The 56103-nt window shown below is 59.8% G+C and carries 56 protein-coding genes, 2 tRNA genes and 1 pseudogene (1 of these 59 only partly in view); 27 read left to right on the top strand and 32 right to left on the bottom strand.

Translation table 11 applies throughout. The features are described from left to right. The coding region annotated (locus tag B2P82_RS16505) for a carboxyl transferase domain-containing protein (protein WP_290498128.1) crosses the window boundary (this coding region is incomplete at its 3' end): on the bottom strand, window positions 1-494 show 494 of its 1262 nt. The annotated region extends 768 nt beyond the left edge of the window. A gap of 117 nt (window positions 495-611) precedes the next feature. Between B2P82_RS16505 and B2P82_RS16500 the strand changes: the two genes are divergently transcribed. Continuing rightward, a complete protein-coding gene (locus tag B2P82_RS16500; protein ID WP_290498127.1) occupies window positions 612-2408 on the top strand; it encodes a patatin-like phospholipase family protein in 1797 nt (598 codons plus the stop codon). An 8-nt stretch (window positions 2409-2416) separates the two neighbouring features. Here B2P82_RS16500 and B2P82_RS16495 read toward each other — a convergent pair whose 3' ends face one another. The 5 genes from B2P82_RS16495 to B2P82_RS16475 all read right to left on the bottom strand — a co-directional run bounded on the left by B2P82_RS16495 (window position 2417) and on the right by B2P82_RS16475 (window position 8017). Beyond that, window positions 2417-3460, bottom strand: coding sequence for a tetratricopeptide repeat protein (locus tag B2P82_RS16495; RefSeq protein WP_290498125.1), 1044 nt, complete (start codon window positions 3458-3460; stop codon window positions 2417-2419). 141 nt (window positions 3461-3601) lie between these two features. Next, window positions 3602-4747 carry an isovaleryl-CoA dehydrogenase gene (locus tag B2P82_RS16490; protein WP_290498123.1) on the bottom strand — a complete coding sequence of 382 codons (1146 nt, stop codon included), beginning with the start codon at window positions 4745-4747 and terminating at the stop codon, window positions 3602-3604. 36 nt (window positions 4748-4783) lie between these two features. Next, a complete protein-coding gene (locus B2P82_RS16485; RefSeq protein WP_290498121.1) occupies window positions 4784-5983 on the bottom strand; it encodes a lysozyme in 1200 nt (399 codons plus the stop codon). A 101-nt stretch (window positions 5984-6084) separates the two neighbouring features. Further along, entirely contained in the window at window positions 6085-7467 is a 1383-nt protein-coding gene (gene mgtE, locus B2P82_RS16480; RefSeq protein ID WP_290498119.1) for a magnesium transporter, read from the bottom strand. A gap of 121 nt (window positions 7468-7588) precedes the next feature. Then, window positions 7589-8017 (bottom strand): MarR family winged helix-turn-helix transcriptional regulator, encoded by a 429-nt coding sequence (locus tag B2P82_RS16475; RefSeq protein WP_290498117.1) that lies wholly within the window; start codon window positions 8015-8017, stop codon window positions 7589-7591. 242 nt (window positions 8018-8259) lie between these two features. Between B2P82_RS16475 and B2P82_RS16470 the strand changes: the two genes are divergently transcribed. Beyond that, complete coding sequence (locus B2P82_RS16470; RefSeq protein ID WP_290498115.1) at window positions 8260-8871, top strand: tetratricopeptide repeat protein; 612 nt, start codon at window positions 8260-8262, stop codon at window positions 8869-8871. Between the two features lie 80 nt (window positions 8872-8951). On the opposite strand, the gene B2P82_RS16465 is transcribed toward B2P82_RS16470, so the two are convergent. Then, window positions 8952-9036: transfer RNA gene (locus B2P82_RS16465), tRNA-Leu, on the bottom strand. Window positions 9037-9121: 85 nt separating this feature from the next. Here B2P82_RS16465 and lipB point away from each other — a divergent pair. Beyond that, on the top strand, window positions 9122-9820 hold the full coding sequence (gene lipB, locus B2P82_RS16460; RefSeq protein WP_349679761.1) for a lipoyl(octanoyl) transferase LipB: 699 nt from the start codon (window positions 9122-9124) through the stop codon (window positions 9818-9820). Here the strand turns inward: lipB and B2P82_RS16455 are convergent. From B2P82_RS16455 to B2P82_RS16440, 4 genes are all read right to left on the bottom strand, one after another. Beyond that, window positions 9817-10587 carry a hypothetical protein gene (locus B2P82_RS16455; protein ID WP_290498112.1) on the bottom strand — a complete coding sequence of 257 codons (771 nt, stop codon included), beginning with the start codon at window positions 10585-10587 and terminating at the stop codon, window positions 9817-9819. The two genes, lipB and B2P82_RS16455, sit on opposite strands and share 4 nt — an antisense overlap. A 23-nt stretch (window positions 10588-10610) precedes the next feature. Then, window positions 10611-11132, bottom strand: coding sequence for a DUF805 domain-containing protein (locus tag B2P82_RS16450; RefSeq protein ID WP_051607987.1), 522 nt, complete (start codon window positions 11130-11132; stop codon window positions 10611-10613). A 147-nt stretch (window positions 11133-11279) separates the two neighbouring features. Then, entirely contained in the window at window positions 11280-11726 is a 447-nt protein-coding gene (locus B2P82_RS16445) for a DUF805 domain-containing protein (RefSeq protein ID WP_034816639.1), read from the bottom strand. Window positions 11727-11888: 162 nt separating this feature from the next. Next, window positions 11889-13892, bottom strand: coding sequence for an acetyl-CoA carboxylase biotin carboxylase subunit (locus B2P82_RS16440; protein WP_290498110.1), 2004 nt, complete (start codon window positions 13890-13892; stop codon window positions 11889-11891). A 143-nt stretch (window positions 13893-14035) separates the two neighbouring features. Here B2P82_RS16440 and B2P82_RS16435 point away from each other — a divergent pair, with 143 nt between their 5' ends. Beyond that, window positions 14036-15013 (top strand): hypothetical protein, encoded by a 978-nt coding sequence (locus B2P82_RS16435; RefSeq protein ID WP_206992263.1) that lies wholly within the window; start codon window positions 14036-14038, stop codon window positions 15011-15013. Here the strand turns inward: B2P82_RS16435 and B2P82_RS16430 are convergent. Both B2P82_RS16430 and B2P82_RS16425 read right to left on the bottom strand, forming a co-directional pair. Beyond that, window positions 15010-15462 carry an ion channel gene (locus tag B2P82_RS16430; protein WP_290498108.1) on the bottom strand — a complete coding sequence of 151 codons (453 nt, stop codon included), beginning with the start codon at window positions 15460-15462 and terminating at the stop codon, window positions 15010-15012. The two genes, B2P82_RS16435 and B2P82_RS16430, sit on opposite strands and share 4 nt — an antisense overlap. Window positions 15463-15478: 16 nt before the next feature. Further along, window positions 15479-16420: a hypothetical protein gene (locus B2P82_RS16425; protein WP_290498106.1), complete on the bottom strand. Its 942-nt coding sequence runs from the start codon at window positions 16418-16420 to the stop codon at window positions 15479-15481. A gap of 147 nt (window positions 16421-16567) precedes the next feature. Here B2P82_RS16425 and B2P82_RS16420 point away from each other — a divergent pair, with 147 nt between their 5' ends. The 3 genes from B2P82_RS16420 to B2P82_RS16410 all read left to right on the top strand — a co-directional run bounded on the left by B2P82_RS16420 (window position 16568) and on the right by B2P82_RS16410 (window position 20197). Beyond that, window positions 16568-17383, top strand: coding sequence for an SDR family NAD(P)-dependent oxidoreductase (locus B2P82_RS16420; protein WP_290498105.1), 816 nt, complete (start codon window positions 16568-16570; stop codon window positions 17381-17383). Window positions 17384-17555: 172 nt separating this feature from the next. Then, the gene (locus B2P82_RS16415) at window positions 17556-18230 is read left to right on the top strand and encodes a TorF family putative porin (RefSeq protein ID WP_034816626.1); all 675 of its coding nucleotides are present in this window, start codon (window positions 17556-17558) and stop codon (window positions 18228-18230) included. 158 nt (window positions 18231-18388) lie between these two features. Next, window positions 18389-20197 carry a cation:proton antiporter domain-containing protein gene (locus B2P82_RS16410; protein WP_206992259.1) on the top strand — a complete coding sequence of 603 codons (1809 nt, stop codon included), beginning with the start codon at window positions 18389-18391 and terminating at the stop codon, window positions 20195-20197. Between the two features lie 12 nt (window positions 20198-20209). Here the strand turns inward: B2P82_RS16410 and B2P82_RS16405 are convergent, their stop codons facing one another. From B2P82_RS16405 to B2P82_RS16375, 7 genes are all read right to left on the bottom strand, one after another. Further along, window positions 20210-20746, bottom strand: a complete 537-nt coding sequence (locus tag B2P82_RS16405) for an MlaC/ttg2D family ABC transporter substrate-binding protein (RefSeq protein WP_206992258.1) — start codon at window positions 20744-20746, stop codon at window positions 20210-20212. Window positions 20747-21041: 295 nt separating this feature from the next. Further along, a tRNA-Leu gene (locus tag B2P82_RS16400) sits at window positions 21042-21128 on the bottom strand. A gap of 73 nt (window positions 21129-21201) precedes the next feature. Further along, window positions 21202-22413, bottom strand: coding sequence for an acetyl-CoA C-acetyltransferase (locus B2P82_RS16395; protein ID WP_290498103.1), 1212 nt, complete (start codon window positions 22411-22413; stop codon window positions 21202-21204). Between the two features lie 6 nt (window positions 22414-22419). Next, entirely contained in the window at window positions 22420-23202 is a 783-nt protein-coding gene (locus B2P82_RS16390; RefSeq protein WP_290498102.1) for an enoyl-CoA hydratase, read from the bottom strand. Window positions 23203-23288: 86 nt separating this feature from the next. Further along, window positions 23289-23774: a hypothetical protein gene (locus B2P82_RS16385; protein WP_290498101.1), complete on the bottom strand. Its 486-nt coding sequence runs from the start codon at window positions 23772-23774 to the stop codon at window positions 23289-23291. Then, complete coding sequence (locus B2P82_RS16380) at window positions 23771-24544, bottom strand: competence/damage-inducible protein A (protein WP_290498100.1); 774 nt, start codon at window positions 24542-24544, stop codon at window positions 23771-23773. The genes B2P82_RS16385 and B2P82_RS16380 overlap by 4 nt, the downstream gene beginning before the upstream one ends. A gap of 23 nt (window positions 24545-24567) precedes the next feature. Further along, complete coding sequence (locus tag B2P82_RS16375) at window positions 24568-25908, bottom strand: serine hydrolase domain-containing protein (RefSeq protein WP_290498099.1); 1341 nt, start codon at window positions 25906-25908, stop codon at window positions 24568-24570. A 126-nt stretch (window positions 25909-26034) separates the two neighbouring features. On the opposite strand from B2P82_RS16375, the gene B2P82_RS16370 reads away from it, so the two are divergent. The 3 genes from B2P82_RS16370 (at window position 26035) to map (ending at window position 27653) form a co-directional block, all read left to right on the top strand. Continuing rightward, on the top strand, window positions 26035-26472 hold the full coding sequence (locus B2P82_RS16370) for an OsmC family protein (RefSeq protein WP_290498098.1): 438 nt from the start codon (window positions 26035-26037) through the stop codon (window positions 26470-26472). A 22-nt stretch (window positions 26473-26494) separates the two neighbouring features. Beyond that, window positions 26495-26731, top strand: a complete 237-nt coding sequence (locus B2P82_RS16365) for a hypothetical protein (protein ID WP_290481682.1) — start codon at window positions 26495-26497, stop codon at window positions 26729-26731. Between the two features lie 100 nt (window positions 26732-26831). Continuing rightward, window positions 26832-27653, top strand: a complete 822-nt coding sequence (map, locus tag B2P82_RS16360) for a type I methionyl aminopeptidase (RefSeq protein ID WP_034816611.1) — start codon at window positions 26832-26834, stop codon at window positions 27651-27653. A gap of 6 nt (window positions 27654-27659) precedes the next feature. Here the strand turns inward: map and B2P82_RS16355 are convergent, their stop codons facing one another. Continuing rightward, entirely contained in the window at window positions 27660-28283 is a 624-nt protein-coding gene (locus tag B2P82_RS16355; protein ID WP_290498096.1) for a cupin domain-containing protein, read from the bottom strand. A gap of 127 nt (window positions 28284-28410) precedes the next feature. On the opposite strand from B2P82_RS16355, the gene radC reads away from it, so the two are divergent. Beyond that, entirely contained in the window at window positions 28411-29100 is a 690-nt protein-coding gene (gene radC / locus B2P82_RS16350) for a RadC family protein (RefSeq protein WP_290478613.1), read from the top strand. Here the strand turns inward: radC and B2P82_RS16345 are convergent, their stop codons facing one another. Further along, window positions 29101-29682: a TetR/AcrR family transcriptional regulator gene (locus B2P82_RS16345; protein WP_290498094.1), complete on the bottom strand. Its 582-nt coding sequence runs from the start codon at window positions 29680-29682 to the stop codon at window positions 29101-29103. A gap of 66 nt (window positions 29683-29748) precedes the next feature. Here B2P82_RS16345 and B2P82_RS16340 point away from each other — a divergent pair, with 66 nt between their 5' ends. Together B2P82_RS16340 and B2P82_RS16335 are read left to right on the top strand one after the other, a co-directional pair. Then, entirely contained in the window at window positions 29749-30606 is an 858-nt protein-coding gene (locus tag B2P82_RS16340) for an NAD(P)H-binding protein (RefSeq protein WP_290498093.1), read from the top strand. 87 nt (window positions 30607-30693) lie between these two features. Further along, window positions 30694-31203 carry an anthrone oxygenase family protein gene (locus B2P82_RS16335; protein ID WP_051607982.1) on the top strand — a complete coding sequence of 170 codons (510 nt, stop codon included), beginning with the start codon at window positions 30694-30696 and terminating at the stop codon, window positions 31201-31203. Here the strand turns inward: B2P82_RS16335 and B2P82_RS16330 are convergent. Continuing rightward, entirely contained in the window at window positions 31200-31877 is a 678-nt protein-coding gene (locus B2P82_RS16330; protein WP_206992243.1) for a Fe2+-dependent dioxygenase, read from the bottom strand. The genes B2P82_RS16335 and B2P82_RS16330 overlap by 4 nt on opposite strands. Before the next feature lie 76 nt (window positions 31878-31953). Between B2P82_RS16330 and B2P82_RS16325 the strand changes: the two genes are divergently transcribed. From B2P82_RS16325 to rnhA, 6 genes are all read left to right on the top strand, one after another. Continuing rightward, window positions 31954-32805 (top strand): hypothetical protein, encoded by an 852-nt coding sequence (locus tag B2P82_RS16325; protein ID WP_290498091.1) that lies wholly within the window; start codon window positions 31954-31956, stop codon window positions 32803-32805. A 144-nt stretch (window positions 32806-32949) separates the two neighbouring features. Beyond that, window positions 32950-34467: a spinster family MFS transporter gene (locus B2P82_RS16320; RefSeq protein WP_290498090.1), complete on the top strand. Its 1518-nt coding sequence runs from the start codon at window positions 32950-32952 to the stop codon at window positions 34465-34467. 28 nt (window positions 34468-34495) lie between these two features. Then, window positions 34496-35980, top strand: a complete 1485-nt coding sequence (locus B2P82_RS16315) for a spinster family MFS transporter (RefSeq protein WP_290478608.1) — start codon at window positions 34496-34498, stop codon at window positions 35978-35980. A gap of 9 nt (window positions 35981-35989) precedes the next feature. Beyond that, the gene (locus B2P82_RS16310) at window positions 35990-36970 is read left to right on the top strand and encodes a homoserine kinase (RefSeq protein WP_290498089.1); all 981 of its coding nucleotides are present in this window, start codon (window positions 35990-35992) and stop codon (window positions 36968-36970) included. Next, entirely contained in the window at window positions 36967-37554 is a 588-nt protein-coding gene (locus B2P82_RS16305; protein ID WP_290498087.1) for a hypothetical protein, read from the top strand. Before B2P82_RS16310 ends, B2P82_RS16305 begins: the two co-directional genes overlap by 4 nt. A gap of 38 nt (window positions 37555-37592) precedes the next feature. Then, a complete protein-coding gene (rnhA, locus tag B2P82_RS16300; RefSeq protein ID WP_290478605.1) occupies window positions 37593-38036 on the top strand; it encodes a ribonuclease HI in 444 nt (147 codons plus the stop codon). Here the strand turns inward: rnhA and mnmH are convergent. Beyond that, window positions 38033-39085 (bottom strand): tRNA 2-selenouridine(34) synthase MnmH, encoded by a 1053-nt coding sequence (mnmH, locus tag B2P82_RS16295; protein WP_290498086.1) that lies wholly within the window; start codon window positions 39083-39085, stop codon window positions 38033-38035. The two genes, rnhA and mnmH, sit on opposite strands and share 4 nt — an antisense overlap. Window positions 39086-39161: 76 nt before the next feature. Here mnmH and selD point away from each other — a divergent pair, with 76 nt between their 5' ends. Continuing rightward, on the top strand, window positions 39162-40208 hold the full coding sequence (gene selD / locus B2P82_RS16290) for a selenide, water dikinase SelD (RefSeq protein WP_290498085.1): 1047 nt from the start codon (window positions 39162-39164) through the stop codon (window positions 40206-40208). A 67-nt stretch (window positions 40209-40275) separates the two neighbouring features. Next, the gene (locus B2P82_RS16285) at window positions 40276-40716 is read left to right on the top strand and encodes a thioredoxin domain-containing protein (RefSeq protein WP_290498083.1); all 441 of its coding nucleotides are present in this window, start codon (window positions 40276-40278) and stop codon (window positions 40714-40716) included. 3 nt (window positions 40717-40719) lie between these two features. Here the strand turns inward: B2P82_RS16285 and B2P82_RS16280 are convergent, their stop codons facing one another. From B2P82_RS16280 to B2P82_RS16260, 5 genes are all read right to left on the bottom strand, one after another. Continuing rightward, a complete protein-coding gene (locus tag B2P82_RS16280; RefSeq protein WP_290498082.1) occupies window positions 40720-41151 on the bottom strand; it encodes a hypothetical protein in 432 nt (143 codons plus the stop codon). A 22-nt stretch (window positions 41152-41173) separates the two neighbouring features. Then, entirely contained in the window at window positions 41174-42163 is a 990-nt protein-coding gene (locus B2P82_RS16275) for an NAD(P)H-dependent flavin oxidoreductase (protein ID WP_290498081.1), read from the bottom strand. An 87-nt stretch (window positions 42164-42250) separates the two neighbouring features. Continuing rightward, window positions 42251-43675, bottom strand: a complete 1425-nt coding sequence (locus B2P82_RS16270; protein ID WP_290498080.1) for a DEAD/DEAH box helicase — start codon at window positions 43673-43675, stop codon at window positions 42251-42253. A gap of 219 nt (window positions 43676-43894) precedes the next feature. After that, window positions 43895-44617, bottom strand: a complete 723-nt coding sequence (gene pdeM, locus B2P82_RS16265) for a ligase-associated DNA damage response endonuclease PdeM (protein WP_290498079.1) — start codon at window positions 44615-44617, stop codon at window positions 43895-43897. 57 nt (window positions 44618-44674) lie between these two features. Then, window positions 44675-47173 carry a ligase-associated DNA damage response DEXH box helicase gene (locus tag B2P82_RS16260; RefSeq protein ID WP_290498078.1) on the bottom strand — a complete coding sequence of 833 codons (2499 nt, stop codon included), beginning with the start codon at window positions 47171-47173 and terminating at the stop codon, window positions 44675-44677. A gap of 109 nt (window positions 47174-47282) precedes the next feature. On the opposite strand from B2P82_RS16260, the gene B2P82_RS16255 reads away from it, so the two are divergent. Further along, a complete protein-coding gene (locus B2P82_RS16255; protein WP_290498076.1) occupies window positions 47283-47969 on the top strand; it encodes a hypothetical protein in 687 nt (228 codons plus the stop codon). A gap of 3 nt (window positions 47970-47972) precedes the next feature. On the opposite strand, the gene B2P82_RS16250 is transcribed toward B2P82_RS16255, so the two are convergent. Continuing rightward, window positions 47973-49526 carry a serine hydrolase domain-containing protein gene (locus B2P82_RS16250; protein WP_290498075.1) on the bottom strand — a complete coding sequence of 518 codons (1554 nt, stop codon included), beginning with the start codon at window positions 49524-49526 and terminating at the stop codon, window positions 47973-47975. Between the two features lie 168 nt (window positions 49527-49694). Here B2P82_RS16250 and B2P82_RS16245 point away from each other — a divergent pair, with 168 nt between their 5' ends. Continuing rightward, window positions 49695-49958: a hypothetical protein gene (locus B2P82_RS16245; RefSeq protein WP_290498072.1), complete on the top strand. Its 264-nt coding sequence runs from the start codon at window positions 49695-49697 to the stop codon at window positions 49956-49958. On the opposite strand, the gene B2P82_RS16240 is transcribed toward B2P82_RS16245, so the two are convergent. Further along, on the bottom strand, window positions 49953-51182 hold the full coding sequence (locus B2P82_RS16240) for an Hsp70 family protein (RefSeq protein WP_290498071.1): 1230 nt from the start codon (window positions 51180-51182) through the stop codon (window positions 49953-49955). The genes B2P82_RS16245 and B2P82_RS16240 overlap by 6 nt on opposite strands. A gap of 115 nt (window positions 51183-51297) precedes the next feature. Between B2P82_RS16240 and B2P82_RS16235 the strand changes: the two genes are divergently transcribed. From B2P82_RS16235 to B2P82_RS16225, 3 genes are all read left to right on the top strand, one after another. Beyond that, the gene (locus B2P82_RS16235) at window positions 51298-52326 is read left to right on the top strand and encodes a ligase-associated DNA damage response exonuclease (protein ID WP_290498067.1); all 1029 of its coding nucleotides are present in this window, start codon (window positions 51298-51300) and stop codon (window positions 52324-52326) included. 238 nt (window positions 52327-52564) lie between these two features. Further along, window positions 52565-53743 (top strand): DUF262 domain-containing protein, encoded by a 1179-nt coding sequence (locus B2P82_RS16230; RefSeq protein WP_290498066.1) that lies wholly within the window; start codon window positions 52565-52567, stop codon window positions 53741-53743. After that, complete coding sequence (locus B2P82_RS16225) at window positions 53740-54528, top strand: MAE_28990/MAE_18760 family HEPN-like nuclease (protein ID WP_290498064.1); 789 nt, start codon at window positions 53740-53742, stop codon at window positions 54526-54528. Before B2P82_RS16230 ends, B2P82_RS16225 begins: the two co-directional genes overlap by 4 nt. 689 nt (window positions 54529-55217) lie before the next feature. Here the strand turns inward: B2P82_RS16225 and B2P82_RS16220 are convergent. Continuing rightward, window positions 55218-55832 carry a glutathione S-transferase family protein gene (locus B2P82_RS16220; protein WP_290498062.1) on the bottom strand — a complete coding sequence of 205 codons (615 nt, stop codon included), beginning with the start codon at window positions 55830-55832 and terminating at the stop codon, window positions 55218-55220. A 50-nt stretch (window positions 55833-55882) separates the two neighbouring features. On the opposite strand from B2P82_RS16220, the pseudogene B2P82_RS16215 reads away from it, so the two are divergent. Next, a pseudogene (locus B2P82_RS16215) lies at window positions 55883-56103 on the top strand (cisplatin damage response ATP-dependent DNA ligase); the annotation flags it as partial.

Below are 56103 nucleotides of genomic sequence, written 5' to 3'. Positions count from 1 at the left end.
CGGCCAAAATGTTCCCGGTCCGGGAAGACTTCTGACTGATGCGGCAGGTTCGCGCCGCCGCTATCGACCAGATAGATACATGGCAGGTGATTTTCGAGGGCCACTTCCTGCGCGCGCAGATGCTTCTTCACCGTCATCGGGAAATAGGCGCCGCCCTTTACCGTCGCATCATTGCAGACGATCAGGCATTCGCGCCCCTCAACCCGGCCGACCCCCGTGATCAGGCCTGCGCCGGGGGCTTCGTTATCATACATGCCATTGGCGGCCAGCGCACCGATTTCGAGAAAGGCAGAGCCCGGGTCCAGCAGGCGTTCGACTCGTTCACGCGGCAGCAATTTTCCGCGCTCTACATGGCGTTTGCGAGACGCTTCCGGGCCTCCGATGGCGGCATTAGCGGTTTTTTCTTGCAATTCGGCAAGAAGCGTCTCCATGGCGGCTTTGTTGGCGGCAAATTTGCTACCGGACACATCAAGACTGGATTTCAGAACCGGCATAACGCCTCCCACTGGAATTTTGTGCCTGCTTAGCGGCGCCCGGCCCACCTGTCACGCGGGCGTCATGCGAATTTGAAACACAGGGGATGAGCGAAAGGCTTTGAAAAGGGAATCGAAATGGGCATGTTCTTCAACATGGGCATTGATATCACTCCCCGCTTGCGGGCCATTGAATTCCTGAAGGATGTTCCGGCCCGCGCCATGAAGGCGGCAGGCAAGGAAGCCATCTGGTTTTCGGTCGCCGCCGGCAAGCCGCTCTATCTTGCCGGAGAACCCGCTGACACGCTCTATTTCGTCCTGTCCGGCACATTGGGCATCTTCCGGGAAGGCGTGCATGGAAAGTCCGAATTTGTCGGCCATATCCGCTCAGGCGAGCCGGCCGGCGAGATGTCACTCTTCCTCGGCGGGGTCGACCTGACCGGCGATGGCGTGCCGAATGATGCACCCCATACGAGTTCGGTTTACGCGCTGCGCGACACGGAACTGATCGGCGTCTCGCGCAAGGGCTGGGACCGGATGGTGAAAGCCGAGCCGGAACTGCTCGAATCCATGATCCGGGTGATTTTGCGCCGATTGGGGAAATCCGGTGATCGCGTTGCCAGTGCGGCACCAAAAGTGTTCACGCTCGTCGCCACGTCACCGACGATCGACCTGAAGCTGCGGGCCCGGTCGCTGAAACAGGCATTGGAACGCCTTGGGCGGAAAGCCGTGATTGTTGACGAGCAGATGGGCGATGAACGCCCGGCTGCCTATTTTGACGAGCTGGAGCGCGCACATGATGTCGTGATCCTGATCTCGGCCATTGGCGACAATTCCTGGTATCGCCTGTCCATGCGCCAGGCCGACCGGATCTGGGTCGTGGGCCGCGCTGATGCGCGCCCCTCCAATCCATTGATGCCGGATGACCAGTCCCCTGCCCGAACGCTGAAACTGGTGGACGTCCTGTTGCTGCATCACAGCGATGAGCGCCAGGGGGCCAAGCCGGCCGAATGGATCGCCGCGTCCGGGGCTACCCGCGTCTTTCACTGGAGCCGGGTAGAAGGTCAGGATTGCGACCGGCTCGCGCGCATCATGGCTGGTGTCTCCGTCGGCCTGATCCTGTCAGGCGGGGGCGCGCGCGCCTATTCTCATATCGGCGTCGTCAAGGCGATGCGGGAACTTGGCCTGCCGATCGATTTTGTGGGCGGCGCCTCGATGGGCTCGGTCATCGCGGCCTGTGTCGCAATGGGGTGGAGCGATGCCGAAATCGAGCAACGCATCCGCAAGGCATTTGTCGATAGCAATCCGCTCGGGGACTATCATTTGCCCGTCGTCGGCATGGTGAAGGGCGCGCGCGTCGCAGCCCGGCTGAAAGAGCATTTCGGCGACGCAGAGATCGGTGATCTCGACATTCCCTTTTTCTGTACCTCGACCAACCTCACCAGCGGCGCCACGCGTATCCATCGCGAAGGCCTGCTGCGCAATGCGCTGCGGGCGACCATCTCGTTGCCGGGCATCTTGCCACCGGTCGTGGATGGCAAGGATTTGCTGGTTGATGGCGCAGTGCTGAACAATTTTCCGGCCGATATCATGCGGGATATGCATCGCGGCTTTGTCGTGGGCTCTGATGTCACTCGCCAGCCGGAAAACATGGATCTGGAGGAATTTTCTGAACCGCCGAGCTTCTTCCGCTGGGTTTTCAATAACGGGTTTTCCAGCCCGCCCCCTATTGCCGGCCTGCTCATGCGGACCGCAACGATCCGTGCAGACACCAAATTCGGACATGACATGGCAGATGTTCTGGTCCTGCCACAACTTGCCGATGTCCAGCTGCGCGACTGGAAAGCCTATGACGAAACCGTCGAGTCCGGCTATGTCGCCACGATGAAGGCCTTTGAAGGGGCCACAATCAAGGAGAAGTGCTGTCCGGCTTGATTGGGTATTTATTGTGGCCGACAGCTGGAAGAATAGGCCTCGCTGTAGGGCTTGCCGAAACAGTTCATGAGCCCGTCCACGACATTGAGGTTTATCGGCCATGTCGGCGGTCGTTGATCGGGAAAATGCTCCTTGAACCGTTCTACACCCTCTTCGAAATCCTCCGGCTTCGGAAGTTTGGCAAGTTCTTCACGGCTAGCGGCGAGCATGTCCTTGTCACGCCGAAAGAATGCCAGTTCCGCCTGATGATATAGACGGTTGGACACATCCGGCTCAGTCTCAAGAATCTCTTCCAGCAAGGCAATCGCCTCCGCATAGTCCCCCACGGCCCCGCGCAGCTGCGCTTCGTGATGCAGCAGACTGCGTGTCTGGTCGGCGATCTTGGTTTCGCGATATGTCTTGAGCAAATCCGCCGCTATGCCTTTGCAACCTTCCTTGTCCGCCACGCCTCTCCATCCACCACCGCTGGTATCGCTATCGAAAGATCTGTAATCCAGCCAGAGCAAAACAGTCATGCTTCCGGGGCACGGATGTTCAGCGATATGTTCCTGATCGGCATTTTCTTCCGCGCACTCCTGCGCCGAATAGGCGTAGACGTAAGGCTTCCCGAAACACCGGATCAGTCGATCCAGAACGCGCAGATTTGGAGACTCCGGAAAACTTCTTGCGAGGCTATTGCGATTAGCCACAAGTTCATCATGGTCTGATTCCAAAAAGGCAACCGAGCCGAGCGCGTACTGATTCCATGCATAGTAATTCTCGCCCGGAGGCCGGAGGCTTTTCTGGAACAATGCAGCAGCCTGAGCATATTGCCCTGCCATGGCCCGTAGCTGGCCCTCATGCCAGTATAGAATGCCCACCTCGCCTGTGTTCGAAAGTGTCACACTGCCTTGTGCGGTATCCCAAACAACAGGCTCACCACGCGCCTGAAGCCGCTGATGATACTCTCGGAGTAGATCAGCCTTCTCCAGATTGCATTCTGGCCGGTTGTCGATTGACCGCCATCCCAGCTGCGGGTCTTGGTCAAATGCGCCGTAATCAAGACTGAGCATGTGCTCCCGGTCCGAAATACACGCTGAAGGCTGGTCGGCGCTGACTGAGCCTAAACTTGTCAGACCGATCACAAGAAGAGTCAGAAACCGTAACATGAGCGCCCCCCACTCATGTTATAATGTTTCATTTTTTACTAGATATCAAGCCGTTTCGCCGAAGAGTTCCCGGCCAATCAACCAGCGGCGGATTTCCGAGGTCCCTGCCCCGATCTCGTAGAGCTTGGCATCGCGCAGCAGGCGACCGGTCGGGTATTCATTGATATAGCCATTGCCGCCAAGGATCTGGATCGCGTCGAGCGCCAGCTTGGTCGCGGTTTCGGCCGCATACAGAATGGCGCCGGCGGCGTCCTTGCGGGTTGTCTCGCCCCGGTCGCAGGATTTGGCGACGGCATAGACATAGGCCTTGGCCGCATTCATCTGGACATACATGTCCGCGACCTTGCCCTGGATGAGCTGGAACTCGCCGATCGACTGGCCGAATTGTTTCCTGTCATGAATGTAAGGGATCACGACATCCATACAGGCCTGCATGATGCCGGTCGGCCCCGCTGACAGGACGGCGCGCTCATAATCGAGCCCACTCATCAGAACGCCAACGCCGCCATTCAGTGGGCCCATGACGTTCTCTTCGGGCACTTCGCAGTCCTCAAAAACAAGTTCACCCGTCTCCGATCCGCGCATGCCCAATTTGTCGAGTTTCTGCGCGACCGAGAAGCCCTTGAAGTCGCGCTCGATCAGGAAGGCCGTGATGCCGCGCGAGCCAGCCTGTGGCTCGGTCTTGGCGTAGACGACCAGCGTATCAGCGTCCGGCGCATTGGTGATCCACATCTTNNAGCGGTCGCCCTTCTTCTCGGCCTTCAGCTTCATGGACACGACATCAGAGCCAGCGCCACTCTCACTCATGGCGAGGGCACCAAGATGTTCGCCAGAGACGAGCTTGGGAAGGTAGCGGGATTTCTGGTCGTCATTCCCCCAGCGGCGAAGCTGGTTGANNTGGGCGCCGTAGGACAGGCCGACTGAAGCCGAAGCGCGTGAAATTTCTTCCATCGCGACGACATGTTCGAGATAGCCAAGCCCGGTGCCGCCCCACTCTTCCTCGACCGTGATGCCGAGGAGGCCAAGCTCGCCCATTTTTGGCAACAGGTCGCGCGGAAACGTATCCGTGCGGTCAATCTCTGCAGCGCGAGGGGCGATTTCGTTCTGGGCGAAACTTGCCACGGTCTCGCGGATCATGTCCGCAGTTTCACCGAGATCGAAGTTCAAAGTGGGATATGTGTTCGGAATCATGCCGCTGACTTAGCAAGACTTCCCCCGGCTGTCAGCCTAATCTTCCTGCGCCAGCATGCGGTACAGATAGTAGACAGAGACGAATAGCAGGAAGCCACCGCCCAGCGCCATCAAGGGGCCGGTATAGGTCTGGCTCGCAGCCTCGCCCATGCGCGCGCCTGATTGGGTGAGGATACGGCGCAGTCCGTCATAAAGGCCAATCGTGCCGAGTCCTGCCAACAAGGCAAAGGGCAACCAGCGCCAACCGCGTGCGGGAGCAAAATCCTCTATCTCGGCCTGCGCGGGTGTTATCAGGCGCGATGTATCCACCTCGATCGTGGCCAGGTCATCGATCAGTTTCTGGCTTGTCGGCGGCACAGAGATATTGTCGAGCGTGAGCCCCTCTCCCTGCGGATCCGACAGGTTTGGCGGGCGATAGGCGCGGCGGCGTTCCGACATGGAGGCTGGCGGCGCCGGGGCCGGTTCGCCATTGCCTTCGGGACCTGCCAGCGCGGAAACGGCGCGCGTAATCTCGTCAACGGTGGAATCACCTGTCGGCTGCGGGTCGGGCTCGCCGGATGCGCGGGAACCATTTTCCCCGAGTATGCGTGTCAGGCGCTGGGCCACTGCGCGGGCGGCGGCCTCTGGCGGGCTCTCGCGCTCGGCTGCGGCGCGAGCGCGGTTCTGTTCAGGTCGCGGCTCCAACACGATGGAAGTGTCCCGATTCCCGTTTTGCCCGGCAAGGCCGTCGCGTTCGGGGCGGACAAGCGCGCTCGGGATCGAAACACGGCGTTTGGGCGTATCCAGGAAGGTTGCCACTTCCACGGCGCGGCGGCGCACCAGTCCATCAATCACGCGGATCTGACCATCCACCCGACCCCGGCGCCAGCTACTCATGGCTTCAGCGGCAAGGATACGGTCGCCGGAATTGAGGTGCGCGAGTACGTCAGAGGAATCGAAGGCCTTCAGACCGATATTGGAGGCGAACGAGACGAGCGCATCGAACTCGTTCTGGCTCAGCGGCGTGAACACCTGTTGCGCCAGATGGTTCTCGACCCGCTTCAGATCGTGAAAGCGCAGGATCAGTTCCGCATCAAAGGCGCTGACGGTCAGGCCAGCGCGTGCGGTCTCTGTATGCCCGTAACCGACCAGCCATTTGCCATCCGGCAGGCGGCTTGCGCGCGCACGAAAGCCCTCGAAACTCTTGATGAGTTCGACTCCCTTGTCGGACGTGCGCATTTGACGGGCCAAAAGCATGGCTCCCGTTTTGGGACAGTTTGACTTTTTACTACGGGCAAGCGCTGCAAATCTCGCGCCCATTCACCCGAGAGGCGAGATTTGGCCAAGAAGTGCCCAATTTACAGGAGCACGAGCGACGCCAGGCCAAGGAAACTGAAAAATGCCATCACATCAGTCAGCGTCAGCACGAAGACCGACGATGCCACTGCAGGGTCAGCACCAAGGCGCTTCAGGCCGAGCGGAACAAGAATGCCCGACAGGCCCGCCCAGATAAACGTCGCCAACATTGCCGCGCCGATCACAAGCGCCAGCTCGACGTCACGGAACCAGACCAGCGAGATCAACCCGACCCCGATGGCAAAGATGACTCCGTTGACGCAACCGCTGAGCACTTCGCGGAAGATGGCGCGGCGCGCCGCAGCGCCGTCCAATTGCCGTTCGGCAATGGCGCGCACGGCAACGGCAAGCCCCTGGCTGCCCGCATTGCCCCCCAGCGCCGCCACGACCGGCATCAGTACGGCCAATGCCACGACTTGCGCGATGGCCGCCTCGAACAGGGAAATAATGGCGGAGGCGATGAACGCCGTGAATAGATTCACGCCCAGCCACGGCGCGCGCGCCTTAACCGTATCCCAGACCGTATCGGCACCGTCCGCCGAGGTCACGTTGAGCAGGGAGAGCAGGTCTTCGGCGTTCTCTTCCTGCATGACATCGACCATGTCATCGACTGTGATCATGCCGACGAGGCGGTCGCCTTCATCCGTCACGGGCGCCGCAGCCAGCGAGTATTTGCGGAACTGGAAGGCCACTTCTTCCTGGTCCATCTCCGGCTTCAGAGAGGACAATGCGTCTTCCATTATGTCCGACAATTGCACATCTCGCGGCGTGCGCAGCAGCGTCGCCAGCGAAACGATTCCCAGCAGGCGATGGCCCGGATCGATCACGTAGAGCTCGTAGAAGACTTCCGGCAATTCCTCGCCGAGCTCCCGCGCATGGTCGATCGCATGGCCGACCGTCCAGTATTCCGGCGCGGCCACGAACTCCGTCTGCATGAGACGGCCGGCAGTGTCTTCCTCATAAGAGAGGCCCCGCTCCAGCTGGGCTCGGTCCACCGGGGCAAGGTCGTCCAGGATACGCTCACGGCGGTCATCTTCGAGGTCTTCGAGAATTGTCGTCGCATCATCGGAATCGAGTTCGTCGAGCGCGCTTGCCACCGCAGCGTCCGGCAGCACTTCGACCGCCTCTTCGCGATAGGAATCGCGCAGTTCGATCAGGATGTCAGCTGGCAGCTCGCCGCCAAGCAGTTCTACCGCTTCAGAGAAGGTATCAAAGGACAAAGCCTCCAGCGCATCGGCGGCATCAGCCGGATGCATGCGCTGCAGCGTCCGCGCCAGCCAGCGCGTATCCTTCTCATCGACGGCATCGATGATATCTTCCAGCAGATCCGGATCGACGTTGGGCGTCTCCGCGGTCTGGGCAGGCTGAACGGACGTTTCTGTCATGGCGCCTCTTTGCCGGGGTTACGTGGCGTCGGCAAGAACCGAATACGTTGAGCTAGCCGGGATTCGCAGGAATCTCACAGCGTGCCCACAACAGACTAAGGAACTGGGGAATCGACCTGTATCAGCGCAGGCGCTTCAGACCCGCCGTGAGCTGGGACAAACCATCCTCGCGCAAGCGGCCTTCAATCCGGTTCTGGACCTCCTGCCAGAGCGGGTACGCCTCTTCCAGACGGCGCACCCCAAGCGTCGTGAGCAACAGGCGACGGCGTCGGCCATCTCCCTCCTCTCCCCGAAAGATCAGACCGGCCTTCTCCAATGGCTTCAGATTGCGGGACAATGTGGTGCGATCCAAGGCAAGCAAATCTGCCAGCTCGGAAATGGAGTCGGGTTCAAACCGGCCTACCGCATTCAAAAGCCCGAACTGGGCAATGGTCAGGTCAACGGGGCGCAAGGCGTCGTCATACTCGCGTGTAATGCGCCGCGCCGCACGTAGCAGGCGACCCGCCGTACAGCGCTGCGTCACATCTTCATGAATGCTCGTTTTGTCCATAGCGTGTAGATACACACTCTTCCTGAAACTTCAAACAGATCAGTAAATCTAACACACCTATTCCAAGGCGCTTCATTGATTCCCCAATATAGTGCATATACATTACTTATGTCACTGGCGTCTCTCTACAAAGTCAGTTTCCCGTGATCCAGTGACACTCCTCCGCCCGGCATATCCTGTCGGGCGGCCTTTTCCGGATGCACGCATTCCATATCGTGTATTTACACTATTGGAGTTTCAACATGAAACCTGCCCTCCCAGCCTTTATACTCTCCGCCCTTTTCAGCATTTCCACCCCCCATGCCGGTGCCAGCCCGGACGTCTACAGATCCAGCCCGAGCCCGGCCGAGTTATGCGCCACCGAACTCGGGCATTACTCTGAAGCCACGTTGCGCCTCCAGCGGCTGTGCGATGCGGGCGCGAAACAGTCAGACCTGACGCTGAGCGGGCGCGCTGCTGCCCACGCAAATGCAGGCACAGTCCGCATCAGGCGGGGCGACCTTGAAGGGGCCGCACGCCTGTTGTCCGAAGCCCATGCCATGCCTGGCGCCTCGGCCGATATCACCATCAGCCTCAGCGCAGTGCTGATACGACTGGAGCGCTATGACGAGGCCATCCAGGCACTCGCAGACCTGGATCAAGTGTCAGATGAATTGCGGCACAAGGCGCTCTACAATCGCGCCACGGCTGAATTGCTGCGCAACAATGTCGAAGCTGCCTATGTCGATTTCCACAAGACAGTCCAACTGGCACCGGACTTTGTTCCGGCGCAGGACATGTTGAAGCGATTCAAGGTAACGCCCCACACGCTGACGGCTGATGCGCAAGACAATGCGAGAAATGGACAGCCCTGAGGCCGACCCAACGCATAAAAGCCGTGTGAAATTCAGACAGTCATTTTCAATGCTGCCAGCGCGGCTGGAACGATTGAAAATGGTGCGGTCAAGAGGACTCGAACCTCCACGGGTTGCCCCACAGCGACCTCAACGCTGCGCGTCTACCAATTCCGCCATGACCGCACTGGTCTTCATTGAGGCAGACGGGCCGTATAAGGCGACACCAGCACTTTGTGAAGCCCTGAATGTCGCCTATATGCCCCGAGTGATGCAGAAATTCCCCGACACAGAATGGGCCGTTTCAGACCGCCCGGTTCCTTATGAGGATGCGGTCCGATTCATGGAGACGCGCGCCCGCGCGATCCGGGAGGGCGGCGCGCCGGAACTGGTCTGGTTCCTGGAGCATCCACCGCTTTACACGTCAGGCACTTCTGCCAAGCCGGACGACCTGCGTGACCCGGCCCGCTTCCCTGTCTTTGATGCTGGGCGCGGTGGCCAGTATACGTATCACGGCCCCGGCCAGCGGGTTGCCTATGTGATGCTGGATGTTGCCCTGCGGGGGCGGGACGTGCGCGCCTTCGTGCAAAATCTGGAGACCTGGATCATCCAGGCGCTTGCCGCTTTCAATGTCGATGCGGGCCCGCGTGACGGCCGCGTCGGCGTATGGGTAGACCGCACGAAAGCCGGCGGGACACTGCGCGAAGACAAGATTGCCGCCATCGGTGTACGCCTCAAGAAATGGGTCAGCTTCCACGGTATTTCATTGAACGTGGAACCAGACCTCGAACATTTCTCTGGCATCACACCCTGCGGGATCGCAGACCCGCGCTATGGCGTGACCAGCCTGGTCGATCTCGGAATCCCTGCCGCAATGGATGATGTCGACCTGGCCCTGAAAGATGCTTTCGAGACCGTATTCGAAAGTCGGCTGGTACGCGCTCCCGATCCGATCAGAGAACCTGCCTAGGCTGTTTCGTAAGCTTTCAGGCGCTGTTCTTCCTGGGTCAGATCACTGCCTGTGCGAAACGGGCCAGCGCCACCATTCGGCAGGCGCGCAACATGCAGCAAGGTCCACAGCATGACGAAAAAGGACGAGAGCGCCCAGAGCGGCATGGCGAGGCCCATGCCGCCGCCCATTGCCACCTGCATCTCTGTTGGTGGCGGTCCGTCCGGACGGCGCGGGCCACGCGCTTCCTGCGGTTCCGCAGCAGGTGTCTCGGCCGCCTCCCCGCCTTCTGCGGCCAATGTCTCTGCCTGTGCGGCTTTTGCCTGCTGAGCCTGATACTGCGCAGATCCTGACACCACACCTCCGGCAAATCCGAGCAAGCCAAGGAAGAGTGGGATAAGCACAATGGCGGCCTTCAGCGTCGAGCGGTTCGCTTCCGCAAAGCGGCGCACATGCGCCACCCATGATGTGAACTCCGTGACGATCGTGAAGAAGAAGAACGGCAACAACAGCGCCGGCAGCGGAATGCCGACCGATTTGACCGGCTGCCACGCGCCTGACATGTCGGCGCCCGCAAGACCGGCAATGAAGGCCACAAAGACCGGCACGATGAATAGCAGCACCCGCCCCATGAACATGAAGGTCCACGCCCGGCTGAAATGCAGCTTTCCGGTCATGCCCATCGGGTTGAACAGGGTTTGAAACCAGTCCATCCGGGCCGGGTCGTCCCGCTCATCCCTGATCCAGGGGCGATGCGCATCGATGGGGGTCATTGTGTGATGGGTCATGCCTGCAGAATCCTCTGGAGTGGTCAGGAATAGGTGTTGGACATTGGGGTGCCGGATGTCGGCGGGCCATACCGGTTCGTTTCCAGATCGGTGGGCAAGCGGGCGGCGATGAAGCCGAGCAATGCGGTCGTCAGCAGGAAGCTGGCTAGCGAGGTCAGGGCGGTCAGCCGCTCGAATTCCTGAATGTTCTCAGTCAACGCATCCATCGCACCGGACAGGTCGCTCCCGAACTGGGCATACATCTCGAACGCGACCGGTGACAGGATAGGCATCAACAGAGCGCTCACTATGCTGCCCACAATCCCGTAGCCAGCCAGGAACAGAAGATAGAACCAGCCCGAATGGCCAGCATCGTGCAGTCGCTTGGAGAACAGGCAGACATACACATAGACCATCGGATAAACGAGAATACCGAACATGGGCGAGATGAACGTGTTTGCCACTTGCACGATCATGAAGGCGGCCGTGATCACTGTCAGACCGCGCAGGAATGTGCGCGACCCGATACGGCCTTTTGACGACAAGAGGACATATCTCATGTCCATAGGGTTTCAGTCTCCTCGATCCGGGTCCTCACACGGCAGGGCCATGTCGAACACTACGCGTCCTTATCAATAAACGATAAACTTTTGCAACAAAAAAGAGCCGGACGACTGTCCGGCTCCTCTGGATTTCGATTGCTGCGACAGCGCCTAAACGAACGTGTCTGCGGTACCAGCCATCGGATTTTTCGGGTCTGGGCCATACTTGTTCGGGCCAACCGTTCCGGGGATACAGGCAATTACAATCTGGGCAATCGATGCCAGGAAATTGATGAATGGGATGAAGCCGGCAATCACGAGACCGAGATAAATCCAGCCAGTCTGGTTGATATCGTGAAGACGGCGGATGAAGAGTGCGATGCTCGGAATGATCACGGCAAGGCCATACAAACCCATCAGCGCGAAGAAGATCATGCCGATCGGATTCATTTCACCGGTTTCGAAATTGCCGCCGAGGCCGAATGCGAGGGCCGCCAAGACCCCGAACACGATCAAATTGAAGAGTACGACCCACCAGTATTCCGAGCGGCGTGAGCGACCCTGAAAATCCACATAGCGGGAAAAGAACATTTTTACTGCATCTGGAAAACTGACCATCTCGGCCCCCTTTGAATTGCTTTCACCATGAAAGGCCGGTGCACTTTCGGTGCATCAGCGGCAAGGTCAAGGGATGACTCGTTAATCTCCCCCTACCCCACAAGGCGGGATTCGGCGTCGATTTGGTTAGAGCAGGGTTAATGGTTCAGGCGCGAGTCGACCTTAGCCAAACTCAACCATGATCTCGTCTGCGGCAACGCTGTCCCCTGCGGCAACGTTGATTGCCTTCACGGTGCCATTGGCTTCGGCGCGGATGATGTTCTGCATCTTCATCGCCTCTACCACGCAGACCGCTTCGCCTTCCTGCACTTCCTGTCCAAGTTCGACATCCATCGAAACGACAAGGCCCGGCATGGGGGAAATGATCAGCTTGGACGTATCCGGCTTTTCCTTTTCCGGCAGGCGAGCGTGCAAATCGGCCACGTTCGGCGTGCAGACCAGCGCGCGCAGGGCAACGCCGCGATGACGGAACAGATAGCCTTCGGTTCGGTCAGCGAACTTCACGGCAAAGGGCTGCCCATCCAGCAGGCCTTCGACCAGATGCTGGCCCGGATACCAACCGGTGACCAGCGTGTGCGTCTTGCCCCCATTGATGGTGATCTCGGCTTCGCCATCGTCGCCGAGGTCCAATGTGACGGGGTGATGCTTGTCGCCCAGAATGACAATCCAGTCGCGGCGCGCATCCGGCGTCGGCGACATGCGGCCGCTCGTATCGGCGGCGCGGCGCGAGAAGAAGCCGTGCACATAGGCCGCAGAACAGATCAGCTGGATTTCCTGCGCTTCGGTCGGCTCCACGCCGTCAAAGCCGTCCGGGAACTCGTCCTTGATATAAGCGGTCGTGATGTTCCCAGAGCGGAACCGCTCTTCGTCGATCACGGCAGCAATGAAGGGCATGTTGTCCTGAATGCCTTCAATATGGAACCGATCCAGCGCCTCGCCATGCACGTCGAGCGCGGTGTCGCGATCCTTGCCGTGCGTGATCAGCTTGGCGATCATCGGGTCATAATACATGGAGATTTCGTCGCCCTCGCGGACGCCGGAATCCATGCGCACCTCACCGCCAGCCAGAGCCCCCTCTGATGGCGCGTGGAAACGCTTCAGGCGACCAATTGATGGTAGGAAGTTGCGATACGGGTCTTCGGCATAGACGCGGCTTTCCACGGCCCAGCCATTGATCTTGATGTCAGACTGTTTGAGCTTCAGCGTCTCGCCATAGGCGACCCGCAGCATCTGTTCGACCAGATCAACACCGGTGATCATCTCGGTAACCGGATGCTCGACCTGCAGACGGGTGTTCATTTCGAGGAAGTAGAAGCCCTTGTCGGCGCCAGACGCCACGAATTCCACGGTGCCGGCGCTGTCATAGTTCACGGCCTTGGCCAGGGCCACGGCCTGTTCGCCCATCTTCTTGCGGGTTTCCGGGTCGAGTAGCGGCGATGGCGCTTCCTCGATGACTTTCTGGTTGCGGCGCTGGATCGAACATTCGCGCTCAACGAGGTAGATACAATTGCCATGCTTGTCGCCAAGCACCTGGATCTCGATATGGCGCGGCTCAAGAATGAATTTCTCGATAAAGACACGGTCGTCCCCGAAGGACGCTTTTGCCTCGGCCTTCACGGCCGGGAAGCCCTCTTCGACTTCCTTGTCATTGGCCGCAACCCGGATGCCCTTGCCGCCCCCGCCAGCGGACGCCTTGATCATGACCGGATAACCGATTTCCTTGGAAATCTTCACCGCTTCCTTGGTGTCTTCAATCAGACCCATATGGCCTGGCACGGTCGACACGCCAGCTTCAGCGGCCAGCTTCTTGGAGCTGATCTTGTCGCCCATCGCTTCAATGGCATAGGCATTCGGGCCGATCCAGCCGATCCCCTCTTCCTCGAGCCGTTTGGCGAACACAGGGTTTTCGGACAGGAAACCGAAGCCAGGATGGATCGCCTCTGCACCGGTCTGGCGAACCGCATCAATGATCTTGTCGGCAACCAGATAAGATTCTGACGCAGGTGACGCACCAATATAGACAGTCTCGTCGGCCATCTCGACGGCCATGGAATCCGCATCGGCGTCTGAATAGACCACCACTGTCTGTACGCCCAGCCGTCGACAGGTCTTGATGACCCGAACTGCAATTTCCCCCCGGTTGGCGATCAGAATCTTTTTGAACATGCTGCCTCGATCCAATGTAAAGTCTTTCAGCGACTGCACTAAGCCGCCCGAAAGCCGATGTCCACAATTCCCATAGGGGAAGTCGGTTGCCACGATGCCGCAGATATGTTAGTAAGCGCTCACTATTTATGGAGATAATTCTCATGTCCCGGATCATACTCGACCTCGATGCCCTGCTGGCCAATGGCCAGATCGACTCCTCCGAAGCCGCGCGCTTGCAGGGTTTCGCCCTGCCTGATCGCAGGAATGGTGTGCTGATAAACATTCTGCTGATTTTCGGAGCCATCTCGGTCGCCGGCGGCACAATCGCACTTGTGCCGAACGCCATAACCGGTCTCGTTCTGGCACTTGTCGCGTTGGGCGGCGCGGAATTCCTGCGCCGCAGCGCACGTGGAAATTCCCTGAAAACCCTCGGCATGGCGCTAACGCTTATGGGTACACTTGGCGTGGCAGGCTGGATCGGATGGGAATTCCGAGAAGTGGATGATGGCACGGTGCCCACCGTACTGATCGCACTGGTCATGACCGCGGCAGCGCTGTGGTTCCGTTCGGCACTTCTGGCAGCGTTTGCAGTCTTGTCCCTCGGTGCCATTCTTGGTTCTGGCACAGGCTACTGGCATGCCAGCTACGCCCTGTTCGTCGAAGAACCGACCATCACGATCCTCGTCTTCGGCCTGCTCGCCCTGGGTCTCTATCGTGCCCGCAATACCCTGTCAGACGCATGGAACAATCTGGTCACCGTCGCAGCACGCACGGCCATGTTCATGGTAAATTTTGCCTTTTGGGTGGGTTCGCTCTGGGGTGACCGGATTGGCGAACACTGGTTTGCGCCGCAGCGCTGGTCGGACCGGTCGGAATGGCGTGAAGCTGCCATTGCCATCCCCGACCATGTCTTCACCTTGGGCTGGATTGGCGCGCTCGTCGCCATGATCTTTACGGCACGCCGGAACAGCTTCCTGTCGATAACCTCAATCGTGTTCCTGACGATCCATGGCTACACGCAATATTTCGAGTATCTCGGCGCGAAACCGGAAACGCTGGTGATTGGCGGACTGGTTCTGGTGGGCCTAGCCGTAGCCGGGGCGCGCTTCTTCATGAAGCAGGACGTGGAACCGGCCTAGTCCTTGTCATCCAACTGCTCGATGCGCGCCTCGAAGTTGCGCACCCGAGCAGAAATCGAGACAAGGAATGCCGTCGACCAGCCGAGCAGCAGAAAACCAATGACGGATTCTGCTGCCGCCAGCATGCGCCAGTCCTTGTCGATCAGCACATCGCCGTATCCCACTGTGGAAAAGGTCGAGGTAGAAAAATAGACGGCTGTTTCGACATCCGGAAACGTACCCAGCGCCAGATAGGTCAGCGTGAACACCCAGATCTCGATCGAATGGATGGCAAACAGGCTGAGCAGGACAAAGAAGATGGCGAGCCCCTGCCCGACCACGGTCGACAGGTTCACGTGCGGCACGTCGCGCTTGCGGATCACCGCAGACAGGGCCACCAGCCCAGCAAAGTGGATGGCAAACGTGATCGCCACCAGCACTCCCGCCACAATCAGATTGAGCAAGAGCATGGCGAAATCCTCCGTTTTAGCGTGCCGCGACGACCAATCCGGCCAGCAAACCTGGCGCTTCACGGTCGAGGAAGTCAACCAGGGTATTGCTCGCCGTGGTGACCGGGTTCGGCGGCGGGCTCTTGCGCCACCAGCCAGTACGAGGTGGCGGCTGGGCAGGCTTGGATTTCGCGGCGAGGCTGGCAGTTCGGCGGGCCAGGCTCGCCCTTTCCGCTTCCCTACCCATTTGCTCGAACCAGCTTCCCTTGTCGAATCCCAGCGCAAGACACCCGACAAACTTGCCGGGATTGGGATCGTTCGGGTCAAGCCAATGCTTGCGGTTGAGCGCATGGCGTTCCGTGTGGGGATTGGGATGCGCGCGGGCGACCAAATGGTTCCCGATCGCCCGTGCAAACAGGAAGTTCCACGACGGGTCGTTCTCGCTGCCCTCTATGCTCTCCTGTGTGTGGAAGAGGATCGCTGCCTCAGCCCGGCTGACCCAGGGCGCATGCTCCGGGCCCGAAAGCAGAAGCGTTTCAGCGACGTTCCCCACGGATGTTGCATCTGCCTGATTATCCCGGATCATCTGGTCGCATAAATGGGATAACACAATCAGACCGAACCCATCCGGCGCCCCGCTGGCTTTGCGAAGCAGCCGCATGAACAGGCCTGCCAGATTGCGATTGCGCAGCCTGTCCCCGATCGCGACCCGCTCCTGTAGCCAATCGAGATTGGCTGGCGTCAACGCCCCATTGGCGGTATCGCGGGCAAGCACATAACGCGCCATCACCCGGACAAACCGGCTGTCCCAGTCAGGGTCCGCTCCCCTCATTCGCGCATTGAAGTCGAACAGAGCCTGAGCCTCGGCATCAGATTGCGGCCCGCGTGAGCACATTTCCTGCGCGACCTGCCGCATATCCTCGCGTGATCGTCGCGAGACGGCCTGAATGCGCTGAATGATACTGGCCGACCTGACCATGGGTTGCTGTCTCCGGTATAGGCAGCGACGGGTACCAATGACGGGTTTCAGCTTTCTTGACCAATTCGGTGAAACCTGTTGCCACCATTGTTCAACGCCCCGTACATTCCAGCCCAGACACATATGGAAACTACGGGAGAAAACGCGATGACACAGCCAAAAGACCTCGCCGGGCGCAAGGCGATCGTAACCGGTTCAGCCACAGGATTGGGACGGTCAATTGCCTTGAAACTTGCCGAGCGCGGCGCTGATGTGATCATCAATTGCGCCAGATCCGTCGCGGAGGGCGAAGCGACCGCAGCGGACTGTCAGGCGCTCGGTTCGCAGTCGCGCCTTGTTCAGGCTGACGTGTCGACGGATGAAGGCTGTCGTAAACTGGCCGAGGCTGCGGCCCAGGCCGGGCGGCTGGACATTCTCGTCAACAATGCCGGCACGACCAAACACGCGCGCGACCATTCCGATCTGGACGCCCTGACCCGCGAAGACTTCCTGGACCTCTACGCAGTCAATGTCGCCGGTCCCTTTCTGATGATGCAGGCCTGCAAACCCCTGCTCATTGAAAGTCACCGTCAAACTGGTCGCGCCGCTGCTGTGCTGAACACATCCTCCATCGCGGGTGTTACGGGTATCGGCTCATCGGTGGCTTATGCAGCGACCAAGGGCGCGCTCAACACGATGACCCTGTCGCTGGCCCGCGCACTGGCCCCGGAGATTCGGGTGAATGCGATTTGTCCGGGCTTTATCGGCACGCGCTGGTTCAAGGACAAGATGGATGAAGAGCAGTATCAGCGCATGGAAACCTCCGTTGCGGCCGCGACACCGCTCAACGTGGCCAGCGGGCCCGACGATATTGCAGATTCGGCCCTTTTCTTCCTGACCGATGCCTCTCGACACGTGACGGGAGAGACGCTTTTGGTCGATGCTGGCACACATCTTGGGTACGCGCCGTTGACCGCACGGTGACCAAAACCAGAGCGCACAAGCCTAAGGCATTGTCGCGCTTGCGTGCACAAATTTCTGGCGTTCCGGTTGCCGTCCCGCAACCTCCATATTTTTGTTTCTGATCCCGGATAAAGCCGCGTCATCGTGGTTTTGGCGCTGGCAACAGCGCGATTCAACAACGGGGTACTAAAACATGAAACAACAGCTTTTCCGCGCAGGGGTAGCACTTGCAGCAATGCTGGCAGTGGCTGGCACGGCAGCTGCCGAGGGAGAATGGTCCGGTAACGTCGCTCTCAGCACAGACTATGTCTGGCGTGGCGTCTCCCAGTCCAATGAGGACATGGCCATCTCCGGCGGCTTCGACTATGCGAACGGTATATTCTATGCGGGTACATGGGCATCGAATATCGACTTCGAAGACGGCTCTGACTCCAATGTAGAGCTCGACCTCTACGCCGGCGTCGCCAGCGAATTCTCGAACGGCGTCTCCTGGGATCTCGGCGTCATCTATTATTCCTATCCGGACTCGGATGATGAAGACCTCGACTTCGTCGAACTGCAGGCCGCTCTGGGTTATGCTTTCGAAGGCGGAGTTGAAGTAGGCGGCGCCGTCTACTGGGATCCAGACAATGAGAGCGTCTATGTTGAAGGCTCTGCGGGGTATGCCTTCACCGACGCTTTCGCAGCTGACGTATCCGTCGGCAACTACTCCTTCGATGGTGGCGGCGACTACACCAACTGGTCGCTTGGTGGCACCTACTCGCTGCCAATCGGCATCGATGTGGACCTGCGTTACTGGGATACCGACATCGACGGTACGGACATCGCCGACGAGCGCATTGTCCTGACTCTCGCAAAGAGCCTCTAGCGCTCGGATATTCTTCACAAACTGTGCGCGAGACATTGCCCTCCTTCGCGTGCAGTCTGGTGAAGGCCGCCGGTTCCCTCGAGAGCTGGCGGCCTTTATTTTTGCGCAATCCTCCTTAAGTTGGGAGTTCGACTCCACCCAGAAGAAAGAGCTCCCCCATGGCCGCTGAAATGAGCCCTGCCGACGCCGTGGGCGCGCTCGTTCCCGCAATCACCCTGTTGGGGTTCGGCGCGGCAGCCGCCCTGGTGTCACGCGCGCTCAATCTCAGCCCCATCGTTGGCTACCTCCTCGCGGGAATTCTGATCGGTCCGGGCATGCTGAACCTGATCCATGAGAGTGGCGGCACGCATTTGCTGGCCGAGCTCGGCGTGGTCTTCCTGCTCTTCGATATCGGCATGCATGTCTCGCTCCGCGAACTGAAAGAAAGCCGCGGTGACCTGCTCGGCCTTGCCCCTGTCCATCTGTTGCTGACAGGCCTGATCAGTGCAGGCGCGCTCTATATGCTGGGCATATCCTGGCCGATTGCGATCGCGGTAGGCCTCAGTCTTGGCCTTTCGTCCACGGCGGTCGTTGCGCGGATCCTTACAGAGCGCGAGCAGAACTCGTGCCCGATCGGGCGCACCGCCACGCATGTCCTGATCTTTCAGGATATTGTCGCCATCTTCCTGATGATCTTCGCCACGTCGCTTGGGGAAGGAGAGACCGCCGCCGGCCTAGCGGGCCTACTGTCAGAGTATCTCCTGAATGGCGGTGCAGTCCCGCTGGCGGCTGGATTGTTGCTGGCCTTTGTGCAGGCCCTGATCGCCTTCGGCGCAGCCATGCTGTTTTCACGCTACCTGCTGAACCCGGTTTTCCGGACGCTGGCGGCCACCCGCAATGATGAAGCCTTCACGGCTTTCACCCTGCTGCTTGTGCTGGCGGCTGCCTGCGCGACTGCCATGATTGGGCTTTCGCTAACTCTGGGCGCATTCCTGGCAGGTCTGGCCGTGTCCGGCACGCCGTTTCGTCACCAGGTACAAACGGAAATGGGACCGTTTCGCGGGCTGCTCCTCTCCTTCTTTTTCATCAGTGTCGGCCTGTCGATTGACTTGCCGGGCCTGCTGAGAAACCTGCCGCTCGTCGTGATCGGCGCGTTTGGCATCCTGACGGTCAAGACTGCGCTCGGCTATATCGCCGCACGCATGAACGGCTGGAGTGTTCCCGGCGCGACCCAGCTCGCCACCTTGTTGGCACAGGGATCGGAATTCACCCTCGTCATTCTCTCGCTGGCCTCAATCACTGCCAATATGCCCCCTGCCCTCATGGGCAGCCTGATCGCCGCCATTGCGCTGTCCCTGGCGCTGGCACCGAGTTGGGCCATGCTCGGAGGCAAGCTCTCGCGCGAATTGGCGCGGCGCAAGCAGGTCACGATGGAAACATCAGGCGAACCCGCTGGCGAGCGGCCTGTCATCGTCATTGGCATGTCTGCCGCCGGGCGACTGGCCGTCGACGCTCTGATCGACTTTGACATCCCCTATATCGCGACTGACGGAGATCCCGACCGCTTTCTGTCTGCGGTCGCAGATGGGTACAATGTCTCGTTCGGAGATGCTGCGAACATGAAGCTGATCGAAGCTGTGGGGGGCAGCAATGCGCGCGCCGTCGTGCTTGGAAAGGCCCGTTATGAAGTGTCCAAGGAAGTCACGCCCAGCATCAATCGCCGCTTCCCTGATCTTGTCCGACTCGTGGCTGTCGAAACCATCCATGATCTCGACCGATATCTTGAACTGAACATACGCGCGCACCTCGTGGCTGGAGAGCCCAAGGGAATTGAGATGGTCGCGGATATGCTGAGAGTTCTGGGCGTGCCCGACAAAGAACTGGCAGATTGGCTCAGCCGCGAGGCCGACCTGTTCACGATCGGCGACGCGTCAGACCGTCAGGACAAGTCCGATGAAGAAGAAGCTGTGGTCGACGAAGCCGCCTGACCAGATTCCAGGTCAGGAATTGAGGGCGTTGATCGCATCATCAATCGTGGCGCGCGGACGGTCCATGATAGCCGCGATCTGGGCACGCTGTTCGATGGCGAGCCACAGGCCCAGCACTTCGACATCCACCACACGCCAGTCGCCATTCTTTTCAATAACGCGCCAGCGCACTGTCTGAGGCGCCTCACCGGGGCGAACGACGCGCGTTTCCACGATGGAATCTGTCGGCGTGCGATCCTTTGATCCGGTGACCGTGATCTCTGCATCGCGGAATTTTTCACGCTGGTCTTCGAAGCTGCTCAACAGATAGGTTTCGAAGGCGTCTGCGAACCTGCTGCGTTCCTGATCCGTGACGCGGCGGGCATATTTCCCGAGGGTGAAATTGGCGACTGTATCCAGGTCCATGGACTGGCGCAGCGTTTCGCGGCCCTTCTGAGGGTCGGCAATATGCTTTGCGGCGCCTTCGATCACGGCCTCCGCTTCCGGGCCGGCGAAGGCAGGCAGGGCCATCAGGCCGAGGGCAGTGGAGGCAATAAGGGCGCGAAACATGAGGGCTTGTCCTTGTGAATTCTCTGCGTGTTGCCCTCTAGATATGATCGAGATTGTCCTTTTGTTCCCCGAAAGCCGAAATAGGCTCTATGCGTTTTGGGAATGAAACCGGTGCAGCGGGAGTCGGTAGGCAGGCCCCCGACAGGCGCAGGACCTGTAGTTTCGGGCGGCGGCAGGACAGAATGGCTGGGTACATGTCATTTCTCCTCTTGGGCGAGAAACATGCAAGCCGTGTACCAAGGACGCGACCTGCGCGTTCTGTCTCGGTCATTGGGATAGGCCACATAAGATGGCATGGTGCGGGCGGCCGGGCTCGAACCGGCAAGGCCTTGCGGCCGAGGGATTTTAAGTCCCTTGCGTATACCAATTTCGCCACGCCCGCATGGCCGGTCCCCGGCATAATCGGTTTTGCCGGGGATGGCTATACAGGATAGGATTTGGGGGATAGCTGCGGCCTAGCTGACCCGCTCGAACACGGCTGCGAGCCCCTGCCCGCCGCCGATGCACATGGTCTCCAGGCCATAGCGCGCCTCGCGGCGCTCCATTTCCCGCAGCATCGTGGTCAGGATGCGCACGCCGGTCGCGCCGACCGGATGTCCGAGCGAGATGCCGGAGCCGTTCACGTTCAGCCGCTCCATGTCATCCTCCGAAAACTCAAGCGCCTTGGTGCAGGCGAGCACCTGCGCTGCGAAAGCTTCATTCAGTTCAATGACGTCGATGTCCTTCAGTTCAAGACCTGCCGTCTTGAGGGCCTTCTGGCTGGACGGCACCGGCCCAATCCCCATGACTTCAGGCCCAACGCCTGCAACCGACCATGAAACCAATCGCCCAAGCGGCTTGAGGCCATATTTCTCTGCCGCCTCGCGCGTACAGACGATACAGGCTGCCGCGCCATCATTCTGGCCGGACGCATTGCCGGCCGTCACGGTCGACTGATCGTCCACCTTGCCCCGGATCGCGCGCAGCGTGGACAGCTTCTCCAGAGAGGAATCCGGACGAATGTGCTCATCCTGGTCCACGATCGTATCGGCCTTGCGGCCTTTCACGGTGTACGGAATGATCTCTTCAGAGAACTTGCCGGACTTCTGAGCCGCAGCCGCTTTCATGTGCGAATTGTAAGCGAACTGATCCTGAGCGTCGCGCGTGATCTGATAATCACGGCGCAAATTCTCCGCCGTCTCGATCATGCCGCCCGGCACGGGATGATTCTTGCCGCCGGCTGTATAGCGACCGCGTGACAGGCCATCATGCAGCATCAGGCCGTCGCCCTTGATGTTCCACCGCATATCGATGGAGAAGAAGGGCGCATTCGACATGCTCTCCGCCCCGCCCGCGATGACAACGTCATTTGCGCCGGTTGCGACCTGCATCACGGCATTGATCACCGCCTGCAGGCCGGAGCCACAGCGCCGGTCGATCTGGTAGCCACCGGTGGATGTGGTCAGCCCGGCATCCAGCGCCACCATGCGCCCAAAGGCAGGGGCTTCCATGGTCGGATAGCATTGCGCGAAGATACAGTCTTCCACCGCCTCGGCGGGCAGCTTTGTCTTTACCATCAGCTCACGGATGACATGTGATGCCATCTCGTGCGCATGCACAGTCTTGAAGGCGCCGCCAAAGCCGCCAACGGCGGTGCGGACGGGTTCGCAAATGACTACGTCTCTCATAGGGCCCTACTCCTGCTGGTCCCGGCCACGCGCGGTGACCTGTTTGCGAGCCTCTTCCACAGCGTCTGCCGTCACAGATTCGGCATGAGCAATGGAGCGTTTGACTTCTTCCTTCATGGCGGCGGCGAAATTCATGCCATAGCCATCATCGATCAGCGCCTTGTATTGCTTGAGCAGGTCCGGCTGGGAACTGCACATGTCGTGCGCCAGCTTCATGGCAGCTGGCACGAGTTCGTCGGATTCGTAAACACGGTTCACAAGTCCCCAACGTTCCGCGGTGTGGGCGTCGAGGAAGTTACCGGAGAAAGATAGCTCCTTGGCTCGGCTGATACCAATCATGCGCGACAGCTTCTGTGAGAGGCCCCAGCCCGGCACGATGCCGACGCGGGCATGTGTATCGGCAAACTTGGCATGTTCAGAGGCCAGCAGCACGTCGCACATCAGCGCCAGTTCGAACCCGCCGGTGATTGCAAAGCCGTTGATCGCACCGATGATTGGCCAGGGATAATCGGCCAGTGCGCGCGCCATATCTATGGACTTGGAATCTTCGTCAGCGCCTAGGGCGAAACCGGTCTGGCCGGCCTCCTTCAGGTCGATCCCGGCGGTGAAGGCCCGCCCGGCACCAGTCAGCACGACCGCGCGGACCGCCTTGTTCTCTTTCAGCTCATTGAAGACGCTGACGATCTCGGCGCGCAGAGCCCGGTTCAGGGCATTCAGCGCGTCGGGCCGGTTCAGTGTTACGAGCGCAACCGGTCCGTCCAATTCGACCTTTACGATGTCTTCCGCCATGGGATCCTCCAATTTTCCTGTTTGCCTCTCTTAGCGAGGACAAGCGGGAAGGACCATGCTTGACGTTAGGGCGGTTTTGGAAGGGATCAGGCCCGGCGCTTGCGAACCAGATTCGCAATGCCGATCACGAGAGCAATCACGGCGATTCCGGCCGCAAGGAAGAACAGGCCAAATTTGAGGGGCGTCAGCCAGGCCTTGGCATCAAGCGCGTCGACCCATCCCGCCAAGGCCAGCACCTGAACCATGTTCTCAGTCAGGTCGGCGATCACGACTCCGAACGCTGGTAGCGCTGCGTACTTTCCCATGCCGCCAAAGAAGCGCAGGGCCAGTCCGCCGAGGAAGCCCCCATAAGCCAGAGGATACGCCGTATCCAGCAACACCGTCACCCAGGCATGGGCGGCACGTTGGGCGGCACTCATCGTGGCAATGATCGTTCGGCTCATCTCCGGATCGGAGGTCATGTCGAGAAATGCCCCGCCCACCATTGGCCGACACAGACCGAAGCCTGCACCAATCACCAGCATCGAAACGAAGCTGATAAGGATCGCGGGGGTGCGCGCCAGAAAACTCATGCGTTTGCGTCCTCGACCCGCTCCGGCTGGACGCCCGTCGCAGAGATGATCGCTTCCAGCTTGTCAGTAATCATGGGGATAAGGCTTTCCTGTATCGTGCTGGCAACAAGATGGACACCATTGTCACCAATGCCCCGAAACCAGGGATAGGAACCGAGTGCGACGTCCGGCATCTCTTTGGCCAGCACGCCCAGCGGTTCGGCAATGTCACCTTCGCGCAAGCCCCTGCCCCGTATCGTGACCTTGTGAATGACTGCGCCTGTCTCCAGCCTCGGCCCGATATCTTCCAGCATGCCGCGCGCAACCGACGGAACACCCGCCAGGGTAAAGACATTCCCGGTCTGGAAGCCCGGCGCCCCGGACACGGGATTGGCCACGATCTGGGCGCCATGCGGAATACGCGCCATGCGCCGACGGGCTGGCGTGTAGTCTGTGCCCATTGCCTCATAGCGTTGGGCCAGCATAGCCGTGACTTCGGGATGTTCTGAAATCTCCACCCCGAACGCCTTGGCGATGGCATCAGCCGTGATGTCATCATGTGTCGGACCAATGCCGCCCGTTGTGAAGACATAGGTGTATTTTGCGCGCAGCGAATTCACGGCCTCGACAATCTCGTCTTCCACATCGGGCACGATCCGGGTCTCCCGGACGGGAATACCGAGCGGCGCAAGATAGGAAGCAATCTGTTGCAGATTGATGTCGCGCGTCCGACCGGAGAGCAGCTCGTCCCCGATCAGGAGGACGGCTGCTGTGGGAGATTCTTTTATCATAAAGACACTTTGCCCAGACTGGCTTATTCTTCAAGCGCCTCATAGACGAGCCGCATCGATTCCTCACGAAAACCCGCCGGCTCCCCGGGTCGTGCGCCGAAGCGCTGGATCATGCCGATAAAGAATAGATCATTCTCCGGATCGATCCAGAACCATGTCCCAGCAGCCCCGCCCCAATAATAAGTGCCGGTACCGGCTGGGCTGTCCATGGCGACCGGATCAGAGATGATGGCGAAGTCGATGCCGAAATCGCGACGCTTCGGCGTGAAGACACTTCGCTGCGTGCCATCAAATTCCACGCCTGCATTTGGCGGCAACTGGTTTGTCCGCATCAGGGCCACCGTGTCCTCCTGCAGAATACGATGACCGTCCAGCGTGCCACCATTGAGCATCATCTGGCAGAACCGGGCATAGTCGTCGATCGTGGACACGAGCCCGCCGCCCCCCGATTCGAAGGCGATGGTGGACTGCCTGAACTGAACAGTCTCGGTGTAGAATGGCTCGAACCGATCCCGCTCGGAGGCATAGTACACGACGTCGGATAGCCGGTCATACTCCGCTTCGGGAACATAAAATCCGGTATCATCCATGCCCAGCGGCATGAGGACATTTTGCTTGAGGTAATCGCCAAGAGACAATCCCGAGAATTTTTCTACCAGGTAACCCTGAATGTCGACCGAGACCGAATAGTACCAGATTTGCCCCGGCTCATGCAGCAAGGGGATACCTGCGACCTTGTCGATGAAGGTCTGCGGATCAGGCGATTTGAGGACATTCTGCTCTCGAAATTGGGCATTGGCATAATCATCTCCACCAAGGCCGTAAGCGAAACCGGCCGAGTGACTCATCAGTTCCCGCACGGTCGCGGGGCGCGATGGGTCTTTCAGGATCGGTGTTCCGTCTTCATGCTCGCCCGCCAGCACTTTCAGCGCTTCAAATTCAGGGATGTATTTTGTGATCGGATCGTCGAGGTCAAACTTGCCATCTTCATGGAGCTGCATCAGGGCAACGCCCGTGATCGGCTTGGTCATGGAATAGATCCGGTACAGCGTGCCCGGTTGCACGGGTGTCGATGTTTCAACATCCCTCACACCGTACTGACCATAATGAGCAACCTCACCATCTTTGACGAGCAGGGCCTGAAGGCCCACGACATGCCCGTCCGAGACGAACTTCTGCAGGCGTTCGTCGAGCGCATGCAGTCCATCCGAGCTGAACGCCGTGGCGGACCCGGCAGGAGCAAGAGGCGGCCAGTCTGCTAACTCATTCTGTTCCGCCATTGCGGGCAGCGCCGTGAGAGACAGCGCCGTCAAGGCGAAGGCAAACCCGGTGAGACACCGACGACAGGCTTCCAATTTGAGCATTGCGCGCATTCCTTTTCTTCCCGCAGGACCAGACCATGACCAATGCATTTAGGAGAGACAAGCGGGAACGTATTGAGGCTGCGCGCATTGCAGTTTTCAATACCCAATTGATTGAAAGGACACGCCATGAAACGTCATGCCACCGCCCATTGGTCCGGAAACCTCGCGGACGGCACGGGCTCGCTCACGACGCAGAGCGGCGCGCTGTCCGATCACGCCTACTCCTTCAAGGCGCGATTTGAAGATGAGAGCGGCACGTCGGGTACTAATCCGGAAGAATTGCTCGCCGCCGCACATGCGGGCTGTTTCACCATGCAGCTCTCCCACCTGCTGGCCGAGAACGGAACACCTGCCACCGATCTGGATACGAAATGCATCGTGTCGGTCGAGCCGAAAGAGGGTGGCGGATTCGAAATCACGCGCAGCGCCTTGACGCTTACGGCCGTGGTTGAAGGCATCGAACAGGATGATTTTGACGCCATCGCCGACAAGGCCAAGAACGGCTGCCCGATGTCGGTCGCCCTCGGCGCCATCGACATCACGCTTGGCACCCAGCTCCAGTAACCCTTTCAGAGGATCAAGACCCATGGCACCGGAACTCTTATATGGCGTAGGCGCGCTGCTCTTGCTGATCGCCCTGATCTGGGGGGTCAGCCGGGGCCGACTGAAATCCCGCACCGCGGAAGCGGTCAGCGAGGAAGGCACGCGCGAGATTTACCAGGAGCCCGAACGGTTTGATGACGAGCGGCGCGAAGAACTGAAACGCGCTGCAGAGTCTGCCGAAGCGGCCGCTGAAAAGCGCGACAAGACGGATGGGGCCTGAGTCTGATACTGTTTGGCAGGCCTGAAGGTGGAACTTAGCCGGGCAAATTGCTATCTAGGGGGCAGATACAGGTATTTCCGCCCCTGAAAGGCTCCGACTGATGACTGACACTTCCCTCCTGCTGCCGATGCGCACGGGCGAAATTCGCATTCACGATGCCGAAGGCTTCGCAGGTATGCGCAAGGCGGGACGTCTCGTGGCTGAATGCCTCGATATGCTGGTGCCGGAAGTGAAGCCCGGCGTGACTACCGAACATCTCGACAATCTGGTGCGGGAATTCGTCATGGATCATGGCGCAACCTCCGCGACGATCGGCTATCGCGGCTACCGCCATGCCAGTTGCATTTCACTCAACCATGTCATCTGTCACGGTATCCCCAGCGCCAAGCCGCTGAAGGAAGGCGATATTGCCAATATCGACGTCACCCTGATCATTGATGGCTGGCATGGCGACCATTCGCGCATGTATGGCGTCGGCAATGTGAAGCGGAAGGCCGAGCGCCTGATGGATGTGACCTATGATGCGCTCATGGCCGGCATCGCGCAGATCCGCCCCGGCAAGCGCTTTGGCGACATTGGCGGCGCGATCTCCGAAATTGCCCGGCTGAATCGCATGTCGGTCGTAGAGGACTTCTGCGGCCACGGCCTGGGACGCCTGTTCCATGACGAGCCAAACGTCGTCCACTCATCGGATTACAATACCGGCCCGGAACTGAAGCCCGGCATGTTCTTCACGGTCGAGCCGATGCTGAACCTGGGCCGCAAGGACGCTGCGATCCTGCCAGATGGCTGGACGGCCGTGACTCGCGACCGCCAGCTGTCGGCGCAGTACGAACATTCTGTCGGCGTGACCGAGGATGGTGTTGAAATCTTCAGCACATCCCCGAAAGGCTGGCACCAGCCTCACAAGGTCCAGCTTTAGCGGGCGCTATTCTTCGGGCGGCGGCGGCATATAGATTGGCGCGGCTTCCGGAGGCATCTTCTCCATCGCAATCGTGATCCCGTATTCGGCTGCAAGCTGGCCGATTACAGCGCCTGCTGCTTCGGCTGAATCCGGCTTGGCCTCCGCAATGCGCGGACCGGCATCATTCATGAAACCTTCAAAAGACCCACCGGTGGTGGTCATGATCAGCCTCGTGGTCTCATCGCTGCCATTCCAGAACATGTGCGTGTTGCCCCGGTTCAACGCAGCGAAGTCGCCCGGATAAAGCGACAGGATCTCGTCGCCCGACATGACACTGAGCGCACCGGACACGACGTAGAAATACTCATCCTCGCGCGTATGGGTATGTGGCGGTGACCCAGGGCTGCGCGGAGGCAGTTCAAATTCGTATACTGTCACATCGCCCGACGATTCTTCGGACGACAGCAATAGTCGGACAGGATGGAACGGGTTCTCGATGGCCTCCCCTGCTCCCGCAACGACAAGTTTGTCGGGATGCGCGTGAACATGATCTGCTGAAACACCGCGATGGTCATGGTCTTTCGGTTGGGTCATGCAAGCAGACAGCGCCAGCAAGCCAGCGCCGCAAAGCGCGATTTTATTCAACATGTTTCATTCTCCCACGGATTGTCCCTGGGGGAAGTCTATCTGCGACCATACAATTCTCAAGTTCAATCTGGGGCCACGTGATCTAAGTCACTTTATCGAAACGTCATTTCATGGTTTTTCAACCATAATGAGCACGTCCCCCGAAGAACCCCACTGGAAAGGTCATCGCGACCGATTGCGAGGCAAACTGCTGACGCGCGGCGCAACCGCGCTGAGCAATTACGAAGTGCTCGAAGTCTTGCTCATGGCCTTCATCCCGCGCCGGGATGTCAAACCCATCGCGAAAGCGTTGGAAGCCCGCTTTGGCAGTCTGTCGGCCATCCTCGCTGCCCCGACATCCGACCTCATCAAGGTCAACGGTGTTGGCGAGACAGTCGCGGCGTATCTCAAGGCCATTGCAGAGCTCAACGCCCGGGCGTCCAGAGAGACGATCCAGAAGAAGCCCGCCATTTCCTCCTGGTCGGCGCTCATCGATTATGTTCGCACCGAACTCCAGCACGAAAAGCGCGAACAGTTCCGCATCCTGTTCCTGGATCGGAAAAACCAGTTGATCGCCGACGAAATCATGGGACATGGCACGGTCGACCATGCGCCCGTCTATACGCGTGAGGTCGCCCGCCGCGCGCTGGAGCTGCATGCATCAGCGCTCATTCTGGTGCACAATCATCCGTCAGGTGACCCCACACCGTCGCGCGCAGACATCGACATTACCCGCGAAATCATTGATGCACTCGATCCATTCGACATCACCGTGCACGATCATCTGATTGCCGGCACGGGCGGCGTCACCAGCCTGAAATCAGCCGGACTGATCTGATCAGGACACCAGACTGTCGCGCGCCATTTTCTGAACAGCCGTAATATAGGCGGCCTGCGACCATCCGCATTCGAACCGCAGCTTTTCCCACACTTCGACTGACAACAGCGCCCAGAGCAAATCCGTTGCCTGCTCGACTGAATAGTCGGGCATAAGCCGGTCTGCGGCCTTGAGCGCCATCACAGCGGCTTCACATCCATGCCGTACGGCTTGCATTCGGTCATTCCAGGCAGCCGCAGCGGCGTCGTCGGTGTCTCGCATGGCGATCAAGGCGCGCCCCACTCCGTGAATTTCCGGAATATAGTTCCCCCACGCCTCTACCCACAAATCCAGACGGTCCGTTCCTTTGGCCTTACGGCTCGCCGCAAGACGTTCGTCTATGTTTCGGACTTCGTCCATATAACGCGCCGTCCCGGTCAGCAGGTCCGCGCGTGTCGGGAAATGAAGATAGACGGCCTGGCGGCTGATGCCGGCAGCCTTGGCGATATCGCTCATGCGCACGCCGGACCCGCCAGATTCCTCCAGCAATTTCCATGTAGCGCGCATGATTTTTTCGCGGGTTTCGAGATTCTCACTTGACATGATGTCAATCTATAGGCACTTGACGCCATGTCAACTTTACATCGTGTCAAGCAAAGGAGATTGAACATGACACAGCACCTTCATAACCAGACAACGCATCGCGGGCCCGTGCTCGTATTGGGTGGCACCGGAAAGACCGGTCGTCGGATTGTCGGCCGGTTGCGCGAGCGGGGTATTGATACCCGGGTCGGATCAAGGTCCGGCTCGCCCGCCTTCGATTGGGATGAGCCGTCCGGCTGGGACGCCGTGCTGGCTGGCATGAGCGCGGTATATATCAGCTACACGCCTGACCTCGCCGTGCCCGCCGCCAAGCAAGCGATCCGGCACCTTGTCGAACGCGCAAAAGCGCAGGGCGTGCAGCATCTCGTCCTGCTGTCTGGACGCGGAGAGCCAGACGCCCAGGCCTGCGAGCGCATCGTGCAGGAAAGCGGTCTCGACTGGACCATTGTGCGCGCCAGCTGGTTCAATCAGAATTTCTCCGAAGGCGATTTCCTGCCGCTGGTCCTGTCTGGTGACATCACACTGCCGGCTGGACATGTGCCGGAACCGTTCGTGGATGCCGAGGATATTGCCGACGTGGCCGTCGCGGCTCTCACCGAGACCGGACATATTGGCGAAGTCTACGAAGTGACCGGTCCCCGACTGATGACGTTTGACGAACTGGCCAGCGAATTGTCACGCGCAACCGGCCGCAAGATCAGTTTCGTCCGTGTGCCTGCTAATGAATTTCTTCAAGGGGTTCGCCAGGCTGGCGCTCCGGAAGACATGATCTGGCTGCTCGACTACCTATTCTCCACCATACTTGATGGCCGCAATGCCCAACTCTGTGACGGTGTGGAACGGGCCCTGGGCCGACCGCCAAAGGACTTTTCCGACTTCGCCAACGAAGTCGCCGCCTCCGGGCTCTGGAGCGCCGCTGCGTGACGCCCGCCTCACTCACCCCGCATGTCCGTAGCTGACTGATCCTCTTCGGCGGGCATGCCACATCCAAGGAATCAAANNATCAAACTCATGACGACCCATCTCTTTGTCTATGCCTGCCTCACCATCGGACTTTCTGCCGCACTCGTCGGCGGTGTGTTTCAAGCCTTCTCCGATTTCGTAATGGCCGGCCTCATCCGCGCCGCGCCAGCTGGCGGCATCGACTCCATGCAACAGATCAACCGGACAGTGTTTCGCTCGGCATTTCTGGCGATCACGTTGGCATTGGCACCTATCATGCTCGCCGCCTCCCTTTATGCCTGGCAAAGCCTGGAAGGGTCACCAAAGATCCTGATACTGATCGGAACCGCGATCTACGTGACGACCGTGCTCGGGGTCACCATGTTCGGCAACGTTCCGATGAATAAACATCTCGACGGCCTTACGCCTTCTTCGCCGGATGCCGCGATCTATTGGAAGAAGTTCGGTACCGTCTGGACAGGGTGGAACCATGTTCGCACTTTCGGGGCGATTATTGCCGCCATCTGCTTCCTGCTAGCTGCAACTGGCTTGCCCGACACCCTTGCTGCCATGACTTAGCTCTGGCCGAACCGGCGCACCAGGTTGGAAATGCTCTTCGACAGAACCAGCATTTCCGGAGACTGAAGATCCAGCCTGCCCGACAGGCTGGATCGCAGATTCTCAAGATCAAAGATAATCTCCCGTACCGCCGCATCTGGCACGCTGCTCTCAATCCAGCCAACACAGACGAGCCGCTTGCCGGAAGTCACCGGCGCAACCCGGTGCAGACTGGTCGATGGATAGAGCACCATGTCTCCCGCGTCCAATTTGATGGACTGGGTCATCCCCGCCAGATCGATCTCCAGCTCGCCCCCCTCATAGTCGCCCGGATCGGACAGGAAGAGCGTGAAAGAAAAGTCCGTGCGCAAGCGCGACTCCCCTGCTCCCATGAATGGATTGTCGACATGATGACCGTATCCGCCGCCCTCCTCGGTCCGGCTGACAATCAGTTTCGAGAACTGGCGTGGCTGGGCCGCCGCACGCAGAACAGGGTGTCGCTCCACCTTGGCCTTGAGGAGCTGGCGAACCTGCGCGCCGGTACGGGATGTCAGATCCGCTTGCTGGTTGCGCTTGACCGCCCGGGCCATGCCACCGGCCGTTTCTGCGCCATCGCGCCAGCCGAGCGTTGCGACCAGATCGCGGACATCACGCAGGTCGGCCTCATCGAGTACATTGGAAAGGGTCAAAAGCATGTTGCGCCTACTTGCGAATAATTTGCATTTGCGTCATTCAGCGCTATAGCAGATCGACGCAAAGAGGAAGTATATCATGGCCTTTGACACCAAACTGAAGCAGTGGACCAGTCTTGGTCTGGGCACCGTCCTGATGACTGGCGCGCTTGCAGGTTGCAGTGAGCCTGCCGCCCCTGCCGACGAGGCAGGCACAGAGATCGCGCAGCCTGAAACGCCTGCAGAAGTGGATCCAACCGCAGAAGCCAACACACTGGCCACTGAAGGCGGTGAAGGCGAAGGCGGTGTGACCATTGACGCCGCCTATACCGACCCGGTCGTCTACAAGGCCGCGCTGGCCATTGCAGCAGCCCACGTTTTGGCCGCGCGCGACGCCTACGCCAAAGGCGAAACGACCGCCGCGGCTGAAATGTACGCGCATCCGGTCTCCGAAGTCCTGTTCGACATGGAGCCGGTCTTTGCAGCTCAAGGCGTCGCCGACTTTACAGACCTGTTTACAGACACGTCTGCAGCGGTCTTTGCAGGGGAAAGCCAGGAACAGATCAACGCCCGCACGGACGCCATCCTTGCCGCGCTCGACAAAGCCGCCGAGAGCGCCCCCGCCACCGACATGTCCGATGCCATGGTCAGCGCCCATGTCGCCTCTGACCAGATCGATCGCGCATCCGACATGTATCGCCTGTCGCTCGATTCTGATTTCTACGAGACGTATCTGGACGGCTACGGCTTCTATCAGGCCGCCGAGCGCGCCTTTACGCAAGCGGAAAGCGACATCACGGCCGAAAATTCCGATGCAGCAGAATCCATTCGCGCGGCGCTTGGCCTGTTGGCTGAAGCCTACCCGACCGCGCTTCGCCCTGACCCAATGGACGCTGATGCTGCAGCCCTCGCCGTTGCGGCGTCGGAAGTACAGTTGGCGCTGAGCCAGTAGTGGCAATTTGACCTCCGCAAGGCCTTGCTCGCACACTGTCGCAGAGTAAGGCCTTGCGCCCCCCGCACATGTCATTACCGTAGGGGGACATGTAGAGAGGCGCCGCCAAGACGCGCCCGGTATTTTCGGGAGGATTTTCGGCGGATGACCGACACGACAGCTGGCCAAACGGCCACGGGCGGACACATCACAGGCTTCGGTTCAAAAGGGTATCGCACCTATGTGCTGATCGCCCTGATGTTGGTCTACACGCTGAACTTCATCGACCGAACGCTCATTTCGGTCGTTGCCCAGCCGATCATCAACACATTTCAGCTGAATGACACGCAATGGGGCCTCTTGTCCGGGCCGCCCTTCGCATTGTTCTATGCCGCTATGGGCATTCCGATCGCGATGTGGGCTGACCGCGCCAATCGCGTATTGATCATTGCGCTCTGCATCATCGTCTGGTCCGTCATGACAGCGCTTTGCGGGGTCGCTTCAGGCTTCATCTGGCTACTCGTCTTTCGCGTCGGCGTTGCCGTCGGCGAAGCAGGCTGCACACCGCCCGCCAACTCGTTGATCACTGACTATTACCCCCCGAAAAGCCGCGCGGGTGCGCTCGGCATCTATTCCATGGGCGTCACGCTTGGCGGCGTGCTTGCGCAACTCTTCGGCGGCACGATTGCCGGCATCAAGGGGGCTGATTTCGGCAACTGGATCGGTTCGCTCGGTCTTGGGGGTTTGTTTGGTAATCTCGACTGGTCGACCGTGGAAGGCTGGCGTATCGCGTTTGTGGTTGTCGGCGCGCCGGGCGTGCTGATCGCGATCATCCTGATGTTCACCATCAAGGAACCTCCCCGCGGCTATTCCGACCCGCCCTCGGCAAAGGGCAATGGCAAGGCCCCTTTCTTTGATGCCTTCCGTGAATTTTCTGCCAAGCCGACATTCTGGTGGCTATCGCTCGGCGCCGCTCTGGTGGCCTTTGTCGGCTATGGACTGATCAGCTTCCAGGCACCTTTCCTCCAGCGCGTTCATGGTATTGATGTGCGCGACGCTGCCGTACTCTATGGCGCGCCGCTGGCTGCAGTTGCCGCTCTCGGCACATTCCTCGGCGGGTACATCTCGGAAAAGCTCGCAGGCCGCTACTCCACGATCTCGGCATGGCTGCCCGGTGTCGGCCTGCTGATTGCCGTGCCCGCCTATGTTGGTGCCTTCTTCGCCCCGACCATCGAGATCGCCTTTGGTCTGTGGATCATCGCGGGCACGATGCACTACGCCTATCTTTCCAGCCAGTACATGGTCGGCACGGCCATTGTCAGCCCACAGTCGCGCGCCACCACGATTGCCGTGCTGCTGCTGATTGTCAGCCTGATCGGCAATGGCATTGGCCCGCTCTTTGTCGGGGCGATGAGCGATTTCTTCATGGGACAGGAAATCGGCAAAGCCGGCCTGTCAGCCTTTGCGGACGCCTTCAATCCGCGCCTCTGCGGCACGGACCCGGCTGCCCTCGGCGCGGAAGGCCCTGAGCTTTGCCGCGCCTATGCCAATGGCCTGCGCCACTCCATGGCCGCGACGGTCTTGTTCTTCATCGTCGCCGCATTTTGCTACTTCATGGCTTCGCGTTCATTCATGAGGGATCGGTACAATCCCGATTCCCCAGCCGCCGACATGAATTCCTGAAACACAGCGACGGAAAGACACAAGTAGAATGACAGACACGACCGCTGCGCTCGACGAGAAACCCGGTTTTGAAACCGGCTATCGCACCAAGGGATATCGCGCCTATGTGCTCGGCTCCCTGCTCATCGTCTACATCTTCAATTTCATTGATCGGTCCATCTTCGGCATCCTGACCGATCCGATCCGCAACAGCCTTGGTCTGGAAGACTGGCAGATGGGTCTGCTCGGGGGTCTGGCATTCGCCACGTTCTACACCACGCTCGGTATTCCGATTGCCCGTTTTTCGGAGAAGACGAGCCGCATGATGATTATCGTGGCCTCATTGACGATGTGGAGCCTGATGACCGTCCTTTGCGGATTTGCCGTCAGTTTCGCGACCATGTTTGCCTTCCGCCTTCTGGTCGGAGTGGGTGAGGCAGGGTGTACGCCGCCGGCGCAATCTGTCATCGCCGACTATTTCAAGCCCGGTAGTCGGGCGACCGCCGCCTCAATCTACGCGCTTGGCGTGCCGCTTGGTGGCATGTGCGCCGGTCTCGCCGCAGGCCCGATCAATGATTATGTTACGGGCGAGAATGTCCACGCCCTGCTGGAAGGCTGGGGCTGGACTTGGGTCGCCGACATGATCGACTGGAAGAGCCTCGAAGGCTGGCGCATTGCGTTCATTGCGGTCGGCCTGCCCGGCCTGGTGTTCGCGCTGATCATCGGCCTCACGGTCAAGGAGCCGCCGCGCGGCTACACCGATCCGCCGAATGCTGCGAAGCCGGAACGGGAATCCTTCGGCGCCGCACTGAAGAAGCTCAGCAAGAAGCCGACCTATGTGCATGTCGTCTTTGGCGCAGCGCTCGCCTCATTTGCAGGATACGGGATCGCGGCCTTCTCCACCTCCTTCCTGCTGCGCACGCATGAACTGACCCTCACACAAGCCGCCCTCATCTTCTCTCTGGTGCTGGGCCTGATGGCTGCCATTGGTGTGTTCCTATCTGGCTTCCTCGCTGATCGCCTCGCGAAACGCTACCCGACGGCCCTGTCCTGGATGCCTGCTCTCGGCATGGGCCTGTCGGTGCCGCTCTACTGGCTCGGCTATCTCAGCCCGTCGGTCGCGCTGATGCTGCCACCGCTCATGGCCGCCGCCATGCTGCACTATTTTTATCTCGGGCCAATGTATGCCGTCTCAGCCGGCGTCGTGGATGCGCGCACGCGGGCGACCGCCGTGGCCATCACGCTCTTTGCCGTCAACCTGATCGGACTCGGCCTTGGCCCCACCCTGATCGGTCTGTTGTCCACAGTGCTGAAGACGATGATGCTGTCGGGTGCCGATCTCGGTCTGACACTGGACCTCTGCAAGGAAGCTGCAAGCCTCAGCGCCGACCAGGTTGCCGCCTGTACCAGCGCCGACGCACGCGGCCTGCAATGGTCGATTATCATCTTCGCATCGATCTATGGCTGGGCAGCAATCCACTATCTGCTGGCTGGGAAGACGCTGCAGCGTGACATGGTCGCCAAGACCGCCTAATCGGTCTTCATGGCTGTTTACACTCAGGTTTCAGACGACGCGCTGGCGGCGTTTCTCGACGAATACAATCTCGGCAAGGCCCTGTCTTTCAAGGGCATTGCCGAGGGCGTCGAGAATTCGAACTACTATCTCGAAACCACGACGGGCCGGTTCATTCTTACCCTGTTCGAAAAACGGGTGAATGCGGATGACCTGCCCTATTTCATTGGCCTGAAACAGCATCTGGCGGGCAAGGGCTTCCCCTGCCCGGAGCCCATCCTCGCGAAAGACGGCAAAGCGCTCCGCACGCTCGAGGGACGGCCCGCGGTGATCGTGTCTTTCCTTGATGGACTCTCGCCGAAAAAGCCGACTCCCGCCCAGTGCCGTGGTCTGGGGGAAGGTCTCGCGCGGATGCATGTCACGCTTTCTGATTTTGAAATGACCCGTCCCAACAGTCTTGGTCCATCGGCATGGCCGCGCCTCTGGGCAGGCCAGTCGGACGAGGCCGAAAAACTGCAACCCGGCTTGTCAGCCCTGATCGACGAAGCCCTTGCTGATATCGCAGAGGCCAAGCCACAAAGCCTGACCCTGCCGCGCGGGACCATTCATGCCGATCTCTTCCCGGACAATGCGTTTTTCCTGGGCGAAGACTTTTCCGGCATTATCGATTTCTATTTCGCCTGCACAGATGCGCTCGCCTATGACCTCGCCATCTGCCTGAATGCGTGGGCCTTTGATGACAATCCAGGGCGCGGCGCCATCGACTACAATTATTCCAAGGGCGCAAACCTGATCGCAGGCTATGAGAGCGTGCGCCCGCTGCAGCCAACTGAGCGCGACGCCCTGCCCCTGCTGGCACGCGGCGCAGCATTGCGTTTCTTCCTGACGCGGATGGTGGACTGGACCTCGACGCCTGAGGGCGCCCTCGTAAAGCCCAAGAATCCCCTCGAATATGCCTGCCGCCTCGCCTTTCATCGCAAGGTGACGAGTGCGGAAGGCTATGGTGCATGACAGAGTTCGGCCCGAATGGCGAGGTGGTGGGAACCAATCATCGCGCCCGTCCGGCTGACTATCGCGCCCTCGGTCCGGACCGAAAGATCCGCCGGGTAAAACTCGGACTGCTCCTGTCTTCGCTGGCAGCGTGTCTCGGCGTTACACTGATCGGCCTCGTCGTGACCTTTGTCTTCGGCGTGCTGGAAGGGGTTGGCCTATTGCCCACCATGTTCGACCGCCCAAATGGCGGCTTCGTGATGGGCATCCAGATGGCGGCCATGATGGCCCTGTTCAATTTCATCCTCTTCTTCGTCACTGTGCCGGCAGCATGGCTGGCCATGGGTCTGTCCATCGGCAGGTTCCCGCATCAGGGAATCGCGGCCCGCGCGCCCTACTTGCGCTGGGCCAGCATCTGGGGCGCCCTGCTCGTCGGTGGCACGACAGGGGGATTCGGCGTGACAGCGTCGCTGTTGACCGGCCTCGGCGCAGCCCTCACCGGCGCCTGTATCGGTGCGCTGGCCGGCCTCGTCTGCGGCCTGCTCTTTCTCGCCATCGTCAAGCCCGCGCAACAACTGCATGAGGCAGACATCAGCGTCTTCTGATGCTTGACGGACCCGCCAAAGCCCCGCACCTGAAAGCCATGACTGACAAGATCGAAATCTGGACAGATGGTGCCTGCAGCGGCAATCCCGGCCCCGGCGGCTGGGGCGCCCTGCTCGTGGCAGGCGACAACCGCAAGGAACTCTGGGGCGGCGACAAGGCCACCACAAACAACCGTATGGAAATGCTGGCCGTGATCGAGGCGCTGAACGCGCTGAAAGGTCCGTCCAGGATCACCCTGCACGTCGATTCCACTTATGTGAAAGACGGCCTGACCAAATGGATACATGGCTGGAAACGCAATGGCTGGAAGACCGCCGCAAAGAAGCCGGTCAAGAATCAGGATCTCTGGATGGCGATGGACGAAGCCTGTCAGCGCCATGACATCACCTGGAAATGGGTGAAGGGCCATGCCGGTGACCCCGGCAATGAAAAAGCCGACGAACTGGCCCGGCGCGGCACGGAAGAGGCGCGCGGACGCTAGGCGCGGACCACCAGTCTCTCTGCGGCTCGCTTCAGCGCCGTATCATCCAGGCTCTCCAACCTGACCATATCTACCGGCGCATCGTCGCGCCGTTTGCGGCTGCGCGCATAGAGTGGATCGTAGTGCCGGTCCATCAACTGGCGCGCCAGCGCGCGATAGTCTCCCGCCTCCGCCAATGCCTGCCACTCGGCCAGCGTCTCTTTCGACTGCAGGCCCTTCAGCTTGGCGAGCGCTTCCATCAGCCGGTCCTTGTCCCGGATGATGTCTTCATAGGCAGAGAGCAGGAAGTCTGCCCGCACGTCTGAAGGAACCCTCATCTCAATGCGCGGCGCCGCCAGCATGGAGTGCCACAGGCGCCGGGGCACGCGGCAGCGGCCGACCCGCGCGGACTCCGCCTCGACAAAGACCGGACGGCTCAGATCGAACTGACGCAACTGCTGCCAGATGCCGCTTTCGAACAAGCGCTGCGCTGGCTGTGGCGCGTCATCAAAATCACCAAAAGCCGAACCGCGATGATGGGCGAGACCTTCAAGGTCAATCACCTGCCCGCCAGCCGCTGCAATGGCCTGCAACAACGCCGTCTTGCCCGTGCCGGTCTGACCATCGATCAGGCGCACCGGCAGCCGGCTGTCCTCATGCTCCAGCCCTGTTACGACTTCCCGCCGCCACGTCTTGTACCCTCCCTTCACCACGCCGCTCGGCCAGCCGACCGAGGACAGGATCGTCGCCATGGAGTTCGAGCGCATTCCGCCACGCCAGCAATAGACCAGCGGTCGCCAACTCTTCGGCTTGTCTGCCAGCGCGGTCTCCAAGTGGTGCGCAATATTGCGCGCCACAATTGCGCCACCGACGCGATTGGCGCGGAACGGGCTCTCCTGCTTGTAGATGGTGCCAACGCGCGCGCGCTCTTCATTCGACAGCACCGGCAGACTGATGGCGCCCGGCATGTGGTCATCCGCGAACTCGGCCGGAGAGCGCACGTCAATGATCGCATCGTAGCGCGACAGGTTTTCCGGGCTGATATCCGTAACGGTTTCGAGATAAGGCATCTCTCTTCGATTAGCAGGTTTTGTTTGCCCCGCCAGTGCCCGGCGCGGTAAGCCTGCAGCCCGAGAGGATCCCATCATGCCCGACCATCACACTGAACCCCGCCTGACATCCCTCGCCCATGGGGGCGGCTGTGGCTGCAAGCTCGCGCCGAATGTGCTGGCGGATATTCTCAGTGAGATGCCCCTGTCACTTGGCCATTCAGACTTGATTGTGGACGCGGGCAAGAGCGATGATGCGGCCGTCTACCTCATCAACGAGACAACCACGCTCGTTGCCACGACCGACTTCTTCACCCCCATCGTCGACGACCCGCATACATTCGGGCGCATCGCCGCAACCAATGCCCTGTCGGATATCTTCGCGATGGGGGCGAAACCCATCTTTTGTCTCGCCATTGTCGGCATGCCCATTGGCAAGATTGCCAATGAGACGATCCGCGCCATTCTTGCGGGCGGGCGCAGCGTGGCCGAGGCCGCCGGTGCGCCCATCGCGGGCGGGCATTCGATTGACTCCGCCGAGCCAATCTACGGCCTCGTAGCCCTCGGCATGGGCCATCCCGACAAGTTGCTGTTGAACTCCAACGCACAGGCGGGCGATGTCCTGATCCTTGGCAAACCACTCGGCATTGGCATCTATTCCGCCGCGCTGAAACAGGAACTCCTCTCCCCTGCCGAGTATGACGAAATGGTCGCCTCGACGACACGGCTCAATACGCCGGGCACGGAACTCTCAGAAATTTCTGATGTTCATGCCGCAACCGACGTGACCGGATTTGGCCTGCTCGGCCATGCCAGCGAAATGGCGCGCGGGTCCGGCCTTCAGATCGTTATCGAGAAAAACAAGGTCCCTGTCTTTGAAGGCGCCCGTCGCCACGCACAGTCAGGCATCAAGACCGGCGCGTCCGGCCGCAACTGGGATTCGGTATCTCATATGGTCACGGGACAGATGTCCGCGATGGAGACCGACCTGCTCTGCGACCCGCAGACCAGCGGCGGGCTGCTCGTTTCCTGTTCGCCCGAGGCGGCGCACTCGGTATTGGAAACCTTCCGCCGCCACGGCCATGTCGATGCGGCCATCATCGGTCGGGTAGAGTCAGATGCCGCCAGCGTTCGCGTTGAATAACGCAAGTGTGACCCCACAAGGTCTGCGCTCATGCTAGGTCTGCTTGTCCAGACGTCAGGAGAATTTCATGCGCTTTAGCCTCGCTGCCATCTCTATCGCTGCGCTTGCCGCATGTGGCCCATCCGTGGCTGCGCCCGGCAGTCTTGCTGACGTCAAGGAAATCACTGCGCCTGCTGAAGACACGAAAGTTCTGGCAGTCCTGAGCTATGCCAGCTGGTGTGGCAGCTGCAAGATGCTCGATCCCAAGGTCGAAACCGTGCGGGCCTCAAACCCGTTTGACGGCGCTGAGTTCTTCGCCCTTGACTATTCATCCAAGGATGACGCTGCCTATTTCGCAGACGCAGAGACGCTCGGCATCGCTGGCACGATGCGCGAAATCTTCCCGGACAAAATAAAGACCGGCCAACTCTATCTGATTGACCGGTCTTCTGGAGATGTGATCGGCACCGTGACAAAATCTATGTCAGAAGCTGAAATCGCTGCCGCGATCAAGGCTGCGCTATCCTGAGATTCAGGACACCGTGCAGGCGCTGTCGTCCTTGTTCAGCTCACGGCGAACCTGATCGATATAGGTGCCCGTCATTTCGAAATCACTCCGAGTGATACCATAGGCCGGACTGCTGCCATCCTCGATGAAATCACTCATCAGGCGACCGGCGGCGTCTTCCAGGCCCAGGCTCTCATCTTCGCGAATGTCCGCGACGACCTGGCTGACTTTCAAAATGTCGGCCTGATCGTCTTCGGACTTATCAGCCAGCAGGGTCTGGTAGCAGCCGCAATAGACTTCGATCGTATCGCCGTCCTCGGCGAGATCTTCCACAATCTCCGGATCCCCCGCCAGCATGGTATTGCAAACAGATGCTGCGTTATTGTCGCTTGAGACGCCCATACCGCAGGCGGCGAGAGCGAGACAGGCACTGGCGAAAAGGGGGATACGGATCATGAGAAAGTTCTTTCAGAATGGATCAGGCCGGAACCTTGCCCGACAGCATGCCTGCCAGACGGTTTGTGATGATATCTTCAGCTTCTTTCATGATTCGGTCGATCAGTTCCTTACAGGTCGGAATGTCGTGGATCAGACCGGCGACCATGCCGCAGGACCAGGCACCTGCATCCATTTCGCCTTCTTTCATGATGCGCGGATAGACGCCTGCGACCTCTTCGATAATGTCTTCGAATTTGAGGTCTGCGCCCAGCTTGCGCTCTTTTTCCAACAGGCGCTCAACCGCAACATTGGTCAGCACGCGCTCGGTATTGCGCAGCGGACGCATGACAAGGCGGGTATCGAGTTCGGACGCGGCAACGATGGCATCCTTCACATTCTGGTGCACGGGGGCTTCCTTCGTCGCGATGAAGCGTGTGCCCATGTTCATACCCGACGCGCCCATGGCGAGAGATGCCACGAGGCTGCGTCCATCCGCCTGACCACCTGAGGAAACGAATGGAATTTCCAGTTCATCCGCCGCACGCGGCAACAGGATCATGTTCGGGATATCGTCTTCGCCAGGGTGTCCGCCGCACTCGAAACCATCGACGGAGACCGCATCACAGCCAATGGATTGCGCCTTCAGCGCGTGGCGTACGGCGGTACATTTGTGGATCACCTTGATGCCGTGCTCTTTCAGGATCGGCAGGACCTGCACAGGATTGTTCCCGGCGGTCTCTACAACTTTCACACCGCCTTCGATGATGGCTTTCACATAGCCTGGATAGTCCGGTGCGTTGACGACCGGCAGGAACGTAAGGTTCACGCCGATCGGCTTGTCAGTCATGTCACGACTGCGCGCGATCTCATTGGCGAGGTCTGCAGGGGTTTTCTGCGTCAGGGCCGTAATGATGCCGAGACCGCCAGCATTCGACACGGCGGCAGCCATTTCGGCAAACCCGACATAGTGCATGCCGCCCTGGATGATCGGATGCTCGATTCCGAACATTTCTGTGATGGCAGTCTTCATGGCATATCCTCCTTGTTTCCGGCCTATCCTTGGCGGAAGGACGGCGCGGAAACAAGGCTGACATTGGGTAAAGAGTGCAAGTCGGCCTTAGCTGACGGGCGACCAGGACTTGTTCGGTTTGCTCCGGCGCTTCTGACCGTTGCCACCCTGACGTGAGCCACCCCCGCCGGATTCGGAACGCGCGGCGCTTCTATCGCCGCCATCCCGTGATCCACCGGGCTTGCCGCCCTTGTAGCCACCTTTGCCGCCACCACTGCCGGAGCGATTACGGTTCTGCGACTGGCCGCCCTGACGACGTCCGCCGCCCTGGCTTCTGCCACCGCCGCCGCGGCTCTGCTTGGTGTGCGGACCCGGCTCTTCCGGCAAGGACAGGTCGAGCGCCATGTCTTCGTCCAGATCAATCCGGTCGATCTTGCGACCAATCAGTTTTTCGATGTCACGCAGATATCCGCGCTCATCATTGCCCACGAAAGACAATGCAATGCCGCTTTTCCCGGCGCGAGCTGTCCGGCCGATGCGGTGAACATAAGATTCCGGCAGGTTCGGCATGTCCATGTTCACAACATGGCTGACGCCGTCGACATCAATGCCGCGCGCGGCAATGTCGGTCGCAACCAGGATCGGGGCCTTGCCCTTCTTGAAATTGTCCAATGCACGAATGCGCTGGTTCTGGCTCTTGTTGCCGTGGATCGCCTCAGCATACAGGCCTTCATTGGCAAGGTAGCGGACCACTTTGTCAGCGCCATGCTTGGTGCGGGTGAACACGATGGCGCGGTCCATGTCGTCCTCAGACAGGATTTCGGCCAGCAGGCGCGGCTTGGCCGTACCCTTTACCATATAGACCGCTTGGTCGATCTTTTCGGCAGGCTTGGAAACGGTGGCGACGGTCACTTCGGCCGGATCGCGCAGGAAATCATTCGCAAGCGAGCGGATTTCCTTCGGCATAGTCGCCGAGAAGAGCAGCGTCTGGCGGCGCGTCGGAATGGCCTTCATCACCTTACGGATCGCAGGCAGGAAGCCCATATCCATCATCTGATCGGCTTCATCCAGCACGACCGCTTCGGTACCGCTCAGATTCACGGCGCCGGTTTCCATATGGTCCAGCAGACGTCCCGGTGTTGCCACCAATACATCCACGCCGCGTGCCAGCGCACGGACTTGTCCGCCGGGCTTCACGCCGCCCACGACAATCGCCGTGGTCAGCTTCATCTGGCTACCATAAACGCGCACGCTTTCGGCAATCTGGGCGGCCAGCTCACGCGTCGGCGCCAGAATCAGGATGCGAGCCGCCTTGGAGACAGGGCGGCCAGGATTGGAGGCCATACGGCTGAGCAGCGGCAGCACGAAAGCTGCGGTCTTGCCGGTGCCGGTCTGGGCAATGCCCACAAGGTCGCGGCCTTCCAGCAGTGTCGGGATCGCCTGTTCCTGAATCGGAGTCGGCTTGGTATAGCCCTCAGCAGCAATCGCCTTGAGGACGGGCTCGGCGAGGCCGAGTTCGGTAAACTGTGTCAAATCAATACTTTCATGTGCGGGCGCCCAGCGGACTCAAAAGTCCGCGCGCCCTGTTAGGCTCTAAATTTTAGGAAGCCTGCTTTTGATCGGCATCCCGGTTGTTGGCGCACTCGACGCGAACCCGGAAAAGGCAACGATCAATGCGAGAGCAGCAGCTATTCGCCCTGCTACAGCGGCGTATGGCACGCTTTTGTGCAATGCACAAACGATATTAGCCGCTCAGAATTTCCAGCGCGCGCCGCGTGGCATATCGGCCACAAGGCTTTTGGCGGCCACCATGAACACCCGCTCCTGCCCCAATGCGAAGGCCATGGCCCCTTCCGGGAAGATCGATGCGAACGCTTCATCCAGCACGTTCAGTCCGCCCGTAAAGGCACCCATGGCGGGCATCACCAGCCGTGCGCCATCGCTGGCGAAGCAGCGCCGCCGTACCGAACGCCCCCGCCCGATGATCTTGGCTGCCGGATGCAAATGCCCGGACACCTCGCCGATTTCCCCCGTCGGCTCGTGCCGGAAGACCAGCGGCCCGATGCGCAGCACCTTGCTGGCGCGGCCGCCGAGATGGGCCGGCGGGTCCGGATCATGATTGCCCTCTACCCAGACCCAGTCATGCGCCGATGTCAGCGCCTGAATGCGCCGGGCATAGGGTTCCGGCAGGCGCAGCTCGGCCGCCCGATCATGGAAACTGTCGCCGAGCGAGATCACCGTCTTCGGTTGGAGGGTGGCGCACAGCCGCTCGACCAGCGACAGCGTCGCGCCCGTATCATAGGGCGGCAGCATCTGCCCCCGCGCCGCATAGGCACTGCCCTTCTCGAAATGGAGATCGGACACGACCAGCACCCGCTCCGCCGCCCACCACAACGCCCCCTCCGGCAGCGGCCTCAGCAGCTCCCCGGCAAGGTGCAGATGGGTTTCAACGGGTTTCGTGGCAGCGGCAGTCATGGATCGGGAATCTGGCCCGCAATGGCCCGGGGGTCAAATGACGATTGCCGTAATCTGTCAGCCCATAGCATCTCTGACCAGATCGGCTTCCGCTTCGCCCAGGATGGCGTCCTGCACGGATGCGCCTGAAACCGGTTCCTTGCCGATTTCCAGCATGACGGGTACGGCGAAGGGGCTGATCTTGGTGAGCGCCTGATGGTCGATCTTGTCACGGATCCGCACCAAGGCATCTGACAGGCGGCGTACATCCAGCAGGCCCGTCGCCGCGTCCTGCCGGGCGGCTTGCAGCAGGATATGGTCCGGCTCATGGCTGCGCAGCACGTCATAGATCAGGTCGGAGGAAAAACTCACCTGTCGTGAGTTCTTCTCCTTGCCGGGAAGGTTGCGGTGGATCAGGCCGGAAATCTGGGCGCAATGACCGAAGGTCCGCTTCATCAGCGCGCTCTCATCCAGCCAGCTTTCAAGATCGTCGCCCATCATGTCCGGATGGAACAGTGCGTCCATGTCCACTTTGGACATGTCCTCCATGCCCCACACCGCCATTGCATACTCACTGGCGACGAAACCGGTGGGTTTTGCGCCCATCCGCTCCAGTCGCCGCGTCAGCAACATGCCCAGCGTCTGGTGTGCCAGTCGCCCCTCGAACGGATAGCAGACAAGGTAATGCCGGTCGGCACGCGGGAAAGTTTCGACCAGCAAATGATCCGCTGGCGGAATGGTGGATTTCAGCTTCTGGACCTCGAACCATTCGCGCACAGGGTCGGGCAACCCCTCCCATTGCGCCGGATCATGAATCATCTTGCGGACGCGATCGGCCAGGAAGGTCGTCAGCGGAAACTTGCCGCCATTATAGGACGGGATCGCCGGACGGTCGCCGACTGCGCGCACAACCAGCGCATCCATACCGTCCACGCCGACAAGCCGCAGCACTTCGCCCGCGAAAAGAAATGTATCGCCCGGCGTCAGGGTGGAGAGGAAATACTCCTCCATCTCGCCCAGCTTGAGTCCGGCCCGCACGCTGCGCTTTTCGCCCGGCTTTTCCTTGCCGATGAATTGCGCCAGCCGCACGGCCAGCATGGGCGATTCCACAATTGCGCCGACATTCATCCGGTGGGCCTGCGCGTCGCGGGCCGTGCGCGCCACCCACACCCCGTCGGGCCGCCGCACAATGCGGTGGAACCGGTCATAGGTCTTCAGCGCATAGCCCCCGCTCGCCACGAAATCGACGATCCGCTCATAGGTCTCCCAGTCGAGCCACGCATAGGATGCGGCTCGGATAATATCCTCATAGAGTTCCTCCAGACGGAATCCGTCGCCACACGCCCGGCCCATGACATGCTGCGCCAGCACATCTAGCGAGCCCTCGCGGACCCCTTCCCCGTCAATCTCGCCGGCCTCGACCGCTGCCTCTGCCGCACGGCACTCCAGCACTTCGAACCGGTTCGTTGGCACAAGGACGGCCCGGCTAGCCTCGTCCATCCGATGATTGGCCCGGCCGATGCGCTGGATCAGGCGCGCGGCCCCTTTCGGCGCGCCCATCTGGATCACGAGGTCCACCTCGCCCCAGTCGATGCCGAGATCGAGCGTGGACGTACAGACCACCGCCTTCAGGGCGCCAGCCGCCATCGCCGCCTCGACCTTGGTGCGCTGTTCCCGCGCGAGTGAGCCATGATGCAACGCAATCGGCAGCCCGTCCTCATTGGCGTGCCACAGCTCCTGAAACATCAGCTCGGCCTGGCTGCGCGTATTGACGAAGACGAGCGTCATCGTCGCCTTCTTGATGGCCTCATACACTTCCGGCACGGCAAATCGCCCGGAATGCCCCGACCACGGAATTCGCTGTTTCGAGATCAGGATATCCACATCCGCCGAGACACCTCCCTCAGCGGTCAGGATACGTACCTCCCCTGCGCCGGAGCGAACATCCAGCCAGTCGGCCAGAGATTGCGGCTCGCGCACCGTCGCAGACAAGCCAATGAAGCGGCAGGCTGGAGCCCAGCTTGCCAGCGTCGCAAGGCCGAGCGCCAAAAGGTCGCCGCGCTTCGAGGCCGCCATCGCATGGATCTCGTCCACAATCACGCATTTGAGGTCGGCAAAGAATTCCTTGGCATGATCGGAGGCAAGAAACAGCGCGAGCTGTTCCGGCGTGGTCAGCAATATGTCCGGCGGCGTCCGTCTCTGGCGCTGACGCACATGGGAAGGCGTATCTCCCGTCCGGCTTTCGATCCTGATGCCCAGCCCCATGTCCTCGACCGGCCCCATCAGGTTGCGCTGCACATCTGCTGCCAGCGCCTTCAGCGGAGAGATGTAGAGCGTGTGCAAAGCAGGCCGGTCAGAGTTTGCCGCCCGCTTGCGCTCACTCAGTTCGATCAGGCTGCCCAGAAAGCCCGCCAGCGTCTTGCCGCCGCCGGTCGGCGCGATCAGCAGCGCGCTTTCGCCCCTCAGCGACCTCTCGGCCAGCGCCAATTGGTGCGGCCGCGCCTTCCAGCCACGCCCGGCAAACCAGGCCTCGAAAGGCTCTGGCAGCAGGAATGGGGAAACGGCGGAATCAGCCATGATTGAAATTAAGATCTCGCAAGAATTGCAGTAATCGGCTTGCTTTCACTATGCGTTCAGCTTGCCTCAGGCCAAACCTCTTTTTCAGACAACTATCATGAGACCCGCCATGTTCCGCTCCTTTGCCGTCTCCGCCAGCCTGATCGCGCTTGCGGCCCCTGCCCTTGCCCAATCACCCCTGGAACAAGCCCTCTCCGCCTCTGCCGACGGCCCGCTCTATGCGTTTGATCTGACGCTTTCCAGTGACGAGGTGGACGCGCTCATGCGGGTCGATCCAAGCCAGCCGGAAGGCGAGCGCCTCAGCGTGATCTCACCTGAGCCTGAAGACTGGAGCGAAGACTTCGCCAAGCGGGTCGAAAACATGAAAGCCAATACGGACGGCGAAATCTGGTGTCAGGATTTTGCCGAGAACATTCCCGCCGCCGATGCAAAACTTGTCAGTGAAACAGACACCACCGCCACCTACAGCTTTCGGCCAAAGCCCGGCGCAGAGCCAGATGACATGGACAAGGTCTACAAGCACCTCATCGGAAAAGTCGTCGTGGACAAAACTGCCCCCGGCATCCTCAATTATGAAATGGTGGCGGAAAAGCCGTTCAAGCCAATGCCTGTCGCGACGATCAAACAGTTCGAAATGAAAGTCGCGTGCGACCGCGCCCCGGATGGTCGCACCCATGTGGCCAGTCTTGATGTAACCGTCGAAGGCTCCGCCATGATGAAAAGCTTCAGCCAATCCGACAGGCAGCTCATCTCGAACCTGACGCCGATCCCGAATTCCGGGACCGGCTCCAGATAGGCGCTATTCCTCGAGGCCGTACTTTTCGAGGATTTCTGCGCGGATGGCATCCTTCGCGCGATCAGAACGGGCCCGGCGCGCATCGATTGTGGCCTGGATTTCCAACTCGATCTGCTCGCGCTGGGCTGCCTCTTCTGCGCGGGCGTCCTCTGCCGCCTGCAAGCTGAGCAGCACGTCGCGCGTGAACGCGTTGATATCAAACCGCGCCCCGCCAATCACATCAAAGCCGCGCCGCACAATGACGGCGTTCATGCTTGGCACGATCACGACATACTGGCCGCGATTGCCCGCCATGTAATAGGTGCCCGCCGGAATACCCTCGGCATCATTCATCAGCCAGAATTGCGCACCATAGCCGGGTCCGCTGGTTGGCTGTGCTGGTCCGGGGGCCGAAACGAATTGTGCCCAGCCTTCCGGCAGCAGGCGCTCATTGCCCCACACACCGTCCTGCAGGTAGAGCTGGCCGACCCGGGCGAGGTCGCGCGCCGTAGACCAGACCTGGCTGGACGAAACGAAGTCACCATTCCAGTCCACTTCCAGCGTCGTGTGAACCGCGCCGATCTTGTGCAGCAGTTTTTCATACGGGAAGCGATGATAGGAATCATCCGCGCCCAGAGATTCCCGGAATGAGCGCATCGCGATCAGCGTGTCATTGTTGGAATACTTGAACCGCGTGCCCGGCTTGGCTTCCATAACTTTCGAGGCGGCCTGATCGACCACGCGTCCGCCGCCAAAATAGATCCGGTCCGTGCGCGAACCGGTTTCACCACTGTCGAGCCCGCTCGCCATCTGCAGTAGGTCGCGCAACGTGATCTCGCGGCGCGGGTCCGCGCCATTGTTCCAGTCGGCGATGACGGCCGGGTAATCAAGATCAATATGCCCGTTCCGCCGGGCTGCGCCGAGGATCGTCGCAGAAATCGATTTTGCCACCGACCAGGTCCGCTGCGGCGTCTCATGATCAATGCCGCGAGCATAGCGCTCGGCCACGACCTGTCCGTCCTTCACGACAACCACGGCGCTGGTGCGTGTGCCATTGCCATAGCTGCGCTCGTCGAAAGCAAACGAGACCGGCGCTTCGAGGCGCTCGGCTTCTTCGATGCGCAACTGCACCTTAACATTTGAGCCGATGGCGCTGCCCCGGTCCTCGCCGGTGAAGTCCGGCCAGGCGGCAAAGCGCGGCAGGAAGTTCAGTGCGCCCTCTTCTGCGCCCACCGGCAGCTGGGTACAGCCGAAACCGGGACGCCAGGCCGCCATGCGCGGCGGCATCGTGTTGGAATAGGTCACCGAAACCAGCTTGCGCACAGGGTCGATCATCGCGTCCGGCAGCTTGTCGAAGCTGCGCTGGTAGTCGGGATAAATGCCCGACAACTCGTTCTGGCGGATTTCCTCCAGCGTCTGCCCCGCATTGAAGGTGGACGAGCAGATGAACCCGGCCTTGTAGCCGGCCGCCAGCGCATCATCCAGCGCCTGTGTCGATCCGCCCTCTTCAGCCAGAGCAGGCGTGGCCAGCACAGCCAGCGCAGACAGGGATACGAGACATTTCCGGATTGCGCGCATGCGTGATTCTCCTCTGGATCGGCCTGACTTTATGCACAGATGACCGTGTCGCAAGTGTGGCGGGACAGCTTTCGACTCAGTTTGGATATGTTTTTCGAAACTTCTTCCTTTAAGCGCACAGCGCGCTATCATAGCGGGAAATCGAAATCGTCTGGAGAAGGAAACAACATGAAGTTACGCGCTTCCGTCCTCGCCTCATTGACCGCTGCTGCGCTGACGCTTTGCGCATGCACCCAAATGCCTGCGACCGCTCCGTCCGTCACTTCTACCGCGATCCTGTCCGACAGAGCACCTCTTCAGGATCTGCTGGATGCAGGGTTTGACCTGGAACACGTCAATGACGACTTCCTGTTTCTGAAAAACGGGCCAGCCCTTTATCGCTGCCTGATCATCATGGGCGAAAGGCCGACCTTTTGCACACGCCTGTCATAGATTGCGCTGCCCATGTACCGCCAGGCCCTTGGCAACGGCGCCGAAGCGGTCACTCTCAGAGACCACAGCATTGCCAAACCGCCCCGCCAACCGGGCCTGCACCAGCGGAATGAAGGTCGACCCGCCCACCATGACAATGTCGGTGATCTGGTCCGGCGACACACCCGCCTTGTTCAGGCAATCCACTGCCACCGCATCCATCTGTGACACGGCTTCGTCAATCAGGCCCTCGAACGCCTGGCGCTCTACCACGCGCTCCAGCCGCAAATCGGGAGTGTCATAGACGAAAGCCTGTTGGTCGGTGTCGCTCAGGTCAATCTTGATCTGTTCGGTCCGCTTCGCATAGGCGTGGCCTTCATGGTGGCGCACAAGATAATCGAAGGCCCGGATCGCCCGGCTGTTCGGGCTGTTCTGCACCATCCAGCCGATCCGCTTCTGCACGTCCCGGGCATAGAGCTTGTTCAGGCTTTTCCAGTCCGACAGGATCGAATACGGCGCAGACGGCACCGGCAAGCCGTTCAGCTCCAGCGTCTCGCCATGCCCGAGCAGCCGCGACAGCTCGAAAAAGCTCAGCTTCTGGTCGAAATCATTGCCGCCCACATAAAGGCCGGTACTGCCCAGCACATCAAAACCGTCATTGTCCGGCGCGATTCGCACGACCGAGAAATCCGATGTACCGCCGCCGATATCCACGACGAAGACCAGCTTTTCCCGACCGCTCGGAAAGCTCACCGAACGTGCCGCCGCCACAGGCTCATCGAGGAACTCCACATGCGCCACGCCAGCATCACGCAGACAGGATTCCAGGATCGCCTGCGCGCGTCGGTCAAGGTCGGCGTCCCGGTCATTGAACGAGACCGGTCGCCCCTGCACGACTGACTCCACCCGCTCGCCTGTCTCGGCTTCCGCCCGGGCGATCACCCGGCGCAGGAAATGCGCGATCACGTCCCGGAACGGCAAGCGACGGCGGCCAACATCGGTCGTCTCATCAATCAGCGACGAGCCGAGCACGGACTTGATCGACCGCATCAGCCGGCCTTCCTCGCCCGTTTCATAGGCCGCCACGGCTTCGGCCCCGATGGCATACTCTCCAGAGGCCAGCCCATAAAACACCGCTGTCGGGATCGACGTCGCGTCCGGCTCCAGCTCAATCAGGCGGATGCCCTGTGGCCCGGAATATCCAATCGATGTGTTCGATGTTCCGAAATCGATGCCGATTTGCATGAGGGACTCCCGGACGTCTGAATTGCGACCCCGTCGCCTACCCCAGCTGCCAGCATTTCGGAAGGGGCCACACCCAGCCCCTTCCCCGTTCGGCCACACCGCCTACATTGCAGGCATGCTGCGGCCAGACCTCCTGCTCCACCCGACCCCCAAAGGCCTCTATTGCCCGCCGGGCGATTTCTATCTGGACCCTGTGCGCGGCGCGGTGGACCGGGCCGTCATCAGCCACGGCCATTCCGATCATGCGCGCGGCGGCCATGGCAAAGTGCTCGCCCATCCCCACACGCTGTCCATCATGGCCGCGCGTTATGGCGACAGTTTCGCCAAGCAGACACAAGCGGTCGAATATGGCGAGGCGATCGAGATCAATGGCGTCACGGTCTGGCTCTCCCCGGCGGGCCACATCCTCGGCTCGTCGCAGGTCGTGGTCGAGCACAAGGGCCTGCGCATGGTCTTTACCGGCGACTACAAACGCCGCTGGGATCCGACCTGTCCCCAGTTCGAACCGGTCGAGAACACGCATGTCTTCATTTCCGAGGCGACCTTCGGCCTGCCTGTCTTCCGCCATCCGCCCACGGAACACGAGATTGACCGTCTGATGCGCTCGGTCGCAGACAATCCGGACCGCACCCATTGCATTGGCGCCTACTCGCTGGGAAAGGCCCAGCGCGTCATCAAGCACCTGCGCATGGCGGGCCATGACCGGTCGATCTATATTCATGGCAGCCTGGAAAAGCTCTGCAAGGTCTATGAGGCCGCGGGCGTCAGCCTTGGCGAGCTGCGCCCGGCGACACTGGACGATATGTCAAAATCGGCGCGCGAAGTGTTCCGGGGCGAGATCATTGTCGCCCCGCCCGGCGCTTTTGAAGGCAAATGGGCCCAGCGCTTCCCCGATCCGGTCATCGGCTTTGCGTCCGGCTGGATGAGCGTGAAACAGCGCGCCAAGCAGCGCGGCGTCGAACTGCCGCTGGTCATCTCCGACCATGCCGACTGGGATGAGCTGACCGACACGGTCCGCGAAGTCGACCCCCAGGAACTCTGGATCACCTATGGCCGCGAAGACGCCCTCGTCCGCTGGGCCGAACTCGAAGGCCGCCGCGCCAAACCGCTGCGGCTGGTCGGCTATGAGGAAGAGATGGGGTGAGGGTGCAGTAGCGGCAATAACTTGTTGCTTCGACTGCACAACAGCTACGCAAAACATTCTCGGACTGGAGCAAAACAAAAGTCTTGCCACTTTCCGGTGAATCCGGAGACAACCTAAAAAGCTGCCGTTGTGGGATTAAAATGCGAATGTGCGCGCCCGCCGCGGAGCTTGAATTTGAAGAAACCGCGCGTCTTAATAACCATAAGAAGCGGTTGAGAGATGAGGAGTTGAGACTTTAATGGAAGACGATTCTACTTATACTGGATTTGACGAGGACGAGAACGACAGTTCGGAAGACAATGATAGTTCCCCGCCAGCCCGTTATCCGAAATTTCGAATTGTCTATCAGACAACTAACTATCATCTTCCACAGATCGACGATTTGTTGAGCAAAGGAGATATAGTAAACATTCGTCCTGAGTACCAAAGACGCTTGCGGTGGGACAGCAAGAAAAAGTCCGCTTTGATCGAGTCGTTTCTTCTCAATATTCCGATACCTCCGGTATTTTTTTACGAAAGCGATTTCGCACAGTACGAAGTTATGGATGGCCAGCAAAGACTAAACTGCATTCGCGAATTCTATCAAAATTCGTTCAAGCTAACCGGCCTCAAACAGCTCCCTGAACTGAACGGCAGTAGGCGTACCGATCTTGATGAAAAAATCAGGCGAACTTTGGATCGAGCCTCTATCGCCGCGATCGTTCTTCTAGCAGAAAGCGCAGAAAATAAGGACCAATCGAAGACAATCCGCAAAGAAGTTTTCGAACGCCTGAACACTGGCGGTCAAAAGCTAAATGCACAGGAAATCAGAAACGCGATATATGCTGGAAATTTCAACGACATGATCATTGAGCTTACTCGCGAACCTCTCTTCACCGAAATTTGGGGAATCCCACCTTATACGGAAAATACAAAAGGCGATTATTACGATAATCCTCGTCGGCAAAAGAATGTGCTTTATAGGACCATGGGCGATTGCCAGATTGTTCTTCGATTTTTCGCGCTACAAGATCCCGAACAAATCAAGGGCTCGATGCAAAAGGTGCTTAACAATACAGCCGAGACGGGCATGTCTTTCGCAAAAGAGAAGTGCGCTGAGCTTAAAAACCACTACATGAAGTGCCTTGATGCAGCTGTGAAGATCGGAGGGAAAGAACCGTTTGATGTAGTATCACCTACCGGCACCGCCAAACGATCGATCCCTTTTCAGGACGCACTGATGTGCGGCCTCGGCAGATTAAACGAGGCCGAACGTAGTCAATTGCTTGCAAATACGAAAGTCGCAAAAAAAGATCTGTCCGATTTCACCGGCAATCCCGCGAACTACGATATTCTGGTAGGCCGTGCGAACACCGCAGAAGACACCAAAGACAGAATAGCCAAGGTACACAACATTCTGAAGTCGTCGATTCAATGATTAGCAGTGTGGTTCAAGACGCCTTTGTCGAATCAATCCGAGAAATCAGCGTCTCGCTGAGTATTTCCACTGACTTCATTTCGCCGCCATTAAGCCTCCAGGGTCACAATACCGAGTTGCAAAACATAAAGCGCTCATTTGAGGACATCTACAACTCAGTTCCGGCTACGCACAGGAACATTTTGAACAGCTCGATCATTTTAACCAGCTACGCCGTGTACGAATCATATGTTCACGAGCTCATGGAGTCATTTATAGAAGAGTGCTGCAAAATATCGGGCTCGATTGGACAACTTGACGAAAAGCTTCGACGTTTTCACATTCAGGTCGTTGCCGACCGCGTCTCTAGAGCCGGAAAAGAAGAATCAAAAATTCTTGATAGCGTTAGTGATGCAATGAAAGAGCTGCAATATCACAGTTCACTCACCATACCCCCGCATTTCGACAAAAGCATTTGTCGAGAGTTGCATAACAATTTCCGTTTTTCTGAGCTGAACAGCTGCCTATCAAGAATTGGGGCCAACGGCTTTGCGAACTTTGTCATCCACTCGGACAATCTCCAAATTGCTTTGTCTAAGACCAACCTATGTCACGATGATATTCGTATTCCTTTAGATGACTTTGTATCGACTCGAAATGAATTGATGCACTCGTTTGATGTCAGTAAGGCGAAGGGCAGAGACTGGATCGAGGAGAAGCTAGAGTTTCTCAAGTTAATCGTTTCTGAGATAAACAATTTTCTTGGAGAGTGCTTGCAAACAGCGATGGAAGATCAACTTTCCTAACCGCAAACGTATCGGGAAGGCAGCGTGGCTGGCTCGCGAAGTGCTTCCTACAATATGCCACCCTCAATCCGTCTGAGAACTCCCCGCCCCATACTAAGCATCTGCTCTCACAGGAGCCGGATCAGGTACCGTTCTGGTTGTGGGTTGCAGGGTCAGGATGGTGCGGGTCGGAGATACGGTCCGATGCGCGCCTAGGCAAGTCAGGCCAGGGTGAGCTTGCGAAAGCAAGTTGGGAAACCGCCTCGTCCGGTCGCACGGAGCATTATGCTCCCGGATGGGCCATACGTGTCAAAAGCACGGTGGAAGCGTTCGCGCGGCGCCGGTAACGAAGACCCGGGACCATGGGCCCCCATGAGGGTGCTCGCTGAAACTCCTGTCCGGCGCGGCGGGCGGTAACGCTCCACTCCGTAGCCATCTACACAATCAAGGCGGAGCGCCACGGCGCCCGCTGCGCCGACGGCTCTGTGAGGGGCCGGCTACGAGATACCCGGATGGTTCGCGCCAGTCCGGCTTTGACTGCTGCCCCCGCCCCCATCATCCTTCGACTTCGCTCAGGATGAGTTGGCTTTGTGCGGAAATCCTGACGCGCTCATGCTGAGCGAAGTCGAAGCACAGGCGCGGGGCTCCGCGGTCTAACGGCAAGAACCCCCAGCCTCCACCGGAGCGGCGGACATGTCGGCCGTGGGTCCCTAGACCCCCACGTCCAGCATCGACTTGTAGGCCGGGCGCACCTGCACTTTTTCCAGCCAGGCCCTGGTCGCGGGCAAGGCATCCAGCGCGCCCATGGCCGCGGCGGACTGGACCTGGAACGCCATCAGGCAATCGGCGGCGGTGAAGCTGTCGCCGGCGAAATAGGTGTGTTTGGCCAGATGCCCCTCGATCGTCTTCATCGCCTTGGCCTGTTCGGCCTCCATGGAGGCGGCCAGCGGCGTGTCCAGCAGGCCCGCATTCATCAGGTAGAAGCGGAACAGGCCCGGCAGGAAGATCGCGCCCTCGGCGGCATGGACCCATTCCAGGTAGCGCGGGAAATCAGCCGAGTCCGCGCGCGGGTGAAGCGCATGGTCCGGGTCGTGTCTGGCCAGCAGGTATTCGGCAATCGCGCCGGTCTCTGCGATCACCGTGTCGCCATCTTCCAGCAGGGGCGACTTGCCCATCGGGTGAATGGCGAGCAGCGCCGCCGGGGCCAGCCGGGTTTCCGGGTCGCGGCTATGGTGGACAATCTCGTGCGGCACGCCGAGTTCGAGCAGCAGCCAGACAATGCGCTGCGAGCGCGAGGCGTTGAGGTGGTGCAGTTTCAGGCTCATGGAGAGCTCCCCTAGATGGATTCTTGGCGCGACGGCTCTATCTTAGGCGCATGCAGGCCTTCGCAGAGCTTCTTGACCGACTAGTCCTAACGCCTTCGCGTAACGGCAAGCTACGCCTGATCGTATCCTATTTTCGCAGCGCCCCAGACCCCGACCGCGGCTATGCCCTCGGCGCGCTGACCGGCGATCTCGACCTGAAGAGCATCAAGCCCGCCGCGATCCGCGAACTGGTCACCGACCGGATGGACCCCGAACTGTTCCGCCTGTCCTA

It is taken from the genome of Hyphomonas sp. UBA4494 (assembly GCF_002388935.1).
Classification (GTDB): domain Bacteria; phylum Pseudomonadota; class Alphaproteobacteria; order Caulobacterales; family Hyphomonadaceae; genus Hyphomonas.
This window is presented reverse-complemented; position numbering and strand designations above follow the sequence as displayed.

Coding starts and splice junctions, on each gene's coding strand:
- B2P82_RS16235 (WP_290498067.1), top strand. CDS start 51,298: ATGCTGCGGCCAGACCTCCTGCTCCACCCGACCCCCAAAGGCCTCTAT.
- B2P82_RS16280 (WP_290498082.1), bottom strand. CDS start 41,151: ATGATCCGTATCCCCCTTTTCGCCAGTGCCTGTCTCGCTCTCGCCGCC.
- B2P82_RS16335 (WP_051607982.1), top strand. CDS start 30,694: ATGACGACCCATCTCTTTGTCTATGCCTGCCTCACCATCGGACTTTCT.
- B2P82_RS16440 (WP_290498110.1), bottom strand. CDS start 13,892: ATGTTCAAAAAGATTCTGATCGCCAACCGGGGGGAAATTGCAGTTCGG.
- B2P82_RS16420 (WP_290498105.1), top strand. CDS start 16,568: ATGACACAGCCAAAAGACCTCGCCGGGCGCAAGGCGATCGTAACCGGT.
- radC (WP_290478613.1), top strand. CDS start 28,411: ATGAGCACGTCCCCCGAAGAACCCCACTGGAAAGGTCATCGCGACCGA.
- B2P82_RS16415 (WP_034816626.1), top strand. CDS start 17,556: ATGAAACAACAGCTTTTCCGCGCAGGGGTAGCACTTGCAGCAATGCTG.
- B2P82_RS16430 (WP_290498108.1), bottom strand. CDS start 15,462: ATGCTCTTGCTCAATCTGATTGTGGCGGGAGTGCTGGTGGCGATCACG.
- B2P82_RS16285 (WP_290498083.1), top strand. CDS start 40,276: ATGCGCTTTAGCCTCGCTGCCATCTCTATCGCTGCGCTTGCCGCATGT.
- B2P82_RS16365 (WP_290481682.1), top strand. CDS start 26,495: ATGGCACCGGAACTCTTATATGGCGTAGGCGCGCTGCTCTTGCTGATC.
- lipB (WP_349679761.1), top strand. CDS start 9,122: ATGCAGAAATTCCCCGACACAGAATGGGCCGTTTCAGACCGCCCGGTT.
- B2P82_RS16305 (WP_290498087.1), top strand. CDS start 36,967: ATGACAGAGTTCGGCCCGAATGGCGAGGTGGTGGGAACCAATCATCGC.
- B2P82_RS16325 (WP_290498091.1), top strand. CDS start 31,954: ATGGCCTTTGACACCAAACTGAAGCAGTGGACCAGTCTTGGTCTGGGC.
- B2P82_RS16320 (WP_290498090.1), top strand. CDS start 32,950: ATGACCGACACGACAGCTGGCCAAACGGCCACGGGCGGACACATCACA.
- B2P82_RS16475 (WP_290498117.1), bottom strand. CDS start 8,017: ATGGACAAAACGAGCATTCATGAAGATGTGACGCAGCGCTGTACGGCG.
- B2P82_RS16340 (WP_290498093.1), top strand. CDS start 29,749: ATGACACAGCACCTTCATAACCAGACAACGCATCGCGGGCCCGTGCTC.
- B2P82_RS16380 (WP_290498100.1), bottom strand. CDS start 24,544: ATGATAAAAGAATCTCCCACAGCAGCCGTCCTCCTGATCGGGGACGAG.
- B2P82_RS16245 (WP_290498072.1), top strand. CDS start 49,695: ATGAAGTTACGCGCTTCCGTCCTCGCCTCATTGACCGCTGCTGCGCTG.
- B2P82_RS16230 (WP_290498066.1), top strand. CDS start 52,565: ATGGAAGACGATTCTACTTATACTGGATTTGACGAGGACGAGAACGAC.
- B2P82_RS16315 (WP_290478608.1), top strand. CDS start 34,496: ATGACAGACACGACCGCTGCGCTCGACGAGAAACCCGGTTTTGAAACC.
- mnmH (WP_290498086.1), bottom strand. CDS start 39,085: ATGCCTTATCTCGAAACCGTTACGGATATCAGCCCGGAAAACCTGTCG.
- map (WP_034816611.1), top strand. CDS start 26,832: ATGACTGACACTTCCCTCCTGCTGCCGATGCGCACGGGCGAAATTCGC.
- B2P82_RS16355 (WP_290498096.1), bottom strand. CDS start 28,283: ATGTTGAATAAAATCGCGCTTTGCGGCGCTGGCTTGCTGGCGCTGTCT.
- B2P82_RS16425 (WP_290498106.1), bottom strand. CDS start 16,420: ATGGTCAGGTCGGCCAGTATCATTCAGCGCATTCAGGCCGTCTCGCGA.
- B2P82_RS16310 (WP_290498089.1), top strand. CDS start 35,990: ATGGCTGTTTACACTCAGGTTTCAGACGACGCGCTGGCGGCGTTTCTC.
- B2P82_RS16240 (WP_290498071.1), bottom strand. CDS start 51,182: ATGCAAATCGGCATCGATTTCGGAACATCGAACACATCGATTGGATAT.
- B2P82_RS16405 (WP_206992258.1), bottom strand. CDS start 20,746: ATGTTTCGCGCCCTTATTGCCTCCACTGCCCTCGGCCTGATGGCCCTG.
- pdeM (WP_290498079.1), bottom strand. CDS start 44,617: ATGACTGCCGCTGCCACGAAACCCGTTGAAACCCATCTGCACCTTGCC.
- selD (WP_290498085.1), top strand. CDS start 39,162: ATGCCCGACCATCACACTGAACCCCGCCTGACATCCCTCGCCCATGGG.
- B2P82_RS16370 (WP_290498098.1), top strand. CDS start 26,035: ATGAAACGTCATGCCACCGCCCATTGGTCCGGAAACCTCGCGGACGGC.
- B2P82_RS16495 (WP_290498125.1), bottom strand. CDS start 3,460: ATGCTCAGTCTTGATTACGGCGCATTTGACCAAGACCCGCAGCTGGGA.
- B2P82_RS16250 (WP_290498075.1), bottom strand. CDS start 49,526: ATGCGCGCAATCCGGAAATGTCTCGTATCCCTGTCTGCGCTGGCTGTG.
- B2P82_RS16500 (WP_290498127.1), top strand. CDS start 612: ATGGGCATGTTCTTCAACATGGGCATTGATATCACTCCCCGCTTGCGG.
- B2P82_RS16260 (WP_290498078.1), bottom strand. CDS start 47,173: ATGGCTGATTCCGCCGTTTCCCCATTCCTGCTGCCAGAGCCTTTCGAG.
- B2P82_RS16225 (WP_290498064.1), top strand. CDS start 53,740: ATGATTAGCAGTGTGGTTCAAGACGCCTTTGTCGAATCAATCCGAGAA.
- B2P82_RS16485 (WP_290498121.1), bottom strand. CDS start 5,983: ATGCTTTTGGCCCGTCAAATGCGCACGTCCGACAAGGGAGTCGAACTC.
- B2P82_RS16255 (WP_290498076.1), top strand. CDS start 47,283: ATGTTCCGCTCCTTTGCCGTCTCCGCCAGCCTGATCGCGCTTGCGGCC.
- B2P82_RS16435 (WP_206992263.1), top strand. CDS start 14,036: ATGTCCCGGATCATACTCGACCTCGATGCCCTGCTGGCCAATGGCCAG.
- B2P82_RS16455 (WP_290498112.1), bottom strand. CDS start 10,587: ATGACCCATCACACAATGACCCCCATCGATGCGCATCGCCCCTGGATC.
- B2P82_RS16410 (WP_206992259.1), top strand. CDS start 18,389: ATGGCCGCTGAAATGAGCCCTGCCGACGCCGTGGGCGCGCTCGTTCCC.
- B2P82_RS16220 (WP_290498062.1), bottom strand. CDS start 55,832: ATGAGCCTGAAACTGCACCACCTCAACGCCTCGCGCTCGCAGCGCATT.
- B2P82_RS16390 (WP_290498102.1), bottom strand. CDS start 23,202: ATGGCGGAAGACATCGTAAAGGTCGAATTGGACGGACCGGTTGCGCTC.
- B2P82_RS16450 (WP_051607987.1), bottom strand. CDS start 11,132: ATGGACATGAGATATGTCCTCTTGTCGTCAAAAGGCCGTATCGGGTCG.
- B2P82_RS16470 (WP_290498115.1), top strand. CDS start 8,260: ATGAAACCTGCCCTCCCAGCCTTTATACTCTCCGCCCTTTTCAGCATT.
- mgtE (WP_290498119.1), bottom strand. CDS start 7,467: ATGACAGAAACGTCCGTTCAGCCTGCCCAGACCGCGGAGACGCCCAAC.
- B2P82_RS16330 (WP_206992243.1), bottom strand. CDS start 31,877: ATGCTTTTGACCCTTTCCAATGTACTCGATGAGGCCGACCTGCGTGAT.
- B2P82_RS16275 (WP_290498081.1), bottom strand. CDS start 42,163: ATGAAGACTGCCATCACAGAAATGTTCGGAATCGAGCATCCGATCATC.
- B2P82_RS16445 (WP_034816639.1), bottom strand. CDS start 11,726: ATGGTCAGTTTTCCAGATGCAGTAAAAATGTTCTTTTCCCGCTATGTG.
- B2P82_RS16345 (WP_290498094.1), bottom strand. CDS start 29,682: ATGTCAAGTGAGAATCTCGAAACCCGCGAAAAAATCATGCGCGCTACA.
- B2P82_RS16375 (WP_290498099.1), bottom strand. CDS start 25,908: ATGCTCAAATTGGAAGCCTGTCGTCGGTGTCTCACCGGGTTTGCCTTC.
- rnhA (WP_290478605.1), top strand. CDS start 37,593: ATGACTGACAAGATCGAAATCTGGACAGATGGTGCCTGCAGCGGCAAT.
- B2P82_RS16385 (WP_290498101.1), bottom strand. CDS start 23,774: ATGAGTTTTCTGGCGCGCACCCCCGCGATCCTTATCAGCTTCGTTTCG.
- B2P82_RS16395 (WP_290498103.1), bottom strand. CDS start 22,413: ATGAGAGACGTAGTCATTTGCGAACCCGTCCGCACCGCCGTTGGCGGC.